This is a genomic window from Propionimicrobium lymphophilum DSM 4903, assembly GCF_000423485.1.
GTDB lineage: Bacteria > Actinomycetota > Actinomycetes > Propionibacteriales > Propionibacteriaceae > Propionimicrobium > Propionimicrobium lymphophilum.
This window is the reverse complement of record NZ_AUIB01000006.1, coordinates 1-56,160: the sequence shown is the minus strand read 5'-3', so window position 1 is coordinate 56,160 and position 56,160 is coordinate 1. Positions and strand designations below refer to the sequence as shown.

The window sequence follows — 56,160 nt, the reverse complement described above, 5'->3', positions numbered from 1 at the left end:
GGCGCGCTGCTGGCTGGCTGCAACCTGTTGCTTTTTGAGCTCTCGGGCCTGCATCGGGTAGAGGTCGCTGTACTCCTGACCGCTTAGCTCGCTAATTTTGAGCATCAGCAAATCAGAAGCTCCCCGCAACCAGAAGCCCTCGACCTTATCGCTGGCGGCTCCGGCGTCGCGGTAACGATCCAGCGAGACCGCCTCGCCAATCCTCAACTCATATTCCGATTGGGGATCTTTCGCTCTAACCAGGGCGGCAGGAATTAGCGGAACGTCGGCCTTGATAGCCAAAGCAACTGCCTCGGGACGGCCCCTGTGCAGGCGTCCGTCGAGGCTCGGCGCGCCTTCAGGAAAGATTAGCACGCCCTTTCCCTTGGATAACGTGCTTAGCGCGCGTTCCTGACGCGCCGTGGGAGTGTCTCGCTTCGTCGGGTTAAGCCTGGAGAGCGAAACTACTCTTCGGCCGAGCGAATTGACGATTCTCAGAGAATCGGTGGAATGAACAAAATTACATGCCAATATGAACGCGCCGTCGGGAAGATTTTCTTGCCCAATGACGTCGGCACGGAATGTCGCCCGCAGCCTTGACCAGCCTATTTTCAGGCTGTGTTTCACGCGCTCGAAGAAGTTACTCATAGCTGAGGCTCCTCGAGGCTGGGGGTATCTTTGACGTGCTTTTCTAGGGCCTCGCCGCTGAGTTTTCCTCGTTTCACTGCGCTCAGGTAGACGTCTACGTACTCCTGACCGGTGACCTCTTGGATGTGGGCCATGATGTCGTTGGTCACCCATCGGCCAACTTTTATGTTGTTTCGGAAATCGTGGAAACGGCTGTAGTCGAGCGGCTTGCCGATGACGATTTTCGCGTTCTCCATGGTGGGCAGGCCGAGTTTATTTTTCAGCAGCCTGGTGTTGATCAACCCGACCGGGACGACGGGTTTGTTCACCTCGAGCGCCATTCGGGCAACTCCGGTGTGGCCCTTGTAGAGACGCCCGTCGGTGCTCCTGGAGCCCTCCGGAAAGATACCGATGGCGTGGCCTGCGGAGAGTTTCTGCTCGATTTCCTCCAGGCCGCTAACGGATGCCTTTCCGCCGGATCGATCGATGGGCACCTGCCCGACGAGCTTGAGGAACCATGCGACGATCTTTCCGCCCAGGTTTTTACCCTCGAACAATTCCTTCTTGGCGGGGAAGATCATTGCGGGTTTCAGCGCAGCAGGCAGCGCGATGGTATCGCCCGCGTCGATGTGATTGGCCGCGATCACGCAGCCGTTCGCCGGGATGTTTTCGGCACCGATAACTTCAACTTTCCAGAACCACTTTACGATTGGTGTGAAGATGAGGTTACGGAAAAGGCGATACCAGATGTTGCCTGGTTGGTAACCGCGGCTAGCGTTGTTATCGGGTTTGTTTTCGGCGCGCTCAGTGTCCATTCCTTTAGTTTATGCAATGACACAGACGTTAGGAGCTTTGCCGAGCCCTGAGGAGTGAGAAAACGTGTCGGACACAGACGAAGAGTTTGCGAAGTTAATAAAAGAGGAGTTCGGCGAGAACGTCGGTCCCAGCTTTTCTGAGCCCAAGAAGTGGTTCTCCATGTCCGACGCGATCGAAAGCACCGAGCCTGACGAGCCAGCAAAGTGGAATCCCGACCCCGAGCCCATTTCACTTTCCAAGCGTGCCGGATTTGCCGCAGGCATGTTCATCGCCGCAGCGGTTCTAATCGTGCTGCTGTGGGCCAGAATGCTGAATCCAGGCTTCTGGGTGATGGCCGTCCTATTTTTCGGTGCAGGAATAGCCGTGTCATTGACGCTGATCCCAAAGGATAATGACCCGAGGGGCGACGGCGGGCTGGTTCTTTAGCGAGGCCAACCCAGATTCTGCAATTGGACTAACACATTGCCCTTGCTCACGGCCTCACCCACCAGTTTCGCTGCCCTCGCGTACGCCAGCGAGCTGATCTTAGGGTCCTTGGACATGAACTCCTCGGCTGTTGGCGGCTGTTCTGGGCGCAGGCCATTCTCTTCGATCAACCGCTCGCTCTCCTGGGCGCGCTCCGGGTTAGTAGCCAGCGCGATCGCCTCTGCATAGCCCTCGCTGACCCACATATTCTTATCGTCGGGAACGCCCAGTTCCGCAGTCGCGACGTGCACGGCCTCGTGCGTGAGCAAGAATCTCGGGTCGACCTTGTGAATCGGGTTGACGATGATATGGCTAGCAGCCTGGTCGTTCGCATCCGCGAAATCCTGGGCGAGCGTGTAAGCGGCCGAACCGTCTAGGGCCGTTCCCCCGGTGATTTTGTGAAAACTTTCGATGCTGTCGGCCACCTGAATCACAAGGCGCGAGTCCCAACTCAGCTCAGGAACCGCTGCCCGAACCGTTTCGACGGCGTCGTGCGCCGCCAGCAACCAGGAACTGTTGTCCACCTGATTACCGGAAGCGTCGCGAGGGGCTGCCATCACGGTGACGTCATCGTCTGAGTAAACCTCGATCTGTTGGCTCAACCAGATCGGAGCCGGTGAGTCTTCCTTAGGGAAAACGTCCACGACCCGGCAGCCTTGAGCTTTTATTCCTATCTCATGCCAGGCAGGGGCATCGATAGCGGCCGCTCGCCACTTGACCCTAAGCCCGTCTTTGTAAGGCTCGAAAGTGGCCTCGGCGAGCTGACCGAGATTCTTTGCAACCAGCGGTGCCCGTCGCCCGGAAAGCACATTCAGCAGTTTTGCGGAATCGCCTTCTTTAACTGACTGATTCAAGGATTCAGCGACACATTCTAAGTCGGGGGTTTTCTGGCAGCCCGAAAGCGCCAAGACAAGCGAAACGATGATCGCCAGTAGCCGTGCACGCATGAGCACAAGTTTGCCATTACCTAGTTTGCAGATTCGAAAAATTGACCCTCTTATCAGCCTCACATCAGCTGGCGAGAGTGTTTCAGAGGAACTATCTCGAGCACAGCCTGGGAAGGCATTGTTAAAAAATTGTCAGTGGCGCCTACTAGCGTCGAATGCATGAAACCTTTACAGCCCAGCTTTGACGACCTCGGCGTGCCGTTGTTCGACGTCAGTTTTTGCGTCGTCGACCTCGAGACGACGGGTGTTGGAGAGGGTGCGGCAATCACCGAGATCGGCGCTGTTAAGGTTCGTGGCGGCGAGGCTGAAGGCGAATTCGCCACGCTCGTGAACCCCCAAATGCATATTCCCGCAAACATCACGGTGCTGACTGGCATCTCCGACCGCATGGTTGCCGATGCACCAACCATCAATACAGTGCTGCCGAGCTTTTTAGAGTTCGCTCGCGGGACGGTTCTGGTTGCGCACAACGCGAGCTTCGACGTTGGTTTTCTGAAACGTGCCTGCGCGAACTTGGGCTACGAATGGCCTGGTAACCAGGTTGTAGACACCGTCAAGCTAGCCAGGCACACCCTGCTGCGCGACGAAGTCCGCAATTGCAAGCTGTCCACACTTTCTGCATTCTTCAAGGTCCCAGAGATGCCGACGCACCGCGCACTCGACGACGCCCGAGCAACCGTCTACGTGCTGCACGGCTTATTAGAGCGGGTCGGCGCGCTTGGCGTAACTACGCTCGAAGATCTCCTCGAATACGCCCACCACGTTTCCCCGCAGCGACGAGCCAAGCGGGTATGGGCGAAGGATCTTCCCGAGGAACCGGGCATCTATCAGTTCTACACGGACAAATCTCACAAGGATGGCAGCCGGGAGATTCTGTACGTCGGCAAGTCGGTGAACATCAAAAAGAGGGTTGCCACCTACTTCACTGCGTCGGAGACGCGCGGGCGCATGGAAGAGATGGTTCGCATCTCCACGGGCGTGGAAGCCATCGTCTGCCAGACTCCCCTAGAGGCCGAAATCCGCGAGCTGCGAACGATCAATTCCCAGCAGCCGCACTATAACCGTCGTTCTCGTCGCCAACACAAGCTGGCCTGGCTGAAACTAACCAACGAGCGCTGGCCGAGGTTCTCGGTGGTCTCGAAAATCACCGACGATGCCAAATATTTTGGGCCCTGCGTCAGCAGAAGGGTCGCCCAAGAACTAGCGCTGGTCCTCTCCCAATCGTTCAAGCTGCGTCAGTGCACTCAACGCATCGGGCCGCGCTCTATTTCTTCTAGCTGCGCGTTAGCCCAATTAAATCGCTGTTTTGCCCCTTGCCGAGGCGATGACGAGACGCTTGGCGAGCTATATTCACTGGCCCTGGACGAAGCGATCCGGTCGACCTACGACGTGCGGGCAATCACTGAATCGCTTAGCGAACAGATGCGAACCCTCAGCGCACAAGAACGTTTTGAGGAGGCAGGCGTCGTCAGGGACAGGCTCGGCCTCTATCAAAGAACCATCCTGCGTTGGCAAAGGCTGAAAGCGTTGACCCATTGCCCACTGATCGTCGCCGCAAGCCCCAACGCTGGTGGGTGGCAGATCAACATCGTAAAGTACGGTTTCCTGGCCGGAGCCGCCCGCGCTAAGCGTGGTGAATCCGCTCTCGCAATAGCGGACGAAGCGCTACGGGTCAGCGCAACCGTTCCTAAACCACAACATGGCCTGCCCGCCGGCTCAGTCGAGGAGGCAGAATGCATCGCCAACTGGCTCGAAAGCCCGGGCGTGCGGTTAATGCAGATCGAAGGAGATTGGGCCATCCCCAGCAATGCGGGAGCGCCGCAAATGGTGAAACTAGATGCCTAAAAACGGCTGATCGTTCGAAACAGGTCGGTTCTTTTGGCGAACGAGTGGCTAGACTTGAGGCCATGATTACGGCAATCGCATTTGTACAGGTAGAAAGCTCCCGCATCCCCGAGGTTGCGCAGGAAATCGCAAACATTGACGGCGTCAGCGAGGTTTACTCGGTGACTGGCGACATCGACCTGGTAGTCATGGTGCGAGTGCGTGAATTCGACGAGATCTCGTCGGTCATCTCCGACAAGCTAAACAAGGTGGAAGGGGTCATCGACACCAGTTCACACCTGGCCTTCCGCGCCTACAGCAAGGTTGACTTAGAGGCCACTTTCAACATTGGCGAATAAAAAAATTGCGCTGCCTGTCGGCAGCGCAATTTTTTTAGGTTTTACTCGAAGTCGATCGAGTTGATGACTACGTCTTCGAGCGGACGGTCGGCGGCATTGGTGGCCACCTTCCCGATCTCGTCGACGACCTTCTGAGAATCCTCGTCAACAACCTCACCGAAGATGGTGTGACGCATGTTCAGCCACGGGGTCTCGACGGTGGTAATGAAGAACTGCGAGCCGTTGGTGCCGGGGCCAGCGTTGGCCATTGCCAGCAGATACGGACGGTCGAACTTGAGCTCGGGGTGAAATTCGTCACCGAATTGGTAGCCGGGGCCGCCACGACCGGTGCCGGTCGGGTCTCCACCCTGAATCATGAAGTTATCGATGATGCGGTGGAAGATGGTGCCGTCGTAGTAGTTATCGGTCTTCACCGAGCCGTCGCGAGGGTCACGATATTCGCGCTTGCCGGTGGCGAGCTCAACGAAGTTACGGACCGTCTTCGGGGCCTCGTTTTCAAACAGCTTAACCACGATGTCGCCGTGGTTAGTGTGGATGGTTGCTTGCGTCACGCTTGCTCCTATCTTTTCTTTCGCAAGCCAGTTTACCGGTATCCCAAAGCACAATTCCATGCTGTATAAAACCTATGAATTTTGCTCCGTCCACTTGATCCTGTCGCTAGCGAAGTAACGTTGAATGTAGCTCGACTACGAGCAAGCTCGATTACGAGCCCCAAACAAGATCGGAGATCTTAAAATGTTCAACGAACGAAAGGCCGCACGCAAGGCCAAGGCTGCCGCCGAAGAGGCCGCCGCCAACACCAAGCACGCCCTCGACGACGTGGCAGATTTCATTGCTCCGCACGCAAAGAAGGCTGCGAACGCTGCATCCGAAACTTTCGACGATGTGTCCCGCGCTTATAAGAAGAACGTCGCGCCGGCCGTCGACAAGGCTGTTTCTAAGGTTCAGCCCGCAGTCAGCAATGCTTACCACGATGTCGCTAAGGCCGTAGACAAAGAAGTCGTTCCCCGCATTCAGAAGGCGTGGAAACAGGCCCAGCTGAACCCGACGGTTCAGGAGGCCACTGACAGGGGCGCCGCAGCGGTTGCTGCTCTTCGTGGCGATCTTTCCCTGCCCAAGCCGGTCCTTCCCGAGCCCCGCAAGAGGCGCAGCTTGGTTCGCGGAACGTTCATTTTCGTCAGCATCGCTGCAGCAGTTGCTGGCGTGGTTTGGTTCGTCCGCTCGTTCCTCGGCGATTCCGATGACGGCTGGACCCCGCAGGAGCCGAACCGCAACTTCAAGGATTCGGACTGGAACAAGCCCGCAGAGGAGTCTGAGGACGAAAAGCCCAAGCGTTCCGAGGAAGAGGGCAAGAACGAAAAAAACAAGTATGGTGACGACGCATACGTGGGCGACGAGCCCCCGGCGGAGTTCACCATCAAGGGCAATGAGCGCTCGATGAAGTACCACGTTCCCGGCACCGGCGGCTTCGAGGCCACCAACGCCGACGTCTGGTTCAAGAGCGAGGAGGCAGCCAAGGCTGCTGGCTTCACCAAGGCGCAGCGCTAAATTCAGGCAATAGAAAGTCCCGGCAGGAAAACCTGCCGGGACATTTTTGTCTACTTCTTCTCTTGCCTGTTTCGCTCTTCTTTTTTCTCAGCGAGCTTGGTGTACATGTCTTCGATCACCTCGCGGAAACGGTCCTCCACCTCGCGGCGCTTAATTTTCAGCGACGGTGTCAGCAGCCCGTTTTCTAGCGTAAATCCGTCGGGCAGCAGCCTGATGTCGCGGATCTGCTCCTGACGCGGTAGTTTCTCCGTGATCTCTTCGACGCCCTTTCGGATTTCCTCTAGGACCTCGCTATTTTCCAGCACCTGCTTGAAGTCGTCGTGAGCAATGTGCAGTTTCTCGGAGATCTCTTCGAGGGCCGGCATAGATGGTTTGACCAACAGCGTCAGGTATGGCCTGTTGTTGCCGAGGATCACGGCCTGCTCAAAAAGCGGATCGGCCAGCAGCATGTCCTCGATGGGTGCCGGCGAGACGTTTTTTCCGCCGATGGTGACGATGATGTCCTTGAGCCTGTCGGTGATGAAGAGGAAGCCGTCCTCGTCCACGTAACCCATGTCGCCGGTGTGCAGCCAGCCTTCTTCGTCGATGGCCTCCGCGGTGGCTTTGGGGTTGTTCCAGTAGCCGTCCATCAGATTTTCGCCGCGATAGTAGATCTCGGAGTTGAGACCGATTGCGATCTCGCCGCCGGGAATGACCGGACCGCAGCTGCCCTCGCGGTGATAGTTGGGCCTGTTAAAGCTGACCAGAGGTGCGGCTTCGGTGAGCCCGTAGCCGGTGAGGATCGGCATTCCGCAGGAACTGAAGAAGTGCTCCACCTCGATGCGAAGCGGCGCTCCCCCACAAGCCAGCAGTGTCTTTCGCCCGCCCATCGCTTCGCGAACGTTCTTTAACACCAGCTTGTCAGCGAGCGGAAGTTGAGCGCGCCACCACAACTGGGGCTTGCGGCCTTTGACGAACGACTTCTGCATCCGGGCGCCGACTCGAAGGGCCCAGGCGAAGATGGCCTTACTAATTTTGGACTTTGAGACCTTCCGGCGGGCTTCCTTGAACACCGTCTCGTAAAGTTTGGGGACGCTAACCAGCATCGTCGGCTGGGCAAGAACCAGAAGTTCCGCAACTTTTCGAGTGTCGGGCACGTAGGTGTTCATGCAGCCGCTAGCCATCACGAATGCGCTCCAACCGCGCTCGAGAGCGTGCGAAAGCGGCAGGAAGCAGAGGCTGTGGTCTGAGGTGTCTAGGTCGAAAAATTGGTCTAGCGCCTCGAGCTGGGTGAACATCGCCTTATGACTGATAACGACTCCCCGCGGGTCACCGGTCGTTCCAGACGTGTAGGTGATGGAGAAAATGTCGTTCGGGCTGGCTGCCACCATCCTGCGTCGGATGGCTTCGGACTGGTCTTCGCTGGGCTCCTGATGGGGCGCAAATGCCTCTAGATTTTCGACGCCCTCGACGTCATGCAGCGAGATGATCTTCTGCAGCTCGCCCAGCTTCGGTGCGGCTTCCTGGGCGCTTCTCGTCTGCTGCTCGTCGCCGGTGAAAAGAATTTTCACACCAGAATCGGCGCAAATGTGTTCGATCTGCTCGGCTGTCGAGGTCGAATAGAGCGGCACCAAAGCCGCGCCGATCGTCGCCGTAGCCAGGTCGATCTGTGTCCACTGCGGCATGTTCGAGGCTAGAAGTCCGACACGGTCTCCGCGTTCGATGCCTGCGTTGATTAAGGCTGCGGCGATCTGCTGAACCCTGGCGTGCAGTTCTTCATATGTTTGGGTGTGCCACTCGTCGCCGATTCTTATTCTCGTGGCTGGCAGGTCTGAGTAGGCGTAACGGGCAGTTTCAAACAGCCAAGCGACGTGTTTACGTGGCGAAGTGGAAAGCACGCTCATGTTGGCAATAGTAGATGTTTTTCGTCGTCGACTAGTACTGATCCAAAACTAATGAAGTTATTTTGTTACCTAACCTCACAAATCGACGTTCTAAATGGGCTTTACCTAGTGACCACATTTTTTTAATCCGAAAGGTAAAGCCATGGAAACCTCGTCTCACTACTCCTGGGTTAAGGCGCAGCCGTTCAAGTCTCTTGTTTGCCACTTAATGGCGACTCATCAATTGCCTTGGAGGGTCGTGGCTGTGGCGGCAGGCGTGCCGTCGATGGTCGTGAAAAATATGTTGTTCAAAGATCGTCCCCGGATAAGAAGTTGCGACGCAAAGGCCCTGATGAGGCTGGCTTCTGGCCGGATGGAGCAGTTGAAGGGGATGGTAGCCGACCCGTTGATCATGCGCGAGGGCCTTTCCAGACTGGGCAGCCAGGTGCCGAACGCTGCCCGGCTCGCGGGTCTGGACGAATTCAGTGCTCGCAGTTATCTGGAGCGCGGCTTCGGCCTCGCTAACGGTTTGCAGCAGGCCTGGCTCTTGGCAGCATGTGAGGCGAGAGGCATAGACCACGATGACATCTTTGAATCTGCGCGTTTCGACTGCGAGGATAGGCTCGTCGATGCCGCCTAGCTCGGTTATGCTCGTTTCCATGATCGCCCTAGCCAGTGCCCTGACTGTGTTGACGCTGGTGCTGCTTCGCGGGCTGCCTGAGCCAGATGACCCAGATGCAAGCTTCAAGATTTCTTACCGAGACCTGGTGGACGTAAAGTTCGTGGTCTTCTGCATGTGCGCGAGTGTGCTGCTCGATTTTGTGACGGTTCTGCGTCCGGAGCCCATCTGGGTGGTTTACGGCTCTAGCGTGCTCGTGTTGGTGGCATGCGATGCCCGCACCACCTGGCTGCCAAACAGTATTATGCATCTTTGCTGGGGGCTGACTGCGCTGGCGCTGATTTACCAGGCCTTCTCGATGGGGCCCGCATCTACTGTTGGGCCGCTGCTCGGCGCTGCCTGCTTGGGTTTGTTCTTTTTTATTACCTGGAGGCTATCTGGTTCCCTAGGTTTCGGTGACGTAAGGCTGAGTCTGCTCGTCGGTGCGACAGCCGGCACGCTGGGCTTAGATGGCTGTATCTTTTCTTTGCTTTTCGGCACGATTGCCGCAGCCGTTTGGGGGTTCGTCACGGCTGCGCGGCGAAAACGAAAACCGTCCCCGCTCGGCAAGGCTTTCCCATATGGTCCTGGGCTTTGGCTTGGCCCGTATCTCGGCTTCCTAGCGGGGTTATTGGCCAGCGCATAAGATTAAACTTGATGACTACTCAATCTCACCTGGACGAGCAACGGAAGCTCAATTTCCAGCGCATCGGAATTTCCGATGAGGATTCGTTCCTCACCGAATACATGAGCGCCTGGAACATGCAGCGACGCATCCACGAGGCAGTGGCTGAGGGCAGGCATGAGAACACCGTCCTGTTGTTGCAGCACCCGAGCGTCTATACCGCCGGGCGTTCAACAAAACCCGACGAAAAACCGTTCGACGGCACTCCGGTGATAGACATCGACCGGGGCGGCAAAATCACTTGGCACGGCCCCGGGCAGCTGGTCGGCTATCCCATCATTCATCTTGCAGACGGCTACTACGTCGTCGATTATGTGCGCCGCCTCGAGGAAGCCCTGATCCGCACCTGCGACGATTTGGGTGTACTAGCCGGCCGCGTCGACGGACGCACTGGCGTCTGGCTACCCGCAACGGATGATAGGCCAGAACGCAAGCTGATCGCCATCGGGGTTAGAGTTGCCAAGCGAACCACGATGCACGGTTTCGCGTTTAACGTGCGCGATGACATGGCCGCGTTCGGGAACATCGTGCCTTGTGGCATCGCCGACGCAGGCGTGACCAGCCTGGCTCAGGAGCTCGAGACGGTTCCGTCTCTTTCGCAGGTTGCCGATGCTCTCGAGCCGCACATGCGCGAGCTTCTCGAAGATTACGGCCCGTTCGACATCCACGACCACTGGTGGCGGCCTAGGAACCCAAACCAGACCAGCGACTCCGCTCCGAAGCGGCCCGCCACCCCACTGATTCAACGTATAGCCGGCCCCACCGTGAGGAAGGACAGCGATGTCTGAAAAGCGACTGCTGCGCATTGAACGCAAGAACGCAGAGACCCCAATCGAGCGCAAGCCAGAATGGATCCGCACGAAACTCGTTCAGGGCCCCAATTATCAGAACATCAAGGACATCATCGGCCGCGAGGACCTGCACACCGTGTGCCAATCCGCCGGCTGCCCGAACGTCTTCGAATGCTGGGAGGATCGCGAATCCACCTTCCTTATCGGCGGCGACGCCTGCACCAGGCGCTGTGATTTCTGTCAGATCGAATCAGCGAAGCCGAAGGGCTTTGATCCCGGCGAGCCCCAGCGGGTTGCGGAGTCGGTTAGCAAACTTGGGTTGCGATATGTGACCGTCACAGGGGTTTGCCGTGACGATCTGCCTGACGAGGGCGCATGGCTATACGCGGAGACCATCCGCAAGATTCACGAGATGAATCCGGGGGTTGGCGTCGAGATGCTCGCCCCGGACTTTTCCGGCAAGGACGAGTTTTTGAATCAGGTCTTCGAGACGCGGCCGGAGGTTTTTGGTCACAACGTCGAGACCGTCCCGAGGATCTTCAAGCGTATTCGCCCCGGCTTCAAGTATGAGCTTTCGCTGGACGTCCTCACCCGCGCCCGAGATTTCGGACTAATCACAAAGTCGAACCTGATTCTCGGCATGGGCGAAACCCGCGAGGAGATCTCGCAGGCCATGCAGGATCTCCGAGACGCCGGCACGCACATTTTGACCATCACTCAGTACCTGCGTCCGGCGGTCACACTGCTGCCGATTCAGCGCTGGGTAACACCGCTCGAATTCGCCGAACTGGCCGAGGAGGCCGAGGAGATCGGCTTCGAGGGCGTGATGAGCGGGCCACTGGTTCGTTCGTCGTACCGGGCTGGCAGGCTTTATCGTCAGGCGCGCGAGAAGTTGGACGCCGAGGCAGCCTAACTGAAGGTTTCCCCGCGAGAGTATCGCCCACCCCATATTCTGGAATTAATGGCAGGGACGAACCAATAACGTGCAGGCCAACTGCTGCATGTGTACACAGGAGGAATTATGAGCCAGCAGAAACAGCTAGTTCGCAGCAAAGACAACCGCATGCTCGCAGGAGTTTGCTCGGGTATCGCCGAATACACCGGCTTTGATCTGAACATCATTCGCCTGGTTGTCGTGGTGCTATCGATCGTTTCGAGCGGCATCGGCATCGGCGCCTACGTCGTTGGCTACCTGCTGATCCCCGAGGAAGGTTCTGACAAGAGTGTCCTGGACGGCATGCTGAACAAGAACGACGGCCCGAGGGACTCGTTCCGCAGCGAGTAAAAAGACTAAAAGATTAAAGGCGTCGGCTGACATTAGCCGGCGCCTTTAATTATTCTTCATGACATCGGAACAAAATATTCGCTAGTTAATAGATACTTTTGCCGCATAGGAAATCCCGAAAGACGCGGCATATGAGCAACCAAAATTTCACCTGGACTAATTTCTACATGGCGTTGGCAGACAGGCTGCTTGACTACCGGGAAAACCGCAATCGGTTAATCCACGAAATCACAGAAGCCTACGCTTCATCTGGAATTAAATTTCCAAAGCTTGATAGTGGAAATGAAATAGCAGACATAGATCCATTCACAGTTTTCGGCCTCTTCAACAAAGGCATCACACCTGAAAACCGGCTGAAGATCATCACCTCACTGGCCAAGGCACTCTCCGTTGATGCTGAACTACCAACGAATTTCGAAGGCATTCCAACCCTCAATAATCTGAACGCAACTTTCTACAGATTTTCGTCCTATCCGCGGCGCGGCGAAGAAGACATCGAAAACCTATGGGACCTATTCACCGCAGGCTTGGAACTAACGGAATCGGAGACCGCGTCCACCAGGGAAAAATTCGTTCAGGCCTACGACCGAACCGTAAATCTGTTCGGCCTGAAGTGGAAAACTTTCATGGGTCTCTATTGGGCTCGCCCCTTTAGGTTCGTGAGCCTGGACTCCAGGAGTCGTTGGTTCATAGGAGACATGGCGGCCGTCGGTGAAGAGATAGCGGGGCTGTTCCCCAAGGAACGAGGCCCACTGATAACCGACGGCAACGAGTACTTAGCCATTTGCGATGAAATCTCTAAAAGACTAGGTACGCCCGAATGCCCCTTCGCCAGTTTCCCCGAATTGACGAATGCCGCTTATCTCGAATCGGAGAGGGTCAACAAAGAGCGAAAGGCCGAAGAGAAGGCATCACAGAGTGAGGCCGAACAGAACGCACTCGGTGATGCGGACGTTGAGACCGTGCGCTACTGGGTCTACTCCCCCGGCACACAAGCTGAAAAGTGGGACGAATTTTACGAAAAGCGGATCATGGCGATTGCCTGGAAGGAACTCGGCGATCTTCGGGCGTACCCGTCAAAAGAAGACATGCGCCTGAAGCTTGTTGAGCTAGACGGCGGCGATAGCTCGCAGAAAAATAACGCCCATACTTTATGGCAGTTCGTGAACGAGATAAAGCCGGGCGACATGGTCTTCGTCAAGCAGGGACGCAGGAAGATCGTGGGCAGAGGCGTCGTCAAGGGTGACTACGAATACGACGATTCGATGCCGGAATTTCCCAACCGTAGAAGTGTCGAATGGACACACAAATGCGACCTAGAGACCGACGACGACTTCGCTATGAAGACGCTCACAGAGGTAACTGACTACACGGATCTTATTGCCAAACTAAATTCCAACTTTTCTGAAGAAGCGGAGGAGGCTATCGAGCCCCAGCCCGCCACCGATTACCCCGCCTACACCGAATAAGACTTCCTAGCAGAAGTTTTCATGTCTAAGCAAGAGTACGAAGAGCTCACCGGCGTGCTGAGGAAAAAGAAAAACATAATCCTGCAAGGCGCTCCGGGGGTAGGGAAAACTTTCATCGCGAAGCGTCTCGCCTATTCAATGATGGGCGTGAAAGATATAGCGCGCGTGAAGATGGTGCAGTTCCATCAGAGCTACTCCTACGAAGACTTCGTCGAAGGGTTCCGCCCGTCGGAGAACGGTTTCGAGCTAACCAGAGGAGCCTTTTACCGATTCTGCAAGGTAGCTGAAGCTGACTCTGAAAATGACTACTTCTTCATTATCGACGAGATAAACCGCGGCAATCTCTCGAAGATTTTCGGCGAATTGTTCATGCTCATAGAAAACGATAAACGCGGCCCAAAAAATAAGCTCGAGCTACTTTATTCGCGCGAACTGTTTTCTGTGCCAAGCAACCTATACATAATCGGCATGATGAACACTGCAGACCGATCGCTGGCGATGCTCGACTACGCGCTGCGCCGCAGATTCGCGTTCTTCGAGATGAAGCCGGGATTCCAGACCGAGGGATTCGTCAGTTACCTTGACACGTTAGCCTGCCCGAAACTTAACAACTTGGTGGGCTGCGTCGCCCAGCTAAACGAGACCATCGCTAGCGACGACGCCTTAGGTGAAGGATTCCGTATCGGCCACAGTTATTTCTGCGGCTTCAGCGAGACGCCCTCAGATCAAAAGCTGTCTTCGATAGTCGAATACGAGCTGATCCCAATGCTCAAAGAGTATTGGTTCGACGATAAATCGAAGACCTCCGAATGGGCTGGGAAACTGCGTAACGCAATCAAATGATTCGAATTCAGAACATCTATTACATGCTTGCGTACGCCTTCAAGGTGCTACACAAACAGGGATATCGTGACGTTGCGACAGAAGAGTTCAGCAACGTGGCAGAACTCTGCGCGGCGATCCTCACGCACGGTATATCCACTCAGCTAAAACGCGGACTGGGCAGGGAATATATAGAGCAAACGGAACCGATATCTTCACTTCGCGGAAAAATAGGGCTCGGCGAATCGATTAAAACTCGTTCCATTACGCGCAGACAGTTGGTGTGTAGCTACGACAATTTTTCAGTGGATACGCAGATGAACAGAATTCTTAAAGCCACCTGTTTGTTGCTTATCCGCTCGGATATTTCAAAGGCATTAGAGAGGAAAATTAAGCGGCTTCTGCCCTATTTCGCAGAAGTGAAAAATATCGATTTATCCAATACCGCATGGCGGTTCCGATACGACAGGAATAACCAAACCTATAGGATGCTCATTAATGTTTGCTGGCTCGTCTGGAATGGCCTCTTACAAACCCAGTCGGACGGCACCGTGCGGATGATGGATTTCCTTGACGAGCAACGGCTGCACAGCCTGTACGAAAAATTCATCCTGGAGTATTTCCGCCAGGAGCATCCTCAACTCAGCGCGGCGGCTCCCCACATTCCGTGGAGCCTTGACGACAATTTTGATTACATGCTGCCCACGATGAAAAGTGATGTGGTTCTTTCATCTGGGAATGTTTCGCTGATTATCGACGCGAAATATTATTCGAAAACCACTCAAGAACAATTCGACCGCAAAAGCATCCACTCGGGCAATCTGTACCAAATATTTACCTACACGAAAAACATGCAGGCAGATTTAGGAGACAACCAACGAGTCGCAGGATTACTTCTATATGCACGAACTGACGAAGACGCCCAGCCCGATGTGACGTACAAGATGAGTGGTAACGAAATCAGCGTGAAAACACTGAACTTAGACTGCCCCTTCGATTCGATCAGAAAGCAGCTAGACGAAATAGCACTATCTCTATCCCTGAAGATTTGATCAGTGCTCCACCAACGTGGCTTAAAGGCACAAAAGCGTTCTTCTTGGCTTTCTCTTCCGGTTTCTATTGCCGCCCTTTTACAACATCAAAGGTCCGCTATTCGACGACGATTAATTTGTCTTCCCCGGAGCCAGAAGAATAATCCGGATTGCTGAGCATCGTATCCTGAAGGGTCCTTTTAAGCTTGTCGCAGCATGGCTTGAATGAAAAGAAGGTCAAGCCACCGCCAATCGCGCCTCCCACTAAAGGAATAGCTTTTTTAAAGAATCCCGCAAAGATCTGCTTGGTCATATTAACGCCAAACCACTTCGAGACACTTTTAACAATTGGATAAATCGTCCCTTTAGTCAAAGCCTTTTTGAGAAGCTGCTTTTCAACTCCACTAGCCAAGGCTCTAGCCACCGATCTAATAGCATTATTTGCCCCAGCAACCCCGTACATTACGCCCATGCAGAGAATGAGAGTATTCATAGTCTCAGCGTCAAGGATTTCTCCATTACAGTCGATATCTATCTCAGGAAATCCATACAGATACATGAGCTCTTGAGCGGCTCTAAGCATATATCCGTAGTACTGAATAATGTCCGCAGGGATAGTGGCCACCATAGCCGCGCCACCAGGAGTTCCAAGTACGGCAGAAATACCTGAAACCTGAATTCGCTCAAATTTTATGACTGCATCGGCGACTTCATCGACAACTCCAGAAGGCACTTTTGCCTTTGCCGGATTTGTTTCTACAACCAAATCGACATTTTCTTCTGAAAGTTTGTTTTTAAATTCTTTACGAAGAAATTTTTCCCTATCGATACGAACGCCAGGAGTTCTCAAACCAAGAATAATTACATCTTCGATATCGATCTGACCGTTACCATTTTGATCTAATTTATCGATTAAGGCCTTTTCCGCTCCTCGCACCGTGTCGACTGTCTTTCCAGCAGCAGAACCAACACCAGTTGCTACGGAAGTAGCTTTTTTACCGAACTTATTGGCCAGATTGAGAAAATCTGCTTTCGCCTTCTTCGCTTTTCCGCTGTCTTCCTTGACCATCATTACCTCTGCTTCAGCATCCAGTGATTGCTGCTACTAAGTCGCCTATCGGACTTTCTAAAACGAAAGAGTGTCACCTGCCGAATGGCTTCATAGCAACTATGTATCTGTAACAAGAATCTACAAGTATCTTTAAAAGACAGCGCCGCTCGGCACACAATCCGAGCGGTGCTACCTTATTTAAAAATTTAGAGTTTTTTACTCCCACTCAATCGTTGCATGGCACGTTTTGATGTAGTCAGCGGGGCAGGAGAGCTGGAATTCCCTCTACTCTCCCATCTCGAAAACCCTGTAGTCACCCTGTAGTCAACGGTGACTACACGCTCTGTAGTCACCTGGGGAGAGTATTTTCACCCGACCGAAGAGTGACACGTCTGACCTGCGGAAACGCAGTTCGGTTGCGCGCAACTGACTACATGGGCGAAAGAAGCGCCGACGGGGCGGGGTGCTCCCCGACCGAAGAGTGACAAATTCCGAGTGAAGAGTGACAGCCCTGAGCTGGGGAAATGTTGATCTGGACTTAGCAAGTGACTACATGCGTCAATACCGACTATGCAGACTGACCCGAAAACCTCGATCCCCACGCCGCAATTCGTCCCTGCAGCTCTGTGATAGAGACATCTTTTAGCTGCCGTTTCACATGGGTTTGATCTAATGTGTAGAGCATCAGCAAGACGCATTGCGCACAGCTTCTTTTGTCTTCGTAACTGGATCGCTCAAATCTATCGGAGGGGTTCATTGTGCTCACCCTGTCCTTTAGATGGCTCTCATCATTCAGCATTAGACGGTACATGGCGTTTTTTATATAGGGAAGATGCGGTCCAAGTCGACTGGCGAGGTCTTGATCTCTAAAGAGCTCCTCCACTCCTATTCCGTAGTTGAATGTGCCATAGCCCTCAACGATTCTTCTCAGGATGTTGCCGATGACATACGACTCGTCCAAATCCTCCGTCGTCGAGTTTGCGAAACGATAGGCCCTATTCAGGAGGGCTGCATACTCCGTTCCCTTAGTGACGGCTTCGGTGGCTGTACCAACAAGCTTGCGAGTGTTAAAGGCGAAGCTCTTCGACATCGTAAGCATGCGTATGTCTTCAAACACCTTCTGCAGGTCATGCGTAACACTGGAGTCATGCGTGAATACCGTAATTTTGCTCTCATCGTTTGACTGAAGGATGCATTTTGCTCGCTCACGAATGAGCGAGCAGACACCAACCCTGTTCTCCATGTCGAAGCTCGATATCGGGTCGTCGAGAACAACATATTGAGGGTCGTCGTCAGCATGACCTTGTTCCTTGCCCTCTCCACCTTCCGTAAAGAAATAGCAAAGCGCCAGGACATTCCTCTCGCCAGTCGAAATATTGTCCGGGGCAACTGACTGTCCATGGGACAGCACTTTGTATTGTTCGCCATCCAGTACGAGCTTGAACCTGTCGGAATCGAAGTACACATTCGCGAGATACGAGTTGATGACGTCAACTGCAATGTCGATTTGCTTTAATGCCGCTTCTTGTTGCTGCTTTTCCGATAGAAGCCGCCTGTGCTCTGCCAGCTTTTCTCTCTTAGCATCCCTAGACTTTGCGAGGTCGCCTTCCGCCGCACGCCAGGACTCGATGTCCTGGCATGCGTCAGTTCGACTTATCTCATCGTTAAGCCTCAAGAGGTCCTTCTCTAAGGTATTTCTATCTTTGATGGCACCGTTGATAGATTCGATTTCGGAGTTTACGCTCTCGACCGCAACCTCGAGCTTTTTCAGCGCCGCATCCAAGCCCAATACACCTGCGGTTTGAGCCGTATAGATGTTTGCCTTGCGGAGCTCAATGCGCGAATTGTATTCGTTTACAAGACGATTTGCCTCACGAAGGGCATCTTTCAAGTCGGCTTTCGCTGATTCGGTGACCTGGTCTGGAATATCGACAGTCTCGACTAGGCGAGGGAGAGACGCTTTCGAGAGTTCGGCCCTGAATTCCTCAACGGCTTTATTAAGAACCTTGTGGATGCTTGCAACGATTGATTCTTTGTGCTCCCGAGAAACCTCCTGCTGGCACATCGGGCATATGTGTGTGCCTTCCGATGAAAAGACGCTTACGGCGGTATCGACAATAGTCTGGTTGTCGTTCTTCACTAGCTCGAGAATTCTCTGCTCTCGTTCAGAAAGTTCCGGATTGTCAATCTGTCTGCTGAGTAGCTCCGTTAGATAGCCCTCATCGTATGGTGCGATGTCGATGGAAGGAACGGGGCTAATCTCGTCTTGCCCAGCTGCCCTGGCTTTCTCAAAGATGCTGAGCCTGACTTCAAACCTCTGCCCTAGCGTCTCCCGATTTTCGTCTGTTTTGGCGTTTTGTACATCTATCCAAGAATTTTTGCCAAGGTTGGGTTTCGTTCCAGTAATTTTCTGACGGCGTTCTGCCCAGCCCGCGCTTTTGACGCTCTCTTTTGCCTTCTTCTCTAATTCATAGACCGAATTTGATCCATTTTCGAGTTCTGCGATTTTGCTGTCTAACGCTTCAATTTCTGCTTTTACATCGCTGATACTTTTCTCGGTTTCCTCAATAGCATCGGCTGCCGCTACTTGTTTCCCCAGCATCACAATTGAATCAAGGCCATCACCTTTGATTCGGGTCTTTAACTCGACGTAGTCCTCGTCGAACACCCTTATACCGGCTCGTTCGTTATTAGCAAGGGACAACGCACCATTGTCCTCGTCATAGAGATAGCCATCGGATTCTCCTCGGCTAATCGCTGCAATCTCTCGGGCAATTGTAGATTTGCCCGAACCGTTATGGCCGAAAATTATGGAAGCGCGAACCGACTTGGGACTATCTCCTCCACCCTGCAAGCTTCCAAAGAGATTGATGTCATGTCCAGAATTAAAAGCTCCGCTACATACATGCACGCCAAGTATTGAGGGTATTTTGCTTGTCATTCGAGCTCCCTTCTTTTCCAGCTAGAACATGTGCGCATTTCACACAACATGGGTTTTGCGACTCCTGCTTTCTATTATAAAAAACCACTACTTATACCGAGTCGCGGAAGCGATGAGCGATAGGTAACCGAGTCGTTTTTTCGACCAGTCATGACTTAGCGAGCTTTAGCGTTACCTAACGCCCCGCGTGGCTTTGCGCACCCGCCTCCCATCAGGTATCTCTCTGCTTGTCCCGTCGAATAGACGAGACTCCTTGGGCCTCGTTGCAACCCGAGGGCACCAGATGCGAGACGAGAGGACGGGTAGGCCATCCCATGAAAGACGAAATCCTCCAGATGCCTCGAGACACGTTCCCGGCACACACCGGAATATCGGATAATGATGCCGAAAGCCGCGAGAATGCCGGGGCGGGGATACGGGAATCTGCCGCCTCCTCGACATCCGAAGTAAACGACCTGCCTGACGGTCTCATGGACGTGCCACAGGTCGCGGACTACTCGCGCGTATCGAAGACGTCGGTCTACAAGCTCATCGAACGGCAGAAGATCCCCGCCATAAGGATCGGAAGACTACTGAAAAGCGATACTGCTATTGGCCAATCAATCACGCCTGTTCTTACCGGTGTAATCATCAATGTCATTCACGGTAAGACGAAGCAAATCGCCCTCTGCGATTCCTCGCTTCAGTCCCATGTCTTTTCTGAGTTGCATAAGGATCTTTTCCATTCCGAACAACAAGTCATTAGGGTCGCTAAGCCCCCTTGAAGAGGCAACCCGCCAGTTCCCCCAAGCCTTAATCGCTTTGGAAGGGCCCCAAAGGGTCAGCTCTTTCGTGAACTGGTTGAATAGATTAATCAACTCTTCTTGAGTGAATTCCTTGCCCGTTTTGGTCTGGGACTGAAAGTCGTAGAACATTGAAATGAGCTGCATGTATGGCTTTTCACGATGCATTCGCAAGTACTCGTTGCGCTTCATGACGTTGCTCGCAACATTACCAGAAACGTACGTAATTACGGATACCGTTGCGGTTATTAGCGCGACTACAATCGCAGAGTCCAGAGTCGAAAGAGATGCAAAGAAGGCTGCGACTCCAGGGCCGGCGAGATTAATCAGAACTGCAGTTCCACATGCAACGATAAGCACAATCAAAAGCAGGGCCAGTGGCCCTTTAGTTATCGGCCATAACTGAGAATTCCTGTTTTTCTCTTCATTAAGAGAGCCCATCTGGCCGCTCCCACTCATATTGCCGCTCCTAGTATCTTCCCCGCGGTCTGGCAGCACTGCGCGAGCTCAATGCCGGCTGCATAGGGATTCTTCTTCGCATACTTGCTCCACAGCGCGAGCATCGTTTTGTCAGTTGCGACCTCGTCGAGGACTTCCTGCCACCGCGTCATCATCTCCGTGCTCCCGCGCTTGGCGCATGTACGTTTGAGTGCTTCCCGCAACGTGGGGATGTCGCAGCTGTCACCCCTGGTTCGCCAGAGCAGCTGTATGTCGTAGAAGTCGCGCGGGCGGGTGTTGGCTACGCCTCGCGAGACGGCGGTCTCGAGCTTCTCGGCGAGCACCGTCTCGAGTGGATAGGACATCAGGCTGACGCTTCCCCCGTCGAACAGGAGCGGGTAGTCGTAGACGATGGCGCCGGGCGTGATGCTGTCGCCCGTGGTAACGTCGATTTTGAGAGGCACCGCCATGGGCGGATACATCGCCTTGAGGAGCACGCGTATGCCCGGGTAGTCGTCGGCCTCCCTGATATCCTCGGTGCGGTCGAACTCGAAGGTCCAACCATCGTCGACGCTGACAGCCGCCACCTCGCGGAAAACCTTCTCGGCGGATTCATGCGTCAGCGTGAAGCCGGTGACCGTCGTGTCGAGGTCCATCGTGGTCCTGGACGCCACACCCACGAGGGAGGAGATGAGCATGCCACCCTTGATGACGACGTTGTCGCGCCATTTGGATTTTGAGAGGCGCTCGAGGAGCCTCTCGAAGAGGTAGCTCTGCATAAGGGCCTGCGCGGGGATGCCCGCTTCCTTCGCTCTGGCGTTGATGCGCGCCTTGAGCTGCATCGCGTTCTTGGTCTTCACAGCAGCACCTCCAGGTAGTTGCGGATTTTGGTCTCAACTCCGAGGTTGCGAGCATAGGAAACTAGTTTTATGGGATCCCGTCCCTTTTTCTTCACGTAGGATTGCATCGCCGGAACCACCAGCTGGGAGTCAGGCGTGCCCTGGCCGCGAACGATGTCGCAGAGCGTCCTCTCGACGTCATACGCCCTGACTTTGTTGCCGTATTCCGTCTGGATATCGCAGAGACCGAGGTCTAGGACGTCGTCGGCGCAGGTGCGGCATGCGATGCCGGCTGCCTTGGCCGCAGTCGCGTTGTAGCTCCTGGGGAAGGTCATCGTCAGTGCGAAGGGCGCGCGGTCGGTCATACCGTGGAGGAAGAGCGCTGTGTCGTCCGAGAAAATGCCGCGCGAGAAGCGGTGCTGAGCTATGTAGAGGGGGTCCTCCCACACGTCGGGAAGCGCATAGAGACCACGGTCCACCTGGACGAGCTCACCGGCGCGCACGGCTTCTGTGAGCTTGCGTCTGGGAATTCCGGCGTCCGTCACCTGAGCGCTGGTGATGTAGCCGTTGCAGTTCGTGGCTATGTCCAACAGAGCGTCCGTCTCTTCTCCCCTCACATGCGTACTAACGCGCTTAATATTATCTAATATTCAGCACAAATGTACAACTGGTAAGTGAGAAGCAGTAAGTCACGCTCACATCGCTGCATGAAGAGCATTTCCGCAGGTTAACGCTCATGAAATAGCCCCGATATCCGAAAATTTCGACGCTTTCTCGCGTTTGTCACTCCTCAAAAGTCCCGGTGGCTTTGTCCAAGAGAGGGCACTGGTTGCTAGCCACCGCGACTAGACGTGCAGGATGAGACTAGATGAAATGGGCTATTTCCCTATTCCCACTCGATCGTCGCCGGGGGCTTGCTCGTCACGTCTAGCACCACTCGGTTGATCTGGCGGCACTCGTTGGTGATTCGGGTGCTGATGCGCTCCAGCAGGTCGAACGGCAGGCGCGACCAGTCCGCGGTCATGGCATCCTCGCTCGAAACCGGACGAAGGACGATCGGGTGCCCGTAGGTGCGGCCGTCGCCCTGAACACCAACCGAGCGGACGTCCGCCAGCAGCACGACGGGCATCTGCCAGACCTCGCGGTCCAAGCCAGCCTTGGTGAGTTCCTCGCGGGCGATCGCGTCGGCATCGCGCAGAATGTCGAGACGCTCGCGGGTCACCTCGCCGATAATACGGATCGAAAGGCCTGGGCCTGGGAACGGCTGACGCCAAACGATCTCGTCGGGCAGCCCTAGCTTCGTTCCGACCGCGCGGACCTCGTCCTTGAACAGATCGCGCAGCGGCTCAATCAGGGTAAACTGCAAGTCGTCGGGCAAACCGCCAACGTTGTGGTGGCTCTTAATGTTCGCAGCACCGTCACCGCCGCCGGACTCGACGACGTCAGGATAAAGCGTGCCCTGAACAAGGAAATCGACGCCCTTGCTACCAGCAATCTGGCGGGCGGCGTCCTCGAAGCTGCGGATAAACTCGCGGCCAACAGCCTTACGTTTAGTCTCTGGGTCGGTGACACCGGATAGAGCATTAAGGAAGCGGTCGGTCTCGTCGACGGCAACCAGGTCCACACCAGTTGAGGCAACGTAGTCCTTCTTCACCTGCTCGGCCTCGCCCTTGCGAAGCAAGCCGTGATCGACGAACACACAAGTCAGCTGCGAACCGATAGCCTTCTGAACCAGCGCTGCAGCAACCGCGGAGTCGACGCCACCGGACAAGCCACAAAGAACCTTTTTGTCACCAACCAGCTCGCGGATCTTCGCGACCTGCTCGTCAACAAAGTTCGCGCTGGTCCAGGTCTTGGAGCAGCCAGCAATGTCGTAAAGGAAGTTCTCGATGACCTTCTGGCCCTGCTCGCTGTGGGCAACCTCAGGGTGCCACTGGACGGCGGCGAAGCCGCGCTCGGCATCCTCAAAAGCCGCAACGGGCGCGCCGTCTGAAGTGGCGAGAGCCTCGAAACCCTGTGGAGCGGAATAGACGGCGTCACCGTGGCTCATCCAAACCTTCGGCTCGGTTGCCAAGCTAGCCAGCAGCTTGCCCTGCTCCTTTACGGTCACACAAGTGCGGCCAAATTCGCTGGTTCCGGTCTGACGAACCTCGCCGCCCAACGACGAAGCCATCACCTGAGCACCGTAGCAGATGCCCAACACCGGGATGCCCAGATTGAAAATGCCCTTATCCAGCTGCGGTGCGCCGTCGGCGTAAACCGACTGCGGACCACCCGAAAGAATGATCGCCTTCGGCTCCTCGGCAGCAACCTCGTCAGCAGTGATGGAATTGCGGACGATCTTCGAATAAACCTGCGCCTCGCGCACTCGCCTAGCGATCAGCTGGGCGTACTGGGCGCCGAAATCGACGACCAAAACAACGTCATGCCTCATAGTCTCTTCCTCATTTCGTTGCCCAGAAAAAATCCCGAGCTGATTGCTAGTTATCGGAGCGCTCAGCGATCTCCGTGTGGTGCCTTACTACCTCGCGAACGATAAAGTTCAACAGCTTCTCGGCGAACGCAGGGTCGAGGTGCGAGTCCTCGGCGAGTCTGCGCAACCGTGCCACCTGCTTCGCCTCACGGTCGGGGTCAGCCGGAGGCAGCTTCATGGCAGCCTTCAGCTCCCCCACCTGCTGGGTGATCTTAAACCGCTCGGCCATCAGGTGAATAACAGCGGCGTCCAGATTGTCAATGCTGTCGCGCATGGCGATCAGCTCAGCAGGCAATTCACTCATCTGGGCTCCTTACAGATTTAGTGGCTGTTAGCTATCACGTCGATCCGCTGGAAGCTCTTGACGTCCGTGTAACCCGTGGTGGCCAAAGCACGACGCAACGCACCAACGACATTCATCGTGCCATCCGGCACCCTGGACGGGCCGTGGATGATCTCCTCAAGCGTTCCGACCTGGTCGAAGTGAACGCGACGGCCACGCGGCAGCGACTCGTGCCAGGCCTCCTGCCCCCAGTGCCAGCCCTTACCTGGCGCCTCAGTGGCGCGGGCAAGCGGCGAACCGATCATGGCTGCGTCGGCACCGCATGCAAAGGCCTTGACGATGTCACCGGAGTGGCCCATGCCACCATCTGCGATCACGTGCACGTAGCGACCACCAGACTCGTCCATGTAATCGCGACGGGCCTCCGTCACCTCGGCGATAGCGCTAGCCATCGGAACCTGGATGCCCAAAACCTGCTTGTTGGCAGAAGCGGCGCCACCGCCAAAACCGACGAGAACACCGGCGGCACCGGTGCGCATCAGGTGCAGGGCCGTCTTGTAGCTGGCGCAGCCACCAACGATGACGGGAACGTCCAGCTCGTAAATGAACTTGCGCAGATCCAGCGGCTCCGAAGCGGAGCAGACGTGCTCCGCACTAACAGCCGTGCCACGAATGACGAAGAAATCGGCGCCGGAATTCTGCACCGCGTCGGCGTACTCACGGGCATTGCGCGGGCTGAGCGAGCCGGCAACCGGCACATCAGCCGCACGGATCTCGCGCATGCGCTCGACGATAAGTTCGCTCTTGATCGGCTCAGAATAAAGCTCCTGCATACGCTTGGTAGCCGTCAACTGATCCTTGATCTCGGCGAGCTCATCGAACAACGGCTGCGGATCCTCGTAGCGCGTCCACAGGCCCTCGAGGTTGATGGCGCCAAGGCCACCCAACTTGCCGAACTCTATGGCGAGCTTCGGGCTCATCACCGAATCCATCGGAGCCGCAATAAGCGGGAAATCGAAATTCAGTGCGTCGATCTGCCAGCGCAGATCAACAGTCTCGATGCCTCGCGTGCGCCTGCTCGGCACAACCGCGATGTCGTCCAACGAGTAAGAGCGCCTGGCCCTCTTGCTGCCGCCAATATCAATCATTTCTACCTACCTGTGACTCGAGTAGTTCGGGGCTTCAACAGTCATCTGGATGTCGTGCGGGTGCGATTCGCGAAGGCCAGCAGAGGTGATGCGTACGAAACGACCATTCTCCTGCAGCTGCGGGATAGTAGAGGCGCCCGAATAGAACATCGACTGGTGCAGGCCGCCAACGATCTGGTAGACCACCTGGCCGAGCGGGCCACGGTAAGCAACCTGGCCCTCAATACCCTCGGGAATGATCTTGTCGTTACTCGTGACGTCCGCCTGGAAGTATCGGTCCTTCGAGTAGCTCATGTGCTTGCCGCGAGTGGCCATCGCACCGAGGCTGCCCATGCCACGGTATTCCTTGAACTGCTTACCATTGATGAAGACGAGCTCGCCCGGGCTCTCGTCGCAACCGGCAAGCATAGAACCGAGCATCACGGTGTCAGCGCCGGCAACGATTGCCTTGGCGATATCGCCGGAGTACTGCAGGCCGCCGTCACCGATGATCGGAACACCAGCAGGCTTAGCAGCGCGAGCGGATTCATAAATAGCGGTGATCTGAGGAACACCGACGCCCGCAACAACGCGGGTGGTGCAGATCGAGCCAGGGCCAATGCCAACCTTAATGCCGTCGACGCCGGCCTCAACCAACGCCTTAGAAGCCTCGTAGGTGGCCACGTTACCGCCGATAATGTCAACGCCCTTAGCAGCCGGCTCCTTCTTCAGACGCTTGATCATCTCGATCTCAGCGGTGGAGTGGCCGTGCGCAGTGTCGACGACGATCAGGTCGACGCCCGCATCAACGAGCGCCATTGCGCGCTCCCAGGCGTCGCCGAGAATGCCGATACCTGCACCGACGCGCAACCTGCCCTGGGCGTCCTTTGCGGCCATCGGGTACTGGTCGGTCTTGACGAAGTCTTTAAGAGTTATCAGACCGGTCAGTTTGTTGTTAGCGTCGACCAGCGGGAGCTTCTCAATCTTGTGCTTAGCCAGAAGAGCCAAAGCGTCCTCGCGGCTGGTGCCACGGTCTGCGGTAACCAGCGGCATCTTCGTCATGACCTCGCTGACCGGGCGCGAAAGATCGTGCTCAAAACGCATATCACGGTTAGTGATGATGCCGACCAGCGTCATGTCCTTATCGACAACCGGGATACCGCTGATCTTGTAAGTGCCACACAGCTTCTCTGCATCAGCAAGCGTCTGGTCGGGGGTGATGGTGATCGGCTCGTCAATCATTCCGGCCTCGGAACGCTTAACCTGATCGACCATGTGGGCCTGGGCGTCAACGGCAAGGTTCCTATGCAAGATACCGATGCCACCCTCGCGAGCCATAGCGATTGCCATGCGCTCCTCGGTAACCGTGTCCATTGCCGCACTCAATAACGGCACATTCAACGTGATGTTTTTACTGACCTTGCTGGCGGTATTCACCTCGCTGGGGATCACATCCGACATGCGCGGCTGCAGCAGCACGTCATCAAAAGTTAAACCCAATACTTGGAACATCTTCGGCACGCCGGCCTCGGTAAGTTCAGACACTTGGCACCTTCCCGTTTACGCTTGATATTGATGTAAGTCTATAACGTTCCGGGCAGGTCTCACATTCCACCCTATTCGGATAGTTACGATGCCGGATACGGTTTGCGCATGCCCGCGTAGACCTTGCCGAGGACGAGGTCGTCACCGAGCAATTTCGACACCGTCACCAGGCGATAGCCCATCTTCTCCAGCTTCTCTATGAGAGCGGGAACGGCCTTAACTGTTGGCTCGTGAATGTCGTGCATCAGAATAATTCCGCCGGGATACGCACCATCGAGAGCATTCTTCGTCATGATGTCCACGTCACGGTTCTGCCAATCAAGGGTGTCGACGCTCCACAGCACAAAGCTCATATTTTGTCTCGGCGTGTAATCGTTAAAAGAGCCGTAGGGCGGACGAGCAAGTTTGGGCGCTACGCCCGCTGCACGCTGAATCTCCGCCGAAGTCGTGTCGAGCTGCCAGGCGGCAGAAGCAGGCCCCACCTTTACGAAATCAGGGTGGTTAAAAGAATGGTTGGCAACCTCATGCCCCTCGTCGACCATCCTCTTCACGGTGTCTTCGTTTCCCGCGATACTGTTACCCACCAAGAAAAAGGTGACCTTTGCATCCGTCTTTTTTAGATCATCTAATAGCTTTTCTGTGAATTTGCCGGGGCCGTCGTCGAAAGTCAGCGCGATGCACTTTTCGATCGAACAGTCTGCCTCGCTGCGCACTGGAGTGGATGTTACGGAAGGCGTCGGCGTGACCTCTGCGGCAGACTGAGACATGGCTACCGCCTGCGCCGGCTCGGGACGAGTAGACGCGGGATTTTGAGCACAGCCGCCAAGCAACAGAGCGCCGGCAATTATTGCTACGTGGAACCTTCGCATTATCCCCCTTCAGGACGCCACGGCAGGCGGACAATCAGATTCTAAGTTGCGCGGCTACCGCAGACGAAAGACAAATTGTAACCTTAGAGAAGAGGATAAATTTCCTGGACGAGTAAAGGGCTGAGAGTTTCGTCGTCGAGGTTAGACATGTCGTTCCAGCGAACTTCGGATATTTCGGCGTGCGGGCCGGTCGTTTCAGGAATGGGATCTGGCCACACGAAACAGTTTGCTACTACGCTAAATCCTGGCTCGTTTGCGGCCTGGGCCGTATGTTTACCGAGGGAAACTAAACGGTCGGGGTCTAGCTCCAGGCCGAGCTCTTCGCGGACCTCGCGCACGGCACATTGACGCGCGTCCTCCCCCGGCTCTGGCTTGCCACCGGGATTCATCCACATCTTCGTCCCACGTTTGCGGACGAGTAGCACTTCCCCAGACTTATTACGCAAAACGACCGCACTCACATGTACTTCAGGCACAAGGAGATTTAACCATTTATTGCGTCAGTTTTGGTCCGACAACGAGCCAAAATTGACTCAATGCCTAGGCATTTGGGTCGAAGCGCAAGATATCGCCCGGCTGGCAGTCCAGGGCCTCGCAAATTTTATCCAATGTGCTCAAGCGGATCGCTTTTGCCCGGCCATTTTTAAGGATCGATAGGTTTGCAGGAGTGATACCGATCATTTTGGCCAGCTCAGCCACCCCAACCCTGCGCTTGGCCATTACGACTGATAAGTCAACAATAATCATTAGATCACTCCGGCAAGCTCGTCGTTCATCTCTGTCGCCTGGTTTAGCAGCTGAAGCATTACCCACATCAGCGCGGCAGCCAGCCAGCAGCAACCCCAAAGCGCAAGCAGCATCAAGAACATGCCAGGCTGCTGTTGGCCGGTGCCAAAGCCAGTTATCAAAATGATTACAAAACACGCCAAGCCCGCGACCAGCAGAGACCAGATAACCATCCAAACGTAAGCCCTAGACCTGGGCTCGAAGATTTTCTTCGCACTAACAAAATCAAGCAAACGCCAGATGCCAACCAAAACCACGAGACCGCAAGCCGCAACCGCGCACGCAAAGAACCTGTAGGGTGTCACGAGCCAGGAATACTCGGGATATTCGCTAGCGATTTCTGGGCCAACGACAGCAACAGTGAGGGCAGTAACACCCACACCACCCAACGCAGCACAGACAATTCCGATACGCAGAAAAAACCTTATGACGAAGCCGCCCGATGTGTTATTCGAAAAATTCATAAGACAATAGCACCACGATCACATCGTTTAACAATATGTTTTTATCGATAAACAATCAGTTAGATTGGTGGCTACCTAGAACAAAACTTCGCACTTGCCTGACTTTTTGCGGTAAACCCTCAGAGCTTATTGCGTCAGTTTTGGTTCGACAGCGTGCCAAAACTGACGCAATGCCTAGGTTCTGCACTTTGGGCACGGGTGAGCCTCGCTTCTAATTCCGTATCTACCTAGAACTTGGTTCACCTGAAAGGCAACCTCGCACGGGCGGTAATTTACGTCGTCCCAGCCATAACGCAAGGTAACCGCACCCATAACAGCGTGGTAATTATCTCGCTCCATATCCCTGAACCTGCCGCCGCCAACATGCCCAGCTCTGCCATCAAGCTCAACGAACACCCCGCCATAATCGACGTCAGTTTGAAACCTGCCCCTGCTTTGGCGTCTCCCCTTGGGCAGGCCATGTGCCTTCTCGACGTCAATGTAATACTTCTTCTCAAGGACGCTTTGAATGCCTTGTTTGTAGTCGCCGACTATTTGAGACACAAGCTTCCTGTGCTTATAACGACTTCTAGCTTCGAGTGCGTTGCTAACATCATCAGGTCGTAGCCATCTAATCTTGTAGCAAGCCTGGCTAATCCAGTAGGCAGCTTTTTCGGGCTGAGCATCACATACGTCGAGAATCACCTCTTGAGGAGCTGCAACGGGCAAATCCCCGTGCGCTTTCGGCAACGTCCGTCGACGCTCGAAGCGCCAAGGTCCTTGAATCTTTTGTGTCCTTTTATTTGGAGGCACTAAAACATCGATTATTTCCGGAGCCTTATCAGCGATACCCCACCCATATGCTCCGGCAAGCCCAGTCAACATGGACCCAACGCCACCAACCAATATGCCTGCCCATGCCATCGCTCGCCAAGAAGGTTCTGCGACTCCAACGAAATAAATACCGGAAACGATACTTCGCCACTGTTCGTCACGAATCAATCGCTTTACTGTGCTAGCCGGCATAGACAGACCAACGGCTTGAGACCTAGAGATGACCCCATCTTGAAGAGAAATAAGTCGTTTTACAGAGGGAGAAAACTTGTATTTTTGGTGCACCCAGCCATCTTGCCGACGCAAAAATGACGTACTGGGACTTATTCACAGGCAAAATTAATTTATTGCGTCAGTTTTGGTCCGACAATGAGCCAAAACTGACGCAACAAACAATTTGGCCCCGGCTCGTCTTGAACCGGGGCCAAATTTTAGAGATTTTTACTTCTCTTCGTCTTCTTCCTTGGCCGTAACCACGAGAGTCTCGGTGGTCAGGATCAGGCTGGCGATCGAAGCGGCGTTAGCCAGAGCGGAGCGGGTGACCTTGACCGGGTCAATAACGCCCTGGTTCATCAGGTTGCCGTAGGTGTCGTTAGCGGCGTTGTAGCCCTCTTCCTCACCCATCTCGGAAACCTTGCTGACGATAACGTAGCCCGGCTTGCCGCCGTTCTCAGCGATCCAGCGCAGCGGCTCGGCAATTGCCTTCTGCAAGATTGCGACGCCGTGCTTCTCGTCGTTATCGGCGACCTCTAGGTTATCGAGCGACGCAGCGGCGTGCACCAGAGCTGCGCCACCGCCAGCGACGATGCCTTCCTCGATAGCTGCACGAGTAGCCGAAACGGCATCCTCGATGCGGTGCTTCTTCTCGTTGAGCTCAACCTCAGTTGCGGCGCCAACGCGAATGACACAAACGCCACCGGCGAGCTTAGCGATACGCTCGGCCAGCTTCTCGCGGTCCCACTCGGAATCGCTGTTAGCCGACTCAGCCTGCAGCTGAGCAACGCGAGCCTTCACGGCCTCTGCATCGCCAGCGCCGTCGACGATCGTGGTGCTGTCCTTGTCGACAACAACGCGACGTGCACGGCCGAGAACCTCGAGACCAACCTGGTCAAGCTTCAGGCCAACCTCGGACGAGACAACCTCGCCACCGGTCAGCACGGCCATGTCCTGCAGCATTGCCTTGCGACGATCGCCGAAGGCCGGGGCCTTGACTGCGACCGAGTTGAAGGTGCCGCGGATCTTGTTAACAACCAGGGTGCTCAGAGCTTCACCGTCGACGTCTTCGGCGATAACAACCAGAGAGCCGTTAGCGGCGATGACCTTCTCCAGCAGCGGCAGCAGATCGTTCATCGAGGAGATCTTGCCCTGGTGCAGCAGGATGTACGGGTCTTCGAGGACGGACTCCATGCGGTCCTGGTCAGTCACGAAGTAAGGCGAGATGTAGCCCTTGTCGAACTGCATGCCCTCGGTGAAATCGAGCTCGGTGCCGAAGGTCTGGGATTCCTCGACGGTGATCACGCCGTCCTTGCCGACCTTCTCGAAGGCCTGGGCGATGATGTCGCCGATTTCCTTGTCGCGGGAGCTGATGGTGGCAACCGAAGCCATGTCGTCGACCTTGTCAACCTGCTTGGCGACGCCGTGCAGGTGGTCGATGACGGCCTTGGCGGCCTTCTCAATACCGCGCTTCAGGCCAACCGGGCTGATGCCAGCGGCAACAGCGCGCAGGCCCTCGTTAACCATGGCCTGAGCCAAGACGGTGGCGGTGGTAGTGCCGTCGCCAGCGACGTCGTTGGTCTTGGTGGCGACTTCCTTGGTCAGCTGGGCGCCGAGGTTCTCGTACGGATCCTCCAGCTCAACTTCCTTGGCGACGGAAACACCGTCGTTGGTAATGGTCGGAGCGCCGAACTTCTTGTCGAGAACGACGTAGCGACCCTTGGGGCCGAGCGTCACCTTGACGGTGTTGGCTAGCGTGTCAACACCGCGCTCGAGGGCGCGCCTGGCCTCCTCGTCAAAAATAAGTTCCTTAGCCATAACTGCCTCTTCTAAAAAAGATTTACTTCTCTACGACCGCGAGGATGTCGCGGGTGTTCAGCAGCAGGTAGTCAGCGCCGTCGTAGTGAACCTCGGTGCCGCCGTACTTGCTGAAGATAACGACGTCGCCTTCCTTGACGTCCATAGCAATGCGCTCACCCTTGTCGTCGATGCGGCCTGGGCCAGTAGCAACGACCTTGCCTTCCTGCGGCTTTTCCTTGGCGCTGTCCGGGATGACCAGGCCAGAGGCGGTGGTGGTTTCGGCTTCCATTGGCTGTACGAGGACGCGGTCCTCAAGCGGCTTGATCGTGGTTGCCACGATTGCCCCTTTCTCTATAGATTCTCAAATCAATTGTCTTGTTGTTCTTGAGACGCCGTCGCGGTGCCGCCTCAAGGATTAGCACCCGCTATCAACGAGTGCTAAAACAACCCTAGCCATCCATTGGCACTCGCACAACTCGAGTGCCAGTTTCTTTTATTCTCATAGCCTCTTGACAGCTTTCGCAACGAATGCAGTCGCCAAACGTGAATAATTTATGCTGGAGCTAGGAATTAAGAAGGGGAAACAAATGAGCAATTACCCGGCCCAACCCAACTACCAAAACATTCCCAACCACCAGCAGGGGAACATCAGCTATCAGCAGCCTTACAGCGCACCGCAGGCCAATCCGGCGGATTCCGTCGGGTCATGGATGCTGGCTCTGCTGCTGACCGGCATCCCGATCGTCGGGTTCATCTACCTTCTCGTGGTGGCTTTCGGCGGCTCCGCCTCCATCTCGAAGCAAAACTGGGCGCGCGCAGCATTTATCTGGCAACTGATCGCTATTGGCATCATGCTCCTGTTCATGCTTTTCGCCGCCCTGGGCATGTTCGGCACTGCCCAGTCTCTGCGCTAAAGCTTGCAGGCGAAGACGAAGTCGTCGTCGGTCATTGCGCCTAACTGGAAGGTTTTGACGCCGACGTTGTCGAAACCGTTCTTTGCATAGAACTTCCCTGCCCGGTGGTTGTGCTGGCTGGTGTTCAGCCACAGCACATCTGCACCGCGGGTGCGGGCTTCTTCTTTGGCGCGCTCAATTATTCGAGCCGCCAGCCCGCTCCTATGCAGGTGTTTGGCGACGTAGCATTTGGAAATGTAGGCGGGCTTGTTTGCCTTGACCCCGAAGCTTGGGTCCGGCTTCGCTGCCTCGCCGAACCACATGAGGATGTAGCCGGTTATCTCGTCATCTTCGGCGACGATGACGAGGGTGTCGGGGTCGGTTAGATACTTTTCGAAGTCTGCTACGCGCAGGTTCGCGTCAATGTAAGCCTGAATGTCCTCCGCCACCGCAAAGTCTGGGCACGCGAGCGGAAATGTTGATTTAGCGAACTCGCTAACTCGTTTCGCGTCGCTAGGTTTTGCTAAACGGATTGAAGATTCATCGGCTGCGCTCATACTTCGATCTTATTTCTGGATTGCCTCCACACAACTTGTGACCAAAACGAAAAAAATGCCACCCGGGTTCCGGGTGGCATTTCAAGGGTTGGAAAATTTACTTTAGCAGGCCCTCGAGCTCACCGAGCATTGCTTCGATTTCGGCCTCGCGACGTTCGATCGGAGCAAACTCGCCACCCTCTCAGTCTGTAAACATGCCGAAGTGAACCTCTGCGCGAGCCTGCGGCATGGAGAAGTTGACGACGATTTGTCGCCACTGCTGAACAGCACGAATGCCAAATTAGACGCAGATTCCGCGCAGGATCATGTTCGAATACGCCTGACTTCCAGCGGGAGTTAGGTGAATGCCGTCGTCAGCCAAATATTCGGGATGGTTCTTAGTCAAAGAAAACCAATCCAACAATCCGACGTTCGGATGCGATGAAACGTAGCTCCTCAGGGCATCGTTGCTGGGATCCTGATGTGCCTGCGGAACCCGAAGCGTCAGAAAGTAGACCGGCAGACCGTTCGCGGAATCAACCAAACCTTGAAGCAGATCGTCGTCAAAGATCGGGCCATTGGTGCCCAATGCGTACACGACGACTTTGCCAGGGCTACCGTTCGCAACCGCCTGCTGGTAAACAGCGGGTCCCTCGAAGACGCTGCGGCTGACCTTTCCGTCCACGTACGAGTTCGGCAGCACCTCCTGCAGTTGGGGCTGGGCACCGAGCAAGACGGAATCGCCGACGAGGGTAACCGGGGTCTGGCATGTTCCTGTGGCCGAATCGATCTTCCAATCGGACGCGTCAAGCCCGCTAGGCACCTGAGCAGCTACCGGCTTGGGCGCAACCTCTGTAGGTGTCGGGATGGGAGTGGGGGTTGGGGTTGCGGCGAGTTCCGGCCGCAGCTCGATTGCCCTCTTCTCGGCCGCGCCCTTCCAGTCGATGCTGACGAAAGCGAATGCGAGCGTCAGCAAAGCGCAAACCACAATTGCAGAGATCCTGGCGGTGTCGATTGATTTTGGTTTCTTAAACATGCCCTTGGGCCTCTCGATGAGCTGATAGAGCAACTCAGCTGCAACCAAGATGATCGCCGCGTGCAGCACTCGTTCTGGGATGCCGATGTCCGTTGTCCGGGTTGCTGGATTAAACATCAGCAAGATTGGGAAATGAACCAGATAGAGGGCGAACGAACGAGTGCCTAGGTAGCTTAGAGGTTCGAATGAGAGCGCCTTAGCAAACCACGTGTTCGGACTCAGGCAGGCCCACATTGCCACTGCCGAGACCAAAGCGAATAGCAGGTATCCTCCGTGCGGCAGCCACGACGCAGCGCCGTCGACGAGGAAGAAGGCCGCGATCAAAATGGCGACGGCGAGCAGACCCAGCATCGAGCGAAGCAAACCAGAGACCTTGCTGGACGCCAAATCTATCTTGTTAGCCTCCCTAACCTCGACTTTTCTGCACTGCCGGGGACCGATGATCGTCGCTAAGGTCACACCTACGAGGAACTCCCCCGCCCGCGTGTCCAGGCCGTAGTAGATGCGGCTGGTGGCGTCTTGGCCGGTAAGGTTGAGGCCAAACATAACAGCAAGCGAAGCGACCACCAGAGCCGAGCTGACTAATAGCCAGCCCCGCCTGCTCTTAACCCAATGCCTTGCCACGGCGAAGATCAGAGACCACACAACGAAGGCCTGCATAATCAGGCTGACGTACCAGAGATGCTTCAGCGGAGAAGGCAACCCAGCGTTGTCGAAATACGAGACTTCGCGGAGTATGTAAGACCAGTTGCTGAAGAAGAATGCGCTAGGCGCCACATCCGATTGCGCCTTCGGCAGCAAAGAAGGCGAGACCAGCCACGAGCCAATCATCGTTAAGACGATCAGCACCAGAATGCTCGGCCAGATACGCTTCAGCCTTTTCCAAACGTACTCAAGCCAGCTGAAGGTTTTGTCTGCACGAAGCAGCGTCCTCATCGCGAAGTAGCCGGAGAGGACGAAGAAAATCGTGACGCCAATGAAGCCACCGCTCAAAGTAGCGGGACGCGTATGGAATAGGATGACGCCAATGATCGCGAGCGCGCGCAACCCGTCCACCGCACCGGACCTGCCGGTAACCGCGTTGGCTTGTTTTAGATTTTTGAAAAACTTAAACGTTGAATCTGAATTCAACGATATCCCCGTCCTGCATTACGTAGTCTTTGCCCTCCAGACGCATCTTTCCGGCAGCCTTAACCTCTTGCTCACTACCTAGCGCAACTAGATCGTCGTAGCTCATGACTTCGGCCTTAATGAAGCCCTTCTGGAAGTCGGTGTGGATGACGCCAGCGGCCTCAGGTGCGGTTGCGCCCTTGTGGATGGTCCAGGCGTGCGCTTCCTTAGGCCCTGCGGTCAAGTAGCTTTGCAAGCCAAGAGTGTCGTAACCAACGCGAGCCAGCTTGTCGAGACCCGGCTCCTCAACGCCGGACTCAGCCAAGAACTCACGACCCTCTTCCGGGCTCATCTCCACCAGTTCGGATTCGAACTTGGCATCTAGGAAGATGGCCTCGGCGGGTGAAACGATATCGGCGAGCTTAGATTTCAGCTCCTCGTTGCCGAGTTCGTCTTGGTCGAGGTTGAAAACGTAAATGTAGGGTTTCGCGGTCAGCAGAAACAGCTCGCGAAGTGGTTCAGGGTCGAGATCTGACTGGAAGATGCCCTTGCCCTCGGATAGGATCTCGTACGCCTTCTGCCAGGCATCGTATTTGGGGCGCATCTCCTTTTTGATGCGCGCTTCCTTCTCGAGCTTGGGCATCGCCTTCTCCATTGTTTGGATGTCGGCGAGGATCAGCTCGGTGCGGATTGTGTCGATGTCGTTACCCGGGTTTACTTTGCCATCGACGTGGGTGACGTCCGGATCCTCGAAGACCCTGGTCACCTGGCAGATCGCATCCGCCTCGCGAATATTGGCGAGGAACTCGTTCCCCATGCCCTCGCCCGTAGACGCACCGCGGACGATACCCGCGATGTCAACGAAACTAACTGTGGCGGGGATCGTCTTCTGCGATCCGTAGATTTCGGCCAGTTTGTCCAGCCTCGGGTCTGGGACGCCTACCACACCGACGTTGGGCTCGATTGTCGCGAACGGGTAGTTCGCAGCCAGGACGTCGTTGCGGGTAAGAGCGTTAAAAAGGGTCGATTTGCCAGCGTTCGGCAAGCCCACGATTCCGATAGTTAGTGCCACGGCGCACAAGTCTAGCCGAGATAACTGACAATGCCGGCTTCAGTCAGTTAAAACTTGCCACCGAGATGTCTCTAACAAGGCGCTACAACAGCGCCACCGCGTAGAGGGCGGGAAGCTGTTCGCCATCGAAGATGAAATAGCCGTATTCCTTGTCATCGCGCGGCGTCTTGTCTTTGCCGATGACGCAGGCCATCCAAGAATTTTTGCCATCCGAAAGCGGGGACCCGCCGAAGGGAACGGCTGTCATGCTAGCAGTAGGCCTGAGCAAGGAAACCGCAGATAGTGGTTAATCGGTATTCCCGAATTTTCCCTGGCACAGACCAGCTGAGAGATTAAGGGCAAATCTCTTGCGCTCGTCTCTTCTAAACCAGGCCAACCGCGTAGAGATCGGGCAGCTTCTCGCCATCGAAAAGCAAGTAGCCGTATCCAACATCCCTCGGCTTTTCGTCGGTTCCGTAGGCGCACGCCACCCAGTGGTCCTCGCTGGATGCATTCGTCTTTTTACTGCTGCTGGACGGGAAACCGCCGTAGCTGAAGTAGTCGCGAGTGTCGATCTTGGCGTTCGATATCCCGATGCCATCGGCAAGCTTCAAACCGCAGCCATATACATATAGCGACTTCTTGAATCGGGGATCGTGCTTAATTGGCATGACGCGAGGAGCGCCCTCTCCCTTGTCAGTGCCCTCTTCCATGGACTGCGAAAGTTTGCCGCTGAATCTTTCGTCGTCGAGGTTGCCCGCCGAGATCTGTTCCAAAAGTTCGTGCGCTTCAGACGTCGTCGGCAACTTGATAGATTCTCCGTTTGGTAGATAAACCGTCGTGTTGTCGACGTCCTGGACGAAGGCTTCTCCGTCCCACGAGAGCACTGATTCGGCCTCTGCGCTGGCCTCCAGCAGATACATAGTGTCGGGAAGCGGGCCGTCGCCATTAGTGCGGACGCTTCCCCAACGCATCCTGATGCCACCGTCGGCCGGCTCCATCATTTTTAGATCGAATCTCGCCACGGGCGGAGCGGCCGTGAAGTTGCTTATGTCTATGTCGGAAAGCTTGCTGCCGTCTGCGCCATAGACGGCTACGAATGTGGAGCCCGTCTCGGTGGTGCACTCGAACTGGATTGCCAGGTGGCTCTCGCCTTCGACGTCCACGGGGACGGAATGCTTGATTTCAACCCCGGAGTTTCCCTCCATGACGCCGTCTTTGAAGGTGCCCCGGTCGGAGATCGAGCTATCCATGGACTTCTGGAAATCTATGCACCCCTTAGGAAGAACCAGCTCGTGCTGGGTAACTTCCTTTAAGGAAAGCTGATCACCTTTCTCGGCCTCGGCCCTGGCCTTTGCCTCTTCTTTCACCTTTTCGTTATTAGAATCGGTCTTGGCCAGATCGAACTCGGAAAGGCTACCTTTTGAATCGACTATGAAGATTCGCTGGCCATCTGTGACCCATGAGGACAGCGAGGATCCTTCCGGAACATTTATCTGCCACAACTGAGAGTCATCAGAAAGTTTATTGCTGGTCAGGCCATCTTCGGAGCCGAGGATGTAGGTACCGTTAGACACGATCACGGACGGGTTGGTGGTCAAGAATCCGTTCAGTTTTAGATCGTCTTCGCTGATGTTCTTCTTCCACAGAACGTCGTAGTCCTTTGTGGCATACACCTCGAAACCGTCAACATGCAGCTCTATACCGCTCTCATCCAGCTCGTTGAGGGACGGTGGGGTCATGCTGTCATATGGATAGTTAGCGCTAGAGAAGCTATCCGGCTCGCCCGACAGCTCGCCTGTTTCAAGGTCGACGCTCTGGCCCGAGCAGCTGACGTAGGAATCGTTTAGTTCGCAATCGCTTCCATCAACAACTTTGGTCCTCCAGCGGGCGATTCCGCCGTTGTCGTCCTTATTGACAGCGATCAGCTCGTCAGAAAAATAATCTTGTCCCCTGAAAACTCGAAGCTCTCCATTCTCAAGGAAAGGGCCGGACTCGAAGGGCACGATCTTAGGGGCGCTTCCACCACGAGAAACGTCGACGATTTGCACCAGCCCAGGCGCTTTAGTCGAATCGTTTAGAGCAGGACTGGCGGTCAGATATCCGATTGTCCCGACAACTAAACCCAAAATCAGGACGCCGACCAAAACCAGAGTGACTCTCAGGCCAGTTCTTTGACGTTTTCCCGAGACGTTGGAATTCTTTTTTACCCCTTGCTGATTCATGTGTTCATGCTAGCAACAGGTATGCGCCTTGCTGCGGCAGGTCGAAGATAGTTAGGACTGCACGGTTCTAACTGAGCTTTATGGCCGTGAATCGAGAATAAATACTTCCCAGCTGCGCTTCGGTGAATCGCAGCGAGAAAGAGATCGGGGCGTCTCGCTTTCTCGCTGTATTAAGGCCTAGACTGCAATTGGAAGCTACCGATTAAAGGGGCACTTAAAAGTGACCGACCAATTCAATCCAGAAAACAACCGGTTCCAGCCCAACTCGAAGCGGGGCTACGACACCAATTCGAGCTACAGGCAGACCACATACCCGCAGGATAGTTTCTCCTCTCAATATGGAAATACGGTCTCGCCGTACGCTCTGGACCATCCACAATCGACGGCTGTCCTGATTCTGGGCATCATCAGCCTGATAATTTTCCAGCCGCTTGGCATCGTCACGCTGATAATAGGCAACAAAGCTCGAAAAGAGATCAGGCAGAATCCGGGCGCATACGGCAAGTCCACCATGCTGACCGTTGGCTGGGGGCTAGGCATCGCGGCGACGGTTCTGTTTTGCATCGGAATCGTGTTGTTAGTAATCACGATATTGCTGGCTATTAGCGGACCCATGGACTCCTAAAACAGACAAGAAAATAAGACACAAAATAAATGCCGGCTGCGTTAGTAAACGCGGCCGGCATTTTATCTACGAGCTTTTAACCCACCAAATAGGCCTTTGCGGCCTTGTTAAAGGAGATCAAGTCTGTGGTGGCGCACATCTCCCTAGCCGAATGCATGGAATGAATCGGCAGACCAACGTCGACGGTGCTGATGCCCATCCTCGTCGCAACCAGCGGCCCAATGGTCGTGCCGCCCGGAATGTTGTTGTTATTGACGTAGTTCTGGCTAGGCACCCCGGCCGCGTCGCATGCACGTTTCCAGAAAGGTCCGGAGGCTGAGTCAGTTGCGTATTTGCCGGCCGCGCTGATCTTCATGGCCGGCCCGTAACCCAGGGACGGATAGCAGCGCGGGTCGTAGTGATCGGCCTTGGTAGCGTTGAGACCGTGGGTGACGTCTGCCGAGACGCAGGTTGCGCGCTGCAACCAGGCCAGGTGCTCGCCGGTGTCGAGGCCCATCGCGAAGCTGAGTCGAGTCAGAATATCGGAAAGGAAGGATCCGGAAGCGCCCTCGGTGGTGGCGGAGCCGATCTCTTCGTGGTTGAACGCGGCAAAGACCTGAACGTGCTCGGTGGGACGGGCTTCGAGCATCGCCAGCAACGCGGGGTAAGTGCTGGCCAGGTTGTCCAGTCGGTAGGAAGCGAAGAATTGGTCGCGGTTACCGTAAATAGCGGGTTTTTCGCTGGGCACTGCGAATAGGTCTGCGCCCGCGACCTCGCTAGGTAACACGCCGGCAAGGTCTAATAAGTATTCAGACAGCGGCTCGTCCGCATCCGCGATCGAGAATAGCGGCAGCAGATCATTCTGCTTGTCGAGTTTGAATTCGGTTGCCCTACCCCGGTCCAGGTGCGGCGCCAGCGACGATAGCCGCAGGATCGGATCCGTGTTCAGCAGATAGATCTTGCCCTGCTTGTCGACGATTCGTCCCGCTACGCGTAGTTCTCGATCGAACCAAGTGTTCAGCAGGGGGCCGCCGTAAACCTCGACATCCACCAGTCGATGACCCGAACGAGCGAAATCGAAATCGGGCTTGATCTGAAGAGCCGGGGAGTCTGTGTGCACTCCAAGGATTCGCAGACCGCTCGATTCTGTCAAGCGCTGAGGCATCCGCCAGGCCAAAATAGCTCCGCCACGAACGACGAAGTGGGCGCCGACGACGTCGTCCCAAGGCTTCGTCTCGTCGAGCGACGTGAAGCCTGCGCTCCTGAGCATCTCAGCGGCATTCAGCGCCGCGTGATAAGCCGTCGGGGATGCCTCGATGTATTCACTAAATGTCTTCAACCATGTTCGCATGCTCACAGCGCCTAAGCCTAGTCATTTTTTGTCAGTGGCGAGTGATTGACTCTTTACCATGAACACCACGCAAGTAATCATCGTCGCGCTGATCGCCATGATCTGCGTCCTTCTCGGGTTGTTTCTGGGGTCAAGGCGACAGCAAAACCCCGCGCCGCAAACACCCCAGCTGGAGCCCGTGACGGCATATCTGAACCGGCTCAACGATCAGCTGAAAGCGGTCGAGAAACAGCAGGCAAGCTTCGGCGCTCAGCTGTCAGAACAGGTGCGGACGGTGGTTTCCACCAACGAAAATCTGCGCCGCGAGACAGGGGCACTTTCGAACGCCCTGCGCAAGCCGCAGGTGCGCGGTCAATGGGGAGAACTGCAGCTCAAACGAGTGGTCGAACTCGCGGGGATGGTCGATCACTGCAATTTTTACACGCAAGACAGCGTTTCGACGGTTGACGGCAGGCTGCGTCCGGACATGAAGGTGCTGCTCGGCGACGGCAAGTTCGTTTATGTCGATGCCAAAACTCCGTTGACTTCTTTCTTGGATGCTCAACTTTCAGAGGACGAGGCGGCGAAGGCCAGGCTTTTGGCGCAGTTCGGCAACGCGGTGCGTAGCCACGTAGACCAGCTGTCGGCTAAAAGATATTGGCGCCTGGACGCGAATAGTCCGGAGTTCGTGGTGCTTTTCTTACCTTCCGAGGCGCTCGCCGCGGAGGCGCTAAGCCAGCAGCCAGATCTCATCGAATACGCCGCTGAAAGGGACGTGATTTTAGCTTCCCCCACCACACTGATCGCGATGTTGAGGGCGGTCTCTTACGGCTGGAAGCAGGCCGCATTGGCGGATAGCGCGAGAGAAGTTTTCGAGACCGGGCGCGAACTTTACGATCGCCTAGGCACTCTTTCCAATCACCTAGCCAAGCTCGGCAAATCCCTCACTACGTCGGTAAAAAGCTACAACGATGCCATCGGCTCTCTGGAATCCAGGGTTTTGGTCACCGCCAGGAAGTTCAATGAGATGAAGCTTGCGGATTCCGGCTTGGAGGGCCCGCAGGCGCTAACGGCTTCCGCCAGGCAGCTGCAGGCGTCCGAGCTGACTAGTGATTCTTCCGACTAGCCACCTGAGCCTCGGCGTCCGCTGCGCTGCGTCGGGTGCGAAGCTGCGGAGGCAGCGAGAAGCTCATCTGCTCGTCGACTAGCTGCTCTTCGGTGGCCTGCGGATAGCCGAGTTCGGCGAGCCGCTCGATAACGCCCTGCACTAACTCCTCAGGCACGGAAGCGCCGGAGGTCAGCCCCACGGTCTCGACTCCTTCCAGCCAAGACGGGTCGATCTCCTCGGCGTAATCGACTCGTTCGGCCCGCTTCGCCCCAGCTTCTGCGGCGACCTCGACGAGCCGCACCGAGTTGGACGAGTTTGCCGAGCCAACCACAATCACCAGGTCGGACTCAGCAGCGATCTCCTTGATCGCTGCCTGTCGGTTGGAGGTTGCGTAGCAAATATCGTCGGAGGGCGGGTCCAACAGCTGCGGGTACTTTTCCCTGAGTTTTTGGACGGTCTGACTGGTTTCGTCGACGCTTAGCGTCGTCTGGCTGAGCCAAGCGACCGGCTGATCGGTGGGCACGTCCAGGCCGTCCACCTCGTCGGGATGCTGAACCAGGGTGATGTTTTCAGGCGCCTCGCCTTGGGTGCCCTCGACCTCTTCGTGACCCTCGTGGCCGATAAGCAGAATGGGCAAGCCCTGCTTCGCGAAACGACGAGCCTCGTTGTGCACCTTGGTGACTAGAGGGCAGGTCGCGTCGATGGTGCGAAGGTTTCGGCTCTTCGCCTCTTCCCTAACCGCGGGGGAAACTCCGTGCGCGGAGAAGATAACCAACTCACCAGTTGGCACCTCGTCTAGCTCGTCAACGAAGATGGCGCCCTTTTCTTCCAGGGTCTTGACGACGTGCAAGTTATGAACGATCTGTTTTCGCACGTAAACGGGCGCGCCGTACTTCTGCAGGGCACGGTGAACAGTCACCACAGCCCTATCCACTCCCGCGCAGTAGCCACGCGGTGCGGCCACAATCACTCTCTTCGTCATCAGACCTCCTAGCAAGCCAGTCTAGGAAACCCGTTCAACATGCGCGAAAGTCGAAGCAGAAAATTGTCAGTGCCGGCATCTAAAGTAGACAACGTGAATCAGAACATGCCGCAATCTCGCCCGCTCGCCGATGTCGTACGCGATGTTAAAAGTTGGGTCGAGCGCTGTGGCTGGGTCTGGGTCGAGGGCCAGATCATCGAGCTGAACCGTCGCACCGGAAGGCAGTTCTTCACTCTTCGAGATCGCGATCAGGAGATTTCCGCACGGCTCAGTTGCCAGGCGCACGTGCTGGACGCGGCCGGTCCGTTGACGGTCAACACGCAGGTCATCGCCGAGGTCCATCCGACGGTCTGGCAGAAGAACTCGAGCCTAAGTTTTGAGTGCCGGAGTCTACGGATAGTCGGCGAGGGCCAGCTGCTTGCCCAACTCGAGGCGCTCAAACGAAAGTTGCAGGCCGAGGGACTTTTCGACCCGATTCGCAAGAAAAAACTGCCGTTTTTACCCGGCAAGATCGGCCTGATCACGGGTGCCGACAGCGCGGCTCAGAGGGACGTGCTCCGAAACGTTGAATTGCGTTGGCCGCTGGCCGAGTTCAGGGTGATTAACACGCTCGTCCAGGGTCCGCAGGCCGCAGGGCAAGTCATAGCGGCTTTGAAAGAATTGGACGCCGATCCTCAGGTCGAGGTGATCATCATCGCCCGTGGGGGCGGATCGCTAGAAGACCTGCTGCCGTTCAGCGACGAGGGCCTGGTGCGTGCAGCCGCCGCGGCTAAAACCCCGATCATCAGCGCGATCGGGCACGAACCGGACACCCCGATTCTGGACCTGGTAGCCGACGTAAGGGCGTCGACGCCAACCGCCGCCGCGAAGATCGTCGTGCCAATAGCCGCTGAGGAGTTGGCTAATTTAGAGGCCACCAAGCTACGCGCGAGGAATGCGATCATCAATCGCATCTCGAAGGAGCAAGAGGCGCTGACCTGGTTACGTTCTCGGCCGGTCTTGAAAGACCCTTCCGCAGCCCTTTGCGTTCACGCCGAAAAGATCGCGGAGCTTCGTCGCAGGCTGGGGCTATCGACACAGCTAAAGATCCGCGAAGAGAACGCATTCTTAACCAATGCTCTCGCCCGCATCCGGGCGATGTCTCCCAAAGCCACCCTCGAGCGCGGCTACGCCATTATTGCCGACGATGAGGGCGTTTCGGTCACGTCCGTCAACGACGTCGAACCTGGCGATCAACTACAGATTTACCTCAGCGACGGGCAACTGTTCGCCGAGGTCGACGCAATAGAGGAATAGGAGCCCGCATGAGCGAAGAAGACGGCAAGCAGAAACCCACTTACGAGCAGGCGCGCACGCGGCTGGAGGAGATCGTGACTCGCCTGGAGTCCGGCGGCGCTCCCCTAGCCGAGTCCATGAAGCTTTGGGAGGAGGGCGAGAAGCTCGCCGCCTACTGCCAGCAGTTCCTAGACTCCGCGAAAGAGAAGATCGAGGCCTCCAAGCAGACCGAGAGCTAGAAGTCCTCGAGCAGGTCGGTCACGAGAGCGGCGATGTCCGAACGTTCCGAACGGGTCAGCGTCACGTGGGCGAAGAGCGGGTTGCCCTTGAGCCTCTCAACTACGGCGGCGATGCCGTCGTATCGTCCAACCCTTAGGTTGTCGCGCTGTGCAACGTCGTGAGTCAACACAACCCGAGAGTTCTGCCCGATTCGGCTGAGAACGGTCAGCAGCACGTTCCGTTCGAGGGATTGGACCTCGTCGACGATCACGAACGCGTCGTGCAGTGAGCGCCCACGGATGTGGGTTAGCGGCAGCACCTCGATCATTTCGCGGTCCAGCAACTCGTCGATGACGAACTTATTTGTGACTGAACTAAGAGTGTCGAAAACCGCCTGCCCCCAGGGCGACATCTTCTCGGTCTCGGTGCCTGGCAGATAGCCGAGCTCCTGGCCGCCCACCGCGTACATCGGGCGGAAAACCATGACCTTCTCGAACTGGTGCTGCTCCATGACCAACTCCAGCCCCGCGCATAGCGCCAGCGCGGACTTACCGGTTCCGGCCCTGCCACCGAGGCTGATGATTCCGACGCTCGGATCCAAAAGAAGATCCAGCGCGACACGCTGCTCCGCGCTCCTGCCATGAATGCCGAACGCCTCCAGATCGCTGCGGACGAGCTTCACTTTTCCTTCGCCGACGTTCCTGCCCAACGCGCTTGATCCAGGCGCGTGAAGCACGAATCCGGTGTTTATCGGATGCTCCTTGGCGGGTTCGAGATCCGCCTTGCCGGCCTCGAATAACTCGTCCATCTGCGCGGAAGTTACGTCGAGCTCCGCCATGCCGGTCCAGCCGGAATCTGCGACCTGCTCGTTCAGGTATTCCTGGGCCTCGATGCCCATGGCCGCCGCTTTCACTCGCATCGGCAGGTCTTTGCTAACGACAATGACGTCTGCACCCTCGGCCTTGTAATTGAGCGCGACGGAAAGAATTCTCGTGTCGTTATCGCCGAGCCTGAAGCCCTCCGGCATTCTCGCCTGGCTCGTGTGGTTTAACTCGACGTGCAGGATGCCGCCTTCGTCGTTGACTGGGATTGGCTGATCGAGCCTGCCGTGTTTGGTTCTTAGTTCGTCCAGAAGTCGCAGCGCTCCCCGGGCGAAATAGCCGAGATCGGGGTGATGACGCTTACCCTCAAGCTCCGAGATAACCACGATCGGCAACACGACGTGGTGTTCTGCGAACCTGGTGATAGCCCTCGGGTCGCTCAGTAGGACGGATGTATCTATTACGTAGGTCTTAACGCCCATAACTTGAACTTACCGAGGCCTGGCCAAGCGCGCTTACGTTATGGCGGATTGTTCACCTTTTCATCACGCGCAGCTAACCTGCCTCACAGCACGACAAGCAAGATCGCCACCCAGTGGCAGATGGAACCAAGGATCGTGCCAGCGTGGAAGAACTCGTGGAAACCGAACGTTTCCGGCCACGGGTTTGGGCGTTTGAGCGCGTACATTAGCGCGCCCGCCGTGTAGAAGAGACCGCCTGCGATCAGCAGCACGACGACCGCCACCCCGCCGGTGCGCCAGAATGTTGGCAGCCAAAACAGTGCAACCCAACCCATGATTATGTACAGGGCTACGTACAGCCATCGGGGCGCCGAGAGCCAAAGCGTCCTGAAGACTACCTCTAGCAGCGCGCACCCCCAGATCACCGACAGCAGGATTGCCATCGACGCGCCCGAGGTGAGCCCGATCGCTAGCGGCGTGTAGGTGCCTGCGATGAAGATCGCGATGTTGGAGTGGTCGATCCGACGCAGCAGCTCGCTCATGTGCTGAGACCAGCTGCCCCGATGGTAGAAGGCGCTGTTGCCGAATAGGAGGATGGCGGTCAGCGTCCAGACCGCGCAGCCCACCCGTATCCAGACGTCGTCGGCGATTATCAACAGGATTAAACCGCAGACGAGAGCTATCGGTGTATTGATGGCGTGTAGGACGCCGCGCATGCGTGGTTTCGCAGGAATTTTCACATAACCTACGCTACCGTAGGTTATGGGTGAAACAAACTTTTCACAGCTTTTCCGGCTAGTCTTTTTCCATGACCGACTACAAGCTGATCCACAAATTTTTTGCGGGGGCCGAAGATCTAATCTCGACGGCTGTCGGTTACGCGCCCAAAATAGTTTCCGACCAGCTGTACAGGTTCTACGAGGGACGCCTGCGTCGAGGCTTCGCCAAACAGCAGCTACCCGAGCACGTCGCAGTGCTTGCTGACGGAAACCGGCGGTGGGCTAGAGCCAACGCGCCCGGTGAGACCCTCGAGGTTGGCTACAAGGCAGGCGCCGATAAGCTTCGCCAGTTCGTTAACTGGTGCCAAGAGATCGACATCCCGATTGTGACGCTTTGGGTACTTTCCACCGATAACCTGCAGCGCTCCCAGAAAGACGTCTTGCTGCCGCTTCTGCACGTGATAGTCGACCTGGTGGATTCGCTGGCCGCAGAGCACCGCGTAAAAATCGTCGGCGATCTCTCGCTCCTGCCCGACGAGATTTCTGAAAAGTTGAGCGCCGCACAAGAGCGCAGCGAAGACAACCCCGGCATCCACATCAACGTTGCAGTCAGCTACGGCGGACGTCACGAGCTGATCAGTGCCTTCAAAGATCTCCTGACCGAAGAGGCAAACGCAGGAAAAGACCTGCGCGAGGTTGCCGAGACGCTGAGCCTGGAGCAGGTAGAAAGCCACCTATATACGAAGGGCCAGCCCGATCCGGATCTGATCATCCGCACTTCCGGCGAGCAGCGGCTCAGCGGCTTCCTGATGTGGCAGAGCGCACACAGCGAGTTCTACTTCTGCGAGGCCCTATGGCCGGATTTCCGGCGGGTCGATTTTTACCGCGCGCTGCGCAGTTACGGCCAACGCGAGCGTCGCTTCGGCAAGTAAAAGCCCTCGGATAACTTATTGAGTCAGTTTTGGTTCGTCTACGAGCCAAAACTGACTCGCTAAACGTTTTCTGCCGGGGCAGGGCCCCACAGCAGCTCGCGAAGATCGGCCCAATCGGTGACGGGCTGTTCGCAGCGGTTGCCGTGGCAGACGTATGCGGTGGGTTTGCCGTCGATGGCGTTGCGGCCCTCGAGGAGTTCACCGAAACCTTCAGTTTCTGGTTGCGCGACGACGATCACCGAGCCGTAAGGTGCCAACCGGAAGGCCGCCTGGCTCATTTCGCTGAAAGCGTCGGCGGACTCGTCGACGATAACGATTTGCGCGGGACCGCGGCCATCTGCAGCCTCGAGCTTCGAAAGCTCATCGGCAAGAGCCCAACCCGCGAATCTGGGGGCGTCGGAGAGAATCTCGCGCAAGGACTCGCAGGCCAGATCCGCTCGCTCGTCATACTCTGGTTTGTCTGTAAGTTGAGCAACAAGCCGCAATGCGGCGATCATCGTGGCTGTCGCCGAAGGGTATGCGTCGTCGCTGAGCTGGCGAGGACGATCGAAGAGCAGCGGATCTTCGACGGCGTCCCAAAAGCCACCATCCGGGTGGCCGAAGAGTTCGAGTGCCGCGTCCAAAATCTGCTGGGCGCGCAGCAGCCAGGTGGCGTCCCCTAAGGCGCCGGAGAGCCTGGCGAAGCCTAGCGCGCTTGCCGCGTAGTCGCTGGTGGAGCCGATTTTAGTGTCCGGCGAGTTCACCCAGCGGCTCCAAATGTCCTCGGCGGCTGTCTTTGCGGCCGTCAACCAATCGGGCTCGTTTAGCACTATCGATGCGCGAACGAGCGACTCGATAAGGTATCCGTTCCAGGCCACCACGACGGCTTCGTCACGCTCGGGCAGGCCACGGTGCTGACGGGCGGCCAGCAGCTGCGCGCAAACGCGCCTGATGCGCTCGGGTGCGGGATTGCCGTGGAACTGCAGGGTGGACAGCCCGGAGCCGTCCTTCTCGGCGTCGCTTCCCGCCGGCATGTTACCCTCGAAAGTTACGTGGAAAACGCCCTGCGCGAAACGCGAGTTACCGCTGAGCACCTCGTCGAGCATTTTGGCGTTCCACAAATAGTAGCTGACCTCGGCGTCTTGGCTTGCCGCGAAAGCGCCGCTAGGCAGCTGCATCTCGCGCAGCAGCCAACCAACCGTGCCGCGGATCGCGCGCTCGAGCAGCTCGCGTTGCTCGGTTTCCTGGCCGGGTAACGCGCGCACCCAGCCGCGGGTCAGCGTGCCGAGCATGAGTGCGTTGTCGTAAAGCATCTTCTCGAAGTGCGGAACTTCCCATCCCGCATCGACGGCGTAGCGGTGGAAACCGCCGCCCACCTGGTCGTAGACGCCACCCCGGGTGATGAACTCGAGCGTTATTAGCGCCACTTCGTTAGCCAGCTTGTCGGTTCGCACGAGCAGCGCGTCCAAGGCGGGCGCGTTGAAGAATTTGGGCGCGCCTCCGAAGCCTGCGTGTTTCTCGTCGAATGTGCTGAGGATGTTTCCGACGAGCTGAACCGGATCGACATCGCCTTCGACGGGACGGGTCTCGTTCATTTCTTTCAGGTGCTCGGTGAGAGTGGCGGCGGACTCCACGGCTTCCGGTTTGCGCGAGTTCCAGGCGTCGTAGATCGCCAGCAGAACCTGACGGAAGCTGGGCAGCCCATCGCGCGGCTTATCGGGGTAATAGGTGCCGGCGAAGAATGGCTGCCCATCTGGAGTCAGAAAGACTGTGTTCGGCCAACCGCCCTGCCCTGTCATGGCTTGGGTGGCCCTCATCATGACGGCATCCACATCGGGGCGTTCCTGGCGGTCTACCTTGATGGCGACGAAATTGTCGTTCAGCAGGGCGGCCGTGGCCTCGTCGCTGAACGATTCTTTGTTCATGACGTGGCACCAGTGGCACGATGAATAACCGACCGAGACGAATACGGGCACGTCTCGGCGCTTAGCCTCCTCGAACGCTTCGGCGCCCCACCGCCACCAGTCGACGGGGTTTCCCGCATGTGCGCGTAAATATGCGGAAGAGGCCTCTTTGAGTCGGTTTGCCATGTCTATAGCTTGCCAGGTGCGCCCTAATCGCCCAAGCCGCCGAAGGGCAGGCCGAGCGCTTTCAGACGCTCCTCGCCGCCGTCGGGTTCGGTCAGTATCCACAGACCTTTGCTGGTCATTGCGATGGTGTTTTCCCAGTGCGCTGCGTCGCTGCTGTCTTGGGTTACCACTGTCCAATCGTCGTCCAGCTCCGCAACTTCTTCGGTGCCTAGCGTGACCATCGGCTCGATGCAGATGCACATGCCGTTTGTCAGCTTCGCGCCCCTGCCCTTGCGCCCGTAGTTGGGCACGTCGGGATTCTGGTGCATGGCGGTGCCGATTCCGTGACCGGTGTAGTCGCGCAGAATGCCGTAGCTGCCGCAAGAGTTGATGTAGTCCTCAACAGCATGGCCGATGTCGCCTACCCTGTTGCCGGGCTTGACCTGGGCAATGCCTCGCCACATGGATTCGCGCGTTACTCTGATCAGCTCCTCACGCTCGGCACGCTGTTCGTGGTCTGCGCCCTGCCCCACGATGAAGCTGCGGGCGGCATCGCCATGCCAACCGTCAACGATAGCGCCGAAGTCAACGGAAACTAGATCGCCGTCTTTGATGACCCTATCGCCGGGGATGCCGTGCACAACAGTTTCGTTAACGGAGCAGCAGATCACGCCAGGGAAAGGCATGATTCCCCAGTCTGCGCCATAGTTCAGGAAGCTGGAGTCAGCACCATGCTTGGCTAGCACCTCCCTGGCCATCTGGTCGACGTCACTGGTAGTCATTCCCGGCTTCGTCTCGGCAACCATCAGGTTCAGCGCTTCGGAAACCACGAGGCCCGCCTTGCGCATCAGCTTTATCTGGTCGTCGGACTTGATTTCGATGCCGCGTCCAAACATATTTCCTCCAATGAAAATAACGCCTCCAGAGAATGCTCTGGAGGCGTTAAAAAATTGATTACTTGTCTAGCTTGTCCAGCGCGTTGTGGATTCGCTCGGAGATCTCCTCGACGGTGCCTTCACCATTGATCGCGAGGACAAGGCCCAGCTGCTTGTAGTGATCCAGCAGCGGAGCGGTGGAGGTGTTGTACACCTTCATGCGGTTGCGAATGGTCTCCTCGTTGTCGTCGCTGCGGCCCTCGATCTCGGCACGCTTCAGGAGGCGCTCGATCAGGGTCTCATCGTCGACGTCCAGAACGACGACTGCGTCGAGGCCCAGGTTGTGCTTTTCGAGGTAGTCGTCAAGCGCGTCAACCTGGTGCATGGTGCGAGGGAAGCCGTCGAGCAGGAAGCCTGCGGAAGCGTCCGGGGCCTCTAGACGATCGAAAACGATCGACTCGGTTAGCTCGTCGGGAACGTAGTCGCCGGAATCCATGATTGCCTTGACCTGCTTGCCCAGCGGAGTCTGATTCTTCACGTTGGCACGGAAGATGTCTCCGGTGGAGATAGCAGGAACGTCGTAGCGGTTTGCGATGCCGTCGGCCTGGGTACCTTTACCCGCGCCGGGAGCACCCATGATAAGAAGTCTCACTTTAGGAACCCTTCGTATTGCCTCTGATGTAGCTGGCTTTCAATCTGCTTGACCGTGTCCAGACCTACACCGACCATAATCAACAGGCTCGTGCCGCCGAACGGGAAGTTCTGGTCGGCCCCAAGAGCAGCGATTGCGATGGACGGAATTAGCGCGATCAGGCCCAGGTATAACGAGCCCGGCGCCAGCAGACGGCTAAGCACGTACTGCAGATAATTTTCGGTCGGCTTGCCCGCGCGGACGCCCGGGATGAAACCGCCGTACTTCTTCATGTTGTCGCTGATCTCCTTGGTGTCGAAGGTAATCGACACGTAGAAGTATGCGAACGCGATGATCAGCACGAAGTAAATCATGTTGTACCAGGCGCCACTGCCCCTAGACAGGTGGGTGGCGATCCATTCGGAAACCGAACCTTCTGAGTTGAACATCGTCCAGAGGATCGGCAGGTAAAGAATGGAGCTGGCGAAAATGATCGGGATAACGCCGGACTGGTTGACCTTGATCGGGATGTAGGTGCTCGTACCACCGAGAAGCTTGTTGCCGACCATTCTCTTGGCGTATTGAACCGGAACGCGTCGCTGGCCTTGCTCGACGAAGACCACGCCAGCCATCACCAGCAGGCCGATGCCGATAACCAGCAGCATGACGACCAGGCCCTTGTTGCCTTCTTGCGCCTGGCGGATGTTCCACATGGCAGAGGGGAAGGTTGCGACGATCTGGGTGAAGATCAACAGGGACATGCCGTTACCGACGCCGCGGTCGGTGATCAGCTCGCCCATCCACATGATGATCGAGGTGCCTGCGGTCATGATCAGGATCATGACGACGATGGCGAAGATGCCCTTGTCGTAGACGACCGGTTTGTTGCAGCCCGGGAAGAGCTGACCGTTGACGGCCATCATGGTGAAGGACGTCGCCTGCAGCACCGCTAGGACGATGGTCAGCCAACGGGTGTACTGGGTGATCTTCTCCTGGCCGGCGCTGCCCTCTTTCTTGAGCTGCTCCAGTTTAGGAATGACCACCACGAGCAGCTGCAAAATAATCGAGCTCGTAATGTACGGCATGATGCCCAGCGCGAAGATAGTCAGCCGCAGCAGCGCACCACCGGAGAAGAGATTCACCATTGTGTATAAGCTGTTCTGCTCGGCAGACAGCTGCGCGCACTCGCGAATCGAAACCATATTTACGTTTGGCGTTGGGATCGAGGACCCCAAGCGGAAAAGCACCAGAATGCCTAGTGTGAACAGGATCTTCTTGCGAAGGTCCGGTGTCCTGAATGCATTAAGGAACGCGGAAACCATCCGAGCTCGCTTTCGTTCTTTGACTAACTTCGTGAAATGCGCATAGACGCAACTTGACCAGCCTACCGCACGGCGCTAGCAGACTCCTAAAAGTCGTTGCCCTACAGGTTCAACTGGATCTTTCGTCCAGGCACCGCCTCGATCAGTTCGCGGGTGTAATCGCGCTGCGGATTGTTAAATATCTCGTCGGAGGAACCAGCCTCAACCAACTTGCCGTGTTCCATCACGGCGACGTCGTCAGCGATCTGTCGAACAACTGCGAGGTCGTGGGTGATGAACAGGTAGGACAGGTTGAGCTGCGCCTGCAAATCATTTAGCAGGTACAGAATCTGGTTCTGGACGAGCACGTCGAGCGCGGAAACCGCCTCGTCAAGCACAACAACCTCTGGGTGGAGGGCTAGCGCACGGGCCACCGCGACGCGCTGGCGTTGACCGCCAGACAGCTCGTTCGGGTAGCGACGCATCACCGAGCGCGGCAGCGAGACCAGGTCGAGCAGTTCGCTTACCCTCTCGGTGCGTTCCTTCTTGCTGCCAAGTTTGTGCACGACGAGCGGCTCCTCGATGATCCGGTAGATCGAATACATCGGGTCGAGTGAGCCGTACGGGTTCTGGAAAACAACCTGCAGCTTGCGACGCAGCTTGAACAGCTCCTCGCTGTTCATCGTGGAGCAATCGCGGCCCTTGAAATAAACCTTGCCCTTGGTTGGGTCGATCAGGTTCAAAATCATGTTCGCAACGGTGGACTTACCCGAACCGGACTCCCCCACCAGAGCAAGCGTCGTTCCGGTACGCAGACCGAATGAAACGTCGTCGACCGCGCGCAGTTTCTTGGCCTCGCCCTTTGCGCCACGAACGTCGAATTCCTTGGTCAGGTTTTCGACGCGGATGATTTCGTCTTTGGCGGTGCGGCCGGCGCCAGCACCGGTCAGCTCCTCCTCGGTGACCTGGATGCCGCGAGCGTGCGCGGACTCGATCCGAGCCGACGCCAGCGACGGGGCCGCCGAAACCAGACGCTTAGTGTACGGGTGCTGCGGGTGCTGCAGAATCTGCAAGGCCGGGCCGGATTCAACGATTCGGCCTCGGTGCATAACGACCAGCTGCTCGGCACGCTCGGCAGCCAGACCGAGATCGTGGGTGATGAAGAGCACAGCGGTGCCCAGTTCTGCGGTCAGCTTGGCCAGGTGGTCCAGAATCCTGCGCTGCACGGTTACGTCGAGAGCCGAGGTGGGTTCGTCAGCAATCAGTAGCTTCGGGTGCGCGGCGAGGCCGATGGCGATCAGCACGCGCTGCTGCATACCGCCAGAGAATTCGTGCGGGAACTGCTTAGCCCGACGCTCCGCATCTGGCAGGCCGGCGTCCTCCAAGAGTTCGGCCACCCGCTTACCCGTCTCAGACTTCGGGACGACGTTGTTGGCCTCTAGCGTCTCCGCAACCTGCTTGCCGATGCGGTGCACCGGGTTCAAGTTCGTCATCGGATCCTGCGGAACCATCGCAATTTGGCTGCCACGAAGCTCAACCCATTCCTTGTTGGAGAGCTTGCTGATCTCGCGACCGTCGAACTCGATAGAGCCGCCGGTCACCTCACCCGTGCCTGGCAACAGGCCGATGATGGCGGCTGCCGTGGTGGACTTACCGGAGCCGGACTCGCCGACGATTGCGACCGTCTGGCCTGGGTAGATCGTCAGGTTAGCGCCGCGAACCGCGGGCACCATGCCCGTCGACGAGCGGAACTGCACCTCAAGGTCGGTGACCTTGAGCAGCGGGTTCGCGTCGTCCGGGTGAATTTGGGGCTCAGCGTCGGTAAGAACTGCCTTGTCAACAGCCGCGTTTAGCTCCTCTTCGGTCAGCTGGCGGCGTGCCGGAATGTCTTCTGTCATTTCTTCTTAGCCTTCGGATCGAGAGCCTCGCGAACGACGTCGCCCATCATGATGAAGCTCAATACTGTGATGGCCAGCGCGATAGCCGGGTAGAACAGCACCATCGGCTTGGTGCGCAGCACGTGCTGGGCGGCGGAAATGTCGTTGCCCCACGAGACGACGCTCGGCGGCAAACCGATGCCCATGAACGAAAGCGACGCCTCCGCAACGATGAACGTGCCAAGGGCAACCGTCGCGTAAACGATGATGGGTGCTGCGGCGTTGGGCAGGATGTGGCTGGTCAGAATGCGCCACCTCGAAGCACCAGTCGCCCGGGCAGCGGTGACGTATTCCTCGTTCTTGGTGGACATCACGGAACCACGGGTGATACGAGCGATCTGCGTCCAGCCGAACAGCGACAGCACGGTAATAACCATGGCCACGTTTCGATTGTCTTTGAACATCTGCATGAACACGATCGCGGCCAGCAGCAGCGGAATCGCGAAGAAGATGTCGGTGATGCGCGAGAGCAGCGAGTCGAGCCAACCACCGAGATAGCCGGCCGCCGCGCCGATCGTGCCGCCAATCAGAACAACCATGACCGTGGTAACGATGCCGACGGACACGGAGGCGCGGGCGCCATAGATAACTCGCGAGTAGATGTCGCAGCCCTGCTTGTCGTAACCGAACGGGTGTCCGGGGGCCGGGTCCGCAAGGGAGTTATTTAGCTCGCAGAACCGCGGGTCCAGCGACGTGAACAGGCCGGGGAACAGCGCAAGCGTGATCGCCAAAATGATGATCGTCAAAGAAATCCAGAACAATGGACGCTTGCGCAGAGTCTTCCAGGCTTCGCCCCACATGGAGGCCGGCGCTGATTCGTCAGCAACCGCGTCTACTGCGCCCAAACCGGTCTCGTCGACGTCAGAAACGAAGTGTTCCTGGCCTGCGCGGTGGCGCTCAATTAACTTGGAAGGAATGTGACTAGTCATAACGAATCCTCGGATCAATCACGGCGTACAGCAGGTCGACGATCAGGTTGGCCAAAATGTAGACCAGAACCAGCACTGTCGTGAACGAGACGACAGTGGAAGGTTCGCCCTTAAGGATCGACTGCCACAGCGTGCCGCCGACTCCGTTGATATTGAAAATGCCCTCGGTAATAATCGCGCCGCCCATCAAACCACCAAGGTCGCCGCCGAGGAACGTAACGACCGGAATCAGCGAGTTGCGCAGCACGTGGCGACGCATAACCAAGCCGCCGGTCAGGCCCTTCGCGCGAGCGGTTCGCACGTAGTCAGCCGTGACATGTTCGGAAATGGACTGCCTGGTCAGGCGCAAAACGTATGCCAAAGACTGCGCGCCCAACACGATCGCAGGCAATATCAGGCTATGGAATGACACGTTGGGACCGACCGTGGGCGGCACCCAGCCCAGTTTGATGCCGAAGATGAACTGCATCACGAAGCCGATAACGAACGTCGGCACAGAAATAACAACTAGCGAAAGCACCAGCACCGATGAGTCGAAGAAGCCGCCGCGTTTGATGCCGGCGACGACACCCAGCGTAATGCCGAAGATCGCCTCGATGAGCAGCGCCATGACGGCCAGCTTGATGGTCACCGGGAACGCTTGTGCCATCACGTCGATAACTGGACGCCCTGAGAAGGTGTTGCCGAAATCTAGAGTTAAAACGCCCTTCATGTACAGCAGATACTGCATCCAAAAAGGCTTATCAAGGTTGTAGTCTGCACGGATTCGGGCCTCAACTTCGGGACTCAAACCGCGGTCGCCACCAAGTGCGGCGACTGGATCGCCCGGCATCAGGTAAACCATGGCAAAAAGCAGAAACGTGGCTCCAAAGAAGACCGGTATGGTCTGCAAGAGCCTTCGCCCGACATATCGGAGCATACGCATTTCCTTAAACGAACTTGTTTTTGAGCCTGGCTGCATCGACAGCTTTTAGCTCTTCAATTTACATCTGGAAGGCGGAAAACAATAAACCGCATCCTGAACTTTTGAGACGATACCCCAAAAGGGTGTCTATCTGCCACAAAATTTCATAAATGAGACGGAAAGCGCGCCGCAATTGCTTGCAGCGCGCTTGCCGTCTCAGAGACTGATTAATTCAGTCAGTTATGCCTGCTTGGTGATCTTGTAATACACCGGCACCGAGTGCCAGTCGAACGCAACGTTGTCGACGTTTGCAGACCAGCCACCGTTAACGTTGGCGTACCACAGCGGGATGGCGGGGAGATCCTCGAAGAGTTTCTCCTGAGCCTCGTTCAGCTTCTTTAGAGAAGCTTCATGATCCGTCATGCCAGCGGCTTCCTTCATCATGCCGTCGAACTCGGGCGAGGCGTAGTCGGCGTCGTTAGCGCCAGCGCCGGTCATGTAGACCGGGGCCAGGAAGTTGTACATGGACGGGTAGTCAGCCTGCCAGCCGGTGCGGAAGGCGCCGGTGATGGTGCGGTTGGTGACGTCGTTACGCAGGGACTTGAAGTCCGGGTAAGGCTTGCCCTCTGCATTGATGCCAA

54 protein-coding genes and 4 pseudogenes (1 of these 58 only partly in view) are annotated in these 56,160 nt (G+C 56.5%); 20 read left to right on the top strand and 38 right to left on the bottom strand.

Annotated features, from left to right (window positions below):
* On the bottom strand, positions 1 to 627 hold the 5' portion of the coding sequence (locus tag G556_RS0104350; RefSeq protein WP_028821897.1) for a lysophospholipid acyltransferase family protein. 156 nt of this gene lie to the left of the window's left edge; only the first 627 of its 783 coding nucleotides appear in the window; it begins with the start codon at positions 625 to 627; its stop codon lies off the left edge, out of view.
* Complete coding sequence (locus G556_RS0104345; RefSeq protein ID WP_051176671.1) at positions 624 to 1,421, bottom strand: lysophospholipid acyltransferase family protein; 798 nt, start codon at positions 1,419 to 1,421, stop codon at positions 624 to 626. The genes G556_RS0104350 and G556_RS0104345 overlap by 4 nt, the downstream gene beginning before the upstream one ends.
* Before the next feature lie 64 nt (positions 1,422 to 1,485).
* Between G556_RS0104345 and G556_RS0104340 the strand changes: the two genes are divergently transcribed.
* Positions 1,486 to 1,848, top strand: coding sequence for a hypothetical protein (locus G556_RS0104340; RefSeq protein ID WP_016455463.1), 363 nt, complete (start codon positions 1,486 to 1,488; stop codon positions 1,846 to 1,848).
* On the opposite strand, the gene G556_RS0104335 is transcribed toward G556_RS0104340, so the two are convergent.
* The gene (locus G556_RS0104335; RefSeq protein WP_155941740.1) at positions 1,845 to 2,834 is read right to left on the bottom strand and encodes a hypothetical protein; all 990 of its coding nucleotides are present in this window, start codon (positions 2,832 to 2,834) and stop codon (positions 1,845 to 1,847) included. The two genes, G556_RS0104340 and G556_RS0104335, sit on opposite strands and share 4 nt — an antisense overlap.
* 159 nt (positions 2,835 to 2,993) lie before the next feature.
* Between G556_RS0104335 and G556_RS0104330 the strand changes: the two genes are divergently transcribed.
* Both G556_RS0104330 and G556_RS0104325 read left to right on the top strand, forming a co-directional pair.
* The gene (locus G556_RS0104330) at positions 2,994 to 4,679 is read left to right on the top strand and encodes a DEDD exonuclease domain-containing protein (RefSeq protein ID WP_028821894.1); all 1,686 of its coding nucleotides are present in this window, start codon (positions 2,994 to 2,996) and stop codon (positions 4,677 to 4,679) included.
* A gap of 44 nt (positions 4,680 to 4,723) precedes the next feature.
* Positions 4,724 to 5,017 carry an Lrp/AsnC family transcriptional regulator gene (locus tag G556_RS0104325; protein WP_338048832.1) on the top strand — a complete coding sequence of 98 codons (294 nt, stop codon included), beginning with the start codon at positions 4,724 to 4,726 and terminating at the stop codon, positions 5,015 to 5,017.
* A gap of 41 nt (positions 5,018 to 5,058) precedes the next feature.
* Here the strand turns inward: G556_RS0104325 and G556_RS0104320 are convergent, their stop codons facing one another.
* Entirely contained in the window at positions 5,059 to 5,568 is a 510-nt protein-coding gene (locus G556_RS0104320; protein WP_016455459.1) for a peptidylprolyl isomerase, read from the bottom strand.
* A 184-nt stretch (positions 5,569 to 5,752) separates the two neighbouring features.
* Here G556_RS0104320 and G556_RS11850 point away from each other — a divergent pair.
* Together G556_RS11850 and G556_RS11845 are read left to right on the top strand one after the other, a co-directional pair.
* A pseudogene (locus G556_RS11850) lies at positions 5,753 to 6,208 on the top strand (DUF5324 family protein); the annotation flags it as partial.
* Positions 6,209 to 6,328: 120 nt separating this feature from the next.
* Positions 6,329 to 6,565, top strand: a pseudogene (locus G556_RS11845) (sunset domain-containing protein); the annotation flags it as partial.
* A 50-nt stretch (positions 6,566 to 6,615) separates the two neighbouring features.
* Here the strand turns inward: G556_RS11845 and G556_RS0104310 are convergent.
* A complete protein-coding gene (locus G556_RS0104310; RefSeq protein WP_028821892.1) occupies positions 6,616 to 8,448 on the bottom strand; it encodes an AMP-dependent synthetase/ligase in 1,833 nt (610 codons plus the stop codon).
* A 142-nt stretch (positions 8,449 to 8,590) separates the two neighbouring features.
* On the opposite strand from G556_RS0104310, the gene G556_RS0104305 reads away from it, so the two are divergent.
* The 8 genes from G556_RS0104305 (at position 8,591) to mcrC (ending at position 15,189) form a co-directional block, all read left to right on the top strand.
* Positions 8,591 to 9,067 carry a hypothetical protein gene (locus G556_RS0104305; RefSeq protein ID WP_016455456.1) on the top strand — a complete coding sequence of 159 codons (477 nt, stop codon included), beginning with the start codon at positions 8,591 to 8,593 and terminating at the stop codon, positions 9,065 to 9,067.
* Positions 9,057 to 9,731: a prepilin peptidase gene (locus tag G556_RS10230; protein ID WP_051176669.1), complete on the top strand. Its 675-nt coding sequence runs from the start codon at positions 9,057 to 9,059 to the stop codon at positions 9,729 to 9,731. Before G556_RS0104305 ends, G556_RS10230 begins: the two co-directional genes overlap by 11 nt.
* An 11-nt stretch (positions 9,732 to 9,742) precedes the next feature.
* Complete coding sequence (gene lipB / locus G556_RS0104295) at positions 9,743 to 10,558, top strand: lipoyl(octanoyl) transferase LipB (RefSeq protein ID WP_028821891.1); 816 nt, start codon at positions 9,743 to 9,745, stop codon at positions 10,556 to 10,558.
* On the top strand, positions 10,551 to 11,474 hold the full coding sequence (gene lipA / locus G556_RS0104290) for a lipoyl synthase (protein ID WP_016455453.1): 924 nt from the start codon (positions 10,551 to 10,553) through the stop codon (positions 11,472 to 11,474). The genes lipB and lipA overlap by 8 nt, the downstream gene beginning before the upstream one ends.
* A 108-nt stretch (positions 11,475 to 11,582) precedes the next feature.
* On the top strand, positions 11,583 to 11,846 hold the full coding sequence (locus G556_RS10225) for a PspC domain-containing protein (protein ID WP_016455452.1): 264 nt from the start codon (positions 11,583 to 11,585) through the stop codon (positions 11,844 to 11,846).
* 131 nt (positions 11,847 to 11,977) lie between these two features.
* Positions 11,978 to 13,315, top strand: a complete 1,338-nt coding sequence (locus tag G556_RS11605) for a restriction endonuclease (RefSeq protein WP_211219436.1) — start codon at positions 11,978 to 11,980, stop codon at positions 13,313 to 13,315.
* A gap of 21 nt (positions 13,316 to 13,336) precedes the next feature.
* Positions 13,337 to 14,158: an AAA family ATPase gene (locus G556_RS11600; protein ID WP_211219435.1), complete on the top strand. Its 822-nt coding sequence runs from the start codon at positions 13,337 to 13,339 to the stop codon at positions 14,156 to 14,158.
* Positions 14,155 to 15,189, top strand: a complete 1,035-nt coding sequence (gene mcrC, locus G556_RS0104275) for a 5-methylcytosine-specific restriction endonuclease system specificity protein McrC (RefSeq protein ID WP_028821890.1) — start codon at positions 14,155 to 14,157, stop codon at positions 15,187 to 15,189. Before G556_RS11600 ends, mcrC begins: the two co-directional genes overlap by 4 nt.
* Before the next feature lie 97 nt (positions 15,190 to 15,286).
* On the opposite strand, the gene G556_RS0104270 is transcribed toward mcrC, so the two are convergent.
* Together G556_RS0104270 and G556_RS0104265 are read right to left on the bottom strand one after the other, a co-directional pair.
* Complete coding sequence (locus tag G556_RS0104270; RefSeq protein ID WP_211219434.1) at positions 15,287 to 16,240, bottom strand: hypothetical protein; 954 nt, start codon at positions 16,238 to 16,240, stop codon at positions 15,287 to 15,289.
* Between the two features lie 547 nt (positions 16,241 to 16,787).
* Positions 16,788 to 19,160 carry an AAA family ATPase gene (locus G556_RS0104265; protein WP_028821888.1) on the bottom strand — a complete coding sequence of 791 codons (2,373 nt, stop codon included), beginning with the start codon at positions 19,158 to 19,160 and terminating at the stop codon, positions 16,788 to 16,790.
* Between the two features lie 314 nt (positions 19,161 to 19,474).
* Between G556_RS0104265 and G556_RS11840 the strand changes: the two are divergent.
* A pseudogene (locus G556_RS11840) lies at positions 19,475 to 19,717 on the top strand (helix-turn-helix domain-containing protein); the annotation flags it as partial.
* A gap of 42 nt (positions 19,718 to 19,759) precedes the next feature.
* On the opposite strand, the gene G556_RS0104260 reads toward G556_RS11840, so the two are convergent.
* From G556_RS0104260 to groES, 14 genes are all read right to left on the bottom strand, one after another.
* Entirely contained in the window at positions 19,760 to 20,401 is a 642-nt protein-coding gene (locus G556_RS0104260) for a hypothetical protein (RefSeq protein WP_028821887.1), read from the bottom strand.
* Complete coding sequence (locus G556_RS0104255) at positions 20,398 to 21,240, bottom strand: nucleotidyl transferase AbiEii/AbiGii toxin family protein (protein ID WP_028821886.1); 843 nt, start codon at positions 21,238 to 21,240, stop codon at positions 20,398 to 20,400. Before G556_RS0104255 ends, G556_RS0104260 begins: the two co-directional genes overlap by 4 nt.
* On the bottom strand, positions 21,237 to 21,809 hold the full coding sequence (locus G556_RS0104250; protein WP_233418181.1) for a type IV toxin-antitoxin system AbiEi family antitoxin domain-containing protein: 573 nt from the start codon (positions 21,807 to 21,809) through the stop codon (positions 21,237 to 21,239). Before G556_RS0104250 ends, G556_RS0104255 begins: the two co-directional genes overlap by 4 nt.
* 296 nt (positions 21,810 to 22,105) lie before the next feature.
* A complete protein-coding gene (guaA, locus tag G556_RS0104245; protein ID WP_028821884.1) occupies positions 22,106 to 23,653 on the bottom strand; it encodes a glutamine-hydrolyzing GMP synthase in 1,548 nt (515 codons plus the stop codon).
* Positions 23,654 to 23,699: 46 nt separating this feature from the next.
* Complete coding sequence (locus tag G556_RS0104240) at positions 23,700 to 23,996, bottom strand: chorismate mutase (RefSeq protein WP_028821883.1); 297 nt, start codon at positions 23,994 to 23,996, stop codon at positions 23,700 to 23,702.
* A 17-nt stretch (positions 23,997 to 24,013) separates the two neighbouring features.
* Positions 24,014 to 25,123 carry a GuaB3 family IMP dehydrogenase-related protein gene (locus G556_RS0104235; protein WP_028821882.1) on the bottom strand — a complete coding sequence of 370 codons (1,110 nt, stop codon included), beginning with the start codon at positions 25,121 to 25,123 and terminating at the stop codon, positions 24,014 to 24,016.
* A 6-nt stretch (positions 25,124 to 25,129) separates the two neighbouring features.
* Positions 25,130 to 26,614 carry an IMP dehydrogenase gene (gene guaB / locus G556_RS0104230; RefSeq protein ID WP_036916003.1) on the bottom strand — a complete coding sequence of 495 codons (1,485 nt, stop codon included), beginning with the start codon at positions 26,612 to 26,614 and terminating at the stop codon, positions 25,130 to 25,132.
* Positions 26,615 to 26,730: 116 nt separating this feature from the next.
* On the bottom strand, positions 26,731 to 27,516 hold the full coding sequence (locus G556_RS10215) for a polysaccharide deacetylase family protein (protein WP_051176667.1): 786 nt from the start codon (positions 27,514 to 27,516) through the stop codon (positions 26,731 to 26,733).
* An 83-nt stretch (positions 27,517 to 27,599) separates the two neighbouring features.
* On the bottom strand, positions 27,600 to 27,977 hold the full coding sequence (locus tag G556_RS0104220) for an NUDIX hydrolase (protein WP_233418180.1): 378 nt from the start codon (positions 27,975 to 27,977) through the stop codon (positions 27,600 to 27,602).
* Positions 27,978 to 28,056: 79 nt separating this feature from the next.
* The gene (locus G556_RS0104215; protein WP_233418179.1) at positions 28,057 to 28,236 is read right to left on the bottom strand and encodes a helix-turn-helix domain-containing protein; all 180 of its coding nucleotides are present in this window, start codon (positions 28,234 to 28,236) and stop codon (positions 28,057 to 28,059) included.
* 26 nt (positions 28,237 to 28,262) lie between these two features.
* On the bottom strand, positions 28,263 to 28,766 hold the full coding sequence (locus tag G556_RS0104210) for a DUF2975 domain-containing protein (protein ID WP_028821878.1): 504 nt from the start codon (positions 28,764 to 28,766) through the stop codon (positions 28,263 to 28,265).
* 174 nt (positions 28,767 to 28,940) lie between these two features.
* On the bottom strand, positions 28,941 to 29,771 hold the full coding sequence (locus G556_RS11030; protein WP_162139751.1) for a putative endonuclease domain-containing protein: 831 nt from the start codon (positions 29,769 to 29,771) through the stop codon (positions 28,941 to 28,943).
* Positions 29,772 to 30,020: 249 nt separating this feature from the next.
* Positions 30,021 to 31,610 (bottom strand): chaperonin GroEL, encoded by a 1,590-nt coding sequence (gene groL, locus G556_RS0104200; RefSeq protein ID WP_028821876.1) that lies wholly within the window; start codon positions 31,608 to 31,610, stop codon positions 30,021 to 30,023.
* 22 nt (positions 31,611 to 31,632) lie between these two features.
* Positions 31,633 to 31,929 carry a co-chaperone GroES gene (gene groES, locus G556_RS0104195; protein WP_016455418.1) on the bottom strand — a complete coding sequence of 99 codons (297 nt, stop codon included), beginning with the start codon at positions 31,927 to 31,929 and terminating at the stop codon, positions 31,633 to 31,635.
* A 250-nt stretch (positions 31,930 to 32,179) separates the two neighbouring features.
* Here groES and G556_RS11595 point away from each other — a divergent pair, with 250 nt between their 5' ends.
* A complete protein-coding gene (locus G556_RS11595) occupies positions 32,180 to 32,506 on the top strand; it encodes a hypothetical protein (RefSeq protein ID WP_211219433.1) in 327 nt (108 codons plus the stop codon).
* Here the strand turns inward: G556_RS11595 and G556_RS0104185 are convergent.
* The 5 genes from G556_RS0104185 to G556_RS0104165 form a co-directional block, all read right to left on the bottom strand.
* Complete coding sequence (locus tag G556_RS0104185) at positions 32,503 to 33,042, bottom strand: GNAT family N-acetyltransferase (RefSeq protein WP_028821875.1); 540 nt, start codon at positions 33,040 to 33,042, stop codon at positions 32,503 to 32,505. The genes G556_RS11595 and G556_RS0104185 overlap by 4 nt on opposite strands.
* A 280-nt stretch (positions 33,043 to 33,322) precedes the next feature.
* A complete protein-coding gene (locus tag G556_RS0104180) occupies positions 33,323 to 35,188 on the bottom strand; it encodes an acyltransferase family protein (protein ID WP_162139750.1) in 1,866 nt (621 codons plus the stop codon).
* On the bottom strand, positions 35,166 to 36,239 hold the full coding sequence (gene ychF / locus G556_RS0104175; RefSeq protein WP_028821873.1) for a redox-regulated ATPase YchF: 1,074 nt from the start codon (positions 36,237 to 36,239) through the stop codon (positions 35,166 to 35,168). Before ychF ends, G556_RS0104180 begins: the two co-directional genes overlap by 23 nt.
* An 82-nt stretch (positions 36,240 to 36,321) precedes the next feature.
* Positions 36,322 to 36,486 carry a hypothetical protein gene (locus tag G556_RS11395; RefSeq protein ID WP_155941737.1) on the bottom strand — a complete coding sequence of 55 codons (165 nt, stop codon included), beginning with the start codon at positions 36,484 to 36,486 and terminating at the stop codon, positions 36,322 to 36,324.
* 115 nt (positions 36,487 to 36,601) lie between these two features.
* Positions 36,602 to 38,443 (bottom strand): hypothetical protein, encoded by a 1,842-nt coding sequence (locus tag G556_RS0104165; protein ID WP_028821872.1) that lies wholly within the window; start codon positions 38,441 to 38,443, stop codon positions 36,602 to 36,604.
* 220 nt (positions 38,444 to 38,663) lie between these two features.
* Here G556_RS0104165 and G556_RS11025 point away from each other — a divergent pair, with 220 nt between their 5' ends.
* Positions 38,664 to 39,068 carry a DUF4190 domain-containing protein gene (locus G556_RS11025; protein WP_051176665.1) on the top strand — a complete coding sequence of 135 codons (405 nt, stop codon included), beginning with the start codon at positions 38,664 to 38,666 and terminating at the stop codon, positions 39,066 to 39,068.
* Between the two features lie 76 nt (positions 39,069 to 39,144).
* Here the strand turns inward: G556_RS11025 and G556_RS0104155 are convergent, their stop codons facing one another.
* On the bottom strand, positions 39,145 to 40,398 hold the full coding sequence (locus tag G556_RS0104155) for a M18 family aminopeptidase (RefSeq protein ID WP_028821871.1): 1,254 nt from the start codon (positions 40,396 to 40,398) through the stop codon (positions 39,145 to 39,147).
* Positions 40,399 to 40,456: 58 nt separating this feature from the next.
* Here G556_RS0104155 and G556_RS0104150 point away from each other — a divergent pair, with 58 nt between their 5' ends.
* Positions 40,457 to 41,503 carry a DNA recombination protein RmuC gene (locus G556_RS0104150; protein WP_028821870.1) on the top strand — a complete coding sequence of 349 codons (1,047 nt, stop codon included), beginning with the start codon at positions 40,457 to 40,459 and terminating at the stop codon, positions 41,501 to 41,503.
* Here G556_RS0104150 and G556_RS10195 read toward each other — a convergent pair.
* Positions 41,484 to 42,467, bottom strand: a complete 984-nt coding sequence (locus G556_RS10195; protein ID WP_036915963.1) for a 4-hydroxy-3-methylbut-2-enyl diphosphate reductase — start codon at positions 42,465 to 42,467, stop codon at positions 41,484 to 41,486. The two genes, G556_RS0104150 and G556_RS10195, sit on opposite strands and share 20 nt — an antisense overlap.
* A 105-nt stretch (positions 42,468 to 42,572) precedes the next feature.
* On the opposite strand from G556_RS10195, the gene xseA reads away from it, so the two are divergent.
* Positions 42,573 to 43,763: an exodeoxyribonuclease VII large subunit gene (xseA, locus tag G556_RS0104140; RefSeq protein WP_036915995.1), complete on the top strand. Its 1,191-nt coding sequence runs from the start codon at positions 42,573 to 42,575 to the stop codon at positions 43,761 to 43,763.
* Between the two features lie 8 nt (positions 43,764 to 43,771).
* Positions 43,772 to 43,981, top strand: a complete 210-nt coding sequence (locus G556_RS0104135) for an exodeoxyribonuclease VII small subunit (RefSeq protein ID WP_028821868.1) — start codon at positions 43,772 to 43,774, stop codon at positions 43,979 to 43,981.
* Here G556_RS0104135 and G556_RS0104130 read toward each other — a convergent pair.
* Together G556_RS0104130 and trhA are read right to left on the bottom strand one after the other, a co-directional pair.
* Positions 43,978 to 45,264 (bottom strand): RNA 5'-3' helicase PhoH2, encoded by a 1,287-nt coding sequence (locus G556_RS0104130; RefSeq protein ID WP_028821867.1) that lies wholly within the window; start codon positions 45,262 to 45,264, stop codon positions 43,978 to 43,980. The two genes, G556_RS0104135 and G556_RS0104130, sit on opposite strands and share 4 nt — an antisense overlap.
* 83 nt (positions 45,265 to 45,347) lie before the next feature.
* The gene (gene trhA / locus G556_RS0104125; protein ID WP_016455405.1) at positions 45,348 to 45,959 is read right to left on the bottom strand and encodes a PAQR family membrane homeostasis protein TrhA; all 612 of its coding nucleotides are present in this window, start codon (positions 45,957 to 45,959) and stop codon (positions 45,348 to 45,350) included.
* Between the two features lie 92 nt (positions 45,960 to 46,051).
* Here trhA and uppS point away from each other — a divergent pair, with 92 nt between their 5' ends.
* Complete coding sequence (uppS, locus tag G556_RS0104120; protein ID WP_024111128.1) at positions 46,052 to 46,894, top strand: polyprenyl diphosphate synthase; 843 nt, start codon at positions 46,052 to 46,054, stop codon at positions 46,892 to 46,894.
* 59 nt (positions 46,895 to 46,953) lie between these two features.
* Here uppS and G556_RS0104115 read toward each other — a convergent pair whose 3' ends face one another.
* The 8 genes and pseudogenes from G556_RS0104115 to G556_RS11505 all read right to left on the bottom strand — a co-directional run.
* Positions 46,954 to 48,963, bottom strand: a complete 2,010-nt coding sequence (locus tag G556_RS0104115; protein ID WP_028821864.1) for a thioredoxin domain-containing protein — start codon at positions 48,961 to 48,963, stop codon at positions 46,954 to 46,956.
* A gap of 23 nt (positions 48,964 to 48,986) precedes the next feature.
* Positions 48,987 to 49,838: a type I methionyl aminopeptidase gene (map, locus tag G556_RS0104110; RefSeq protein ID WP_028821863.1), complete on the bottom strand. Its 852-nt coding sequence runs from the start codon at positions 49,836 to 49,838 to the stop codon at positions 48,987 to 48,989.
* 58 nt (positions 49,839 to 49,896) lie between these two features.
* Positions 49,897 to 50,469: an adenylate kinase gene (locus tag G556_RS0104105; RefSeq protein WP_024111052.1), complete on the bottom strand. Its 573-nt coding sequence runs from the start codon at positions 50,467 to 50,469 to the stop codon at positions 49,897 to 49,899.
* Positions 50,466 to 51,770, bottom strand: coding sequence for a preprotein translocase subunit SecY (secY, locus tag G556_RS0104100; protein WP_016455400.1), 1,305 nt, complete (start codon positions 51,768 to 51,770; stop codon positions 50,466 to 50,468). Before secY ends, G556_RS0104105 begins: the two co-directional genes overlap by 4 nt.
* A gap of 101 nt (positions 51,771 to 51,871) precedes the next feature.
* On the bottom strand, positions 51,872 to 53,647 hold the full coding sequence (locus G556_RS0104095) for a dipeptide ABC transporter ATP-binding protein (protein WP_024111179.1): 1,776 nt from the start codon (positions 53,645 to 53,647) through the stop codon (positions 51,872 to 51,874).
* Positions 53,644 to 54,615 (bottom strand): ABC transporter permease, encoded by a 972-nt coding sequence (locus G556_RS0104090; RefSeq protein ID WP_016455398.1) that lies wholly within the window; start codon positions 54,613 to 54,615, stop codon positions 53,644 to 53,646. Before G556_RS0104090 ends, G556_RS0104095 begins: the two co-directional genes overlap by 4 nt.
* Complete coding sequence (locus G556_RS0104085; protein WP_028821860.1) at positions 54,608 to 55,534, bottom strand: ABC transporter permease; 927 nt, start codon at positions 55,532 to 55,534, stop codon at positions 54,608 to 54,610. Before G556_RS0104085 ends, G556_RS0104090 begins: the two co-directional genes overlap by 8 nt.
* Before the next feature lie 225 nt (positions 55,535 to 55,759).
* A pseudogene (locus tag G556_RS11505) lies at positions 55,760 to 56,160 on the bottom strand (ABC transporter substrate-binding protein); the annotation flags it as partial.

What these genes read in the sequence shown, in the direction of transcription:
- G556_RS11595 (WP_211219433.1), top strand. Translation starts at nt 32,180, where the DNA reads ATGAGCAATTACCCGGCCCAACCCAACTACCAAAACATTCCCAACCAC.
- lipB (WP_028821891.1), top strand. Translation starts at nt 9,743, where the DNA reads ATGACTACTCAATCTCACCTGGACGAGCAACGGAAGCTCAATTTCCAG.
- G556_RS11395 (WP_155941737.1), bottom strand. Translation starts at nt 36,486, where the DNA reads ATGACAGCCGTTCCCTTCGGCGGGTCCCCGCTTTCGGATGGCAAAAAT.
- lipA (WP_016455453.1), top strand. Translation starts at nt 10,551, where the DNA reads ATGTCTGAAAAGCGACTGCTGCGCATTGAACGCAAGAACGCAGAGACC.
- G556_RS11600 (WP_211219435.1), top strand. Translation starts at nt 13,337, where the DNA reads ATGTCTAAGCAAGAGTACGAAGAGCTCACCGGCGTGCTGAGGAAAAAG.
- G556_RS0104215 (WP_233418179.1), bottom strand. Translation starts at nt 28,236, where the DNA reads ATGGCCAAGCGCAGGGTTGGGGTGGCTGAGCTGGCCAAAATGATCGGT.
- G556_RS0104210 (WP_028821878.1), bottom strand. Translation starts at nt 28,766, where the DNA reads ATGAATTTTTCGAATAACACATCGGGCGGCTTCGTCATAAGGTTTTTT.
- uppS (WP_024111128.1), top strand. Translation starts at nt 46,052, where the DNA reads ATGACCGACTACAAGCTGATCCACAAATTTTTTGCGGGGGCCGAAGAT.
- secY (WP_016455400.1), bottom strand. Translation starts at nt 51,770, where the DNA reads ATGGTTTCCGCGTTCCTTAATGCATTCAGGACACCGGACCTTCGCAAG.
- mcrC (WP_028821890.1), top strand. Translation starts at nt 14,155, where the DNA reads ATGATTCGAATTCAGAACATCTATTACATGCTTGCGTACGCCTTCAAG.
- G556_RS10225 (WP_016455452.1), top strand. Translation starts at nt 11,583, where the DNA reads ATGAGCCAGCAGAAACAGCTAGTTCGCAGCAAAGACAACCGCATGCTC.
- G556_RS0104335 (WP_155941740.1), bottom strand. Translation starts at nt 2,834, where the DNA reads ATGCGTGCACGGCTACTGGCGATCATCGTTTCGCTTGTCTTGGCGCTT.
- G556_RS11030 (WP_162139751.1), bottom strand. Translation starts at nt 29,771, where the DNA reads ATGCCGGCTAGCACAGTAAAGCGATTGATTCGTGACGAACAGTGGCGA.
- groL (WP_028821876.1), bottom strand. Translation starts at nt 31,610, where the DNA reads ATGGCTAAGGAACTTATTTTTGACGAGGAGGCCAGGCGCGCCCTCGAG.
- G556_RS0104085 (WP_028821860.1), bottom strand. Translation starts at nt 55,534, where the DNA reads ATGCTCCGATATGTCGGGCGAAGGCTCTTGCAGACCATACCGGTCTTC.
- G556_RS0104150 (WP_028821870.1), top strand. Translation starts at nt 40,457, where the DNA reads ATGAACACCACGCAAGTAATCATCGTCGCGCTGATCGCCATGATCTGC.
- G556_RS0104260 (WP_028821887.1), bottom strand. Translation starts at nt 20,401, where the DNA reads ATGAGTGGGAGCGGCCAGATGGGCTCTCTTAATGAAGAGAAAAACAGG.
- G556_RS0104165 (WP_028821872.1), bottom strand. Translation starts at nt 38,443, where the DNA reads ATGAATCAGCAAGGGGTAAAAAAGAATTCCAACGTCTCGGGAAAACGT.
- guaA (WP_028821884.1), bottom strand. Translation starts at nt 23,653, where the DNA reads ATGAGGCATGACGTTGTTTTGGTCGTCGATTTCGGCGCCCAGTACGCC.
- G556_RS0104345 (WP_051176671.1), bottom strand. Translation starts at nt 1,421, where the DNA reads ATGGACACTGAGCGCGCCGAAAACAAACCCGATAACAACGCTAGCCGC.
- G556_RS0104155 (WP_028821871.1), bottom strand. Translation starts at nt 40,398, where the DNA reads ATGCGAACATGGTTGAAGACATTTAGTGAATACATCGAGGCATCCCCG.
- G556_RS0104135 (WP_028821868.1), top strand. Translation starts at nt 43,772, where the DNA reads ATGAGCGAAGAAGACGGCAAGCAGAAACCCACTTACGAGCAGGCGCGC.
- G556_RS10195 (WP_036915963.1), bottom strand. Translation starts at nt 42,467, where the DNA reads ATGACGAAGAGAGTGATTGTGGCCGCACCGCGTGGCTACTGCGCGGGA.
- G556_RS0104090 (WP_016455398.1), bottom strand. Translation starts at nt 54,615, where the DNA reads ATGACTAGTCACATTCCTTCCAAGTTAATTGAGCGCCACCGCGCAGGC.
- G556_RS0104240 (WP_028821883.1), bottom strand. Translation starts at nt 23,996, where the DNA reads ATGAGTGAATTGCCTGCTGAGCTGATCGCCATGCGCGACAGCATTGAC.
- G556_RS11605 (WP_211219436.1), top strand. Translation starts at nt 11,978, where the DNA reads ATGAGCAACCAAAATTTCACCTGGACTAATTTCTACATGGCGTTGGCA.
- G556_RS0104310 (WP_028821892.1), bottom strand. Translation starts at nt 8,448, where the DNA reads ATGAGCGTGCTTTCCACTTCGCCACGTAAACACGTCGCTTGGCTGTTT.
- G556_RS10230 (WP_051176669.1), top strand. Translation starts at nt 9,057, where the DNA reads ATGCCGCCTAGCTCGGTTATGCTCGTTTCCATGATCGCCCTAGCCAGT.
- G556_RS10215 (WP_051176667.1), bottom strand. Translation starts at nt 27,516, where the DNA reads ATGCGAAGGTTCCACGTAGCAATAATTGCCGGCGCTCTGTTGCTTGGC.
- G556_RS0104265 (WP_028821888.1), bottom strand. Translation starts at nt 19,160, where the DNA reads ATGACAAGCAAAATACCCTCAATACTTGGCGTGCATGTATGTAGCGGA.
- G556_RS0104115 (WP_028821864.1), bottom strand. Translation starts at nt 48,963, where the DNA reads ATGGCAAACCGACTCAAAGAGGCCTCTTCCGCATATTTACGCGCACAT.
- G556_RS0104185 (WP_028821875.1), bottom strand. Translation starts at nt 33,042, where the DNA reads ATGAGCGCAGCCGATGAATCTTCAATCCGTTTAGCAAAACCTAGCGAC.
- G556_RS0104130 (WP_028821867.1), bottom strand. Translation starts at nt 45,264, where the DNA reads ATGGGCGTTAAGACCTACGTAATAGATACATCCGTCCTACTGAGCGAC.
- map (WP_028821863.1), bottom strand. Translation starts at nt 49,838, where the DNA reads ATGTTTGGACGCGGCATCGAAATCAAGTCCGACGACCAGATAAAGCTG.
- G556_RS0104305 (WP_016455456.1), top strand. Translation starts at nt 8,591, where the DNA reads ATGGAAACCTCGTCTCACTACTCCTGGGTTAAGGCGCAGCCGTTCAAG.
- G556_RS0104270 (WP_211219434.1), bottom strand. Translation starts at nt 16,240, where the DNA reads ATGATGGTCAAGGAAGACAGCGGAAAAGCGAAGAAGGCGAAAGCAGAT.
- trhA (WP_016455405.1), bottom strand. Translation starts at nt 45,959, where the DNA reads ATGCGCGGCGTCCTACACGCCATCAATACACCGATAGCTCTCGTCTGC.
- xseA (WP_036915995.1), top strand. Translation starts at nt 42,573, where the DNA reads ATGCCGCAATCTCGCCCGCTCGCCGATGTCGTACGCGATGTTAAAAGT.
- G556_RS0104095 (WP_024111179.1), bottom strand. Translation starts at nt 53,647, where the DNA reads ATGACAGAAGACATTCCGGCACGCCGCCAGCTGACCGAAGAGGAGCTA.
- G556_RS0104330 (WP_028821894.1), top strand. Translation starts at nt 2,994, where the DNA reads ATGAAACCTTTACAGCCCAGCTTTGACGACCTCGGCGTGCCGTTGTTC.
- G556_RS0104235 (WP_028821882.1), bottom strand. Translation starts at nt 25,123, where the DNA reads ATGATTGATATTGGCGGCAGCAAGAGGGCCAGGCGCTCTTACTCGTTG.
- guaB (WP_036916003.1), bottom strand. Translation starts at nt 26,614, where the DNA reads ATGTTCCAAGTATTGGGTTTAACTTTTGATGACGTGCTGCTGCAGCCG.